The organism is Pseudomonas sp. H9, from assembly GCF_004353925.1.
GTDB lineage: Bacteria > Pseudomonadota > Gammaproteobacteria > Pseudomonadales > Pseudomonadaceae > Aquipseudomonas.
Genome location: NZ_SMOK01000028.1, coordinates 1 through 56897 on the forward strand (window position 1 = coordinate 1; position 56897 = coordinate 56897).

The 56897-nt window shown below is 61.1% G+C and carries 48 protein-coding genes and 5 pseudogenes (1 of these 53 running past the window's edge); 21 read left to right on the top strand and 32 right to left on the bottom strand.

From position 1 onward, the window contains the following. The 11 genes and pseudogenes from purH to E1573_RS21365 form a co-directional block, all read right to left on the bottom strand. Window positions 1-408 (bottom strand): annotated as a pseudogene (gene purH / locus E1573_RS21310) (bifunctional phosphoribosylaminoimidazolecarboxamide formyltransferase/IMP cyclohydrolase); the annotation flags it as partial. A gap of 82 nt (window positions 409-490) precedes the next feature. Next, window positions 491-811, bottom strand: a complete 321-nt coding sequence (gene fis / locus E1573_RS21315; RefSeq protein ID WP_003186237.1) for a DNA-binding transcriptional regulator Fis — start codon at window positions 809-811, stop codon at window positions 491-493. Continuing rightward, window positions 808-1821, bottom strand: coding sequence for a tRNA dihydrouridine synthase DusB (gene dusB, locus E1573_RS21320; protein WP_133216544.1), 1014 nt, complete (start codon window positions 1819-1821; stop codon window positions 808-810). Before dusB ends, fis begins: the two co-directional genes overlap by 4 nt. Before the next feature lie 222 nt (window positions 1822-2043). Continuing rightward, window positions 2044-3330 (bottom strand): DUF3426 domain-containing protein, encoded by a 1287-nt coding sequence (locus E1573_RS21330; RefSeq protein ID WP_133216546.1) that lies wholly within the window; start codon window positions 3328-3330, stop codon window positions 2044-2046. 40 nt (window positions 3331-3370) lie between these two features. Continuing rightward, window positions 3371-4249 carry a 50S ribosomal protein L11 methyltransferase gene (prmA, locus tag E1573_RS21335; protein WP_133216547.1) on the bottom strand — a complete coding sequence of 293 codons (879 nt, stop codon included), beginning with the start codon at window positions 4247-4249 and terminating at the stop codon, window positions 3371-3373. A 229-nt stretch (window positions 4250-4478) separates the two neighbouring features. Then, a complete protein-coding gene (gene accC, locus E1573_RS21340) occupies window positions 4479-5834 on the bottom strand; it encodes an acetyl-CoA carboxylase biotin carboxylase subunit (protein ID WP_133216548.1) in 1356 nt (451 codons plus the stop codon). 17 nt (window positions 5835-5851) lie between these two features. Then, window positions 5852-6310, bottom strand: coding sequence for an acetyl-CoA carboxylase biotin carboxyl carrier protein (gene accB / locus E1573_RS21345; protein WP_133216549.1), 459 nt, complete (start codon window positions 6308-6310; stop codon window positions 5852-5854). Between the two features lie 98 nt (window positions 6311-6408). Continuing rightward, complete coding sequence (gene aroQ, locus E1573_RS21350; RefSeq protein ID WP_133216550.1) at window positions 6409-6861, bottom strand: type II 3-dehydroquinate dehydratase; 453 nt, start codon at window positions 6859-6861, stop codon at window positions 6409-6411. A 172-nt stretch (window positions 6862-7033) separates the two neighbouring features. Then, a complete protein-coding gene (locus tag E1573_RS21355) occupies window positions 7034-8827 on the bottom strand; it encodes a protein-disulfide reductase DsbD (RefSeq protein WP_133216599.1) in 1794 nt (597 codons plus the stop codon). Between the two features lie 166 nt (window positions 8828-8993). Next, on the bottom strand, window positions 8994-10955 hold the full coding sequence (locus tag E1573_RS21360) for a methyl-accepting chemotaxis protein (RefSeq protein WP_133216551.1): 1962 nt from the start codon (window positions 10953-10955) through the stop codon (window positions 8994-8996). A 110-nt stretch (window positions 10956-11065) separates the two neighbouring features. Then, the gene (locus E1573_RS21365; protein WP_133216552.1) at window positions 11066-12679 is read right to left on the bottom strand and encodes a diguanylate cyclase; all 1614 of its coding nucleotides are present in this window, start codon (window positions 12677-12679) and stop codon (window positions 11066-11068) included. A 280-nt stretch (window positions 12680-12959) separates the two neighbouring features. Here E1573_RS21365 and E1573_RS21370 point away from each other — a divergent pair, with 280 nt between their 5' ends. From E1573_RS21370 to speA, 4 genes are all read left to right on the top strand, one after another. Then, window positions 12960-14033: a DUF2333 family protein gene (locus E1573_RS21370; RefSeq protein WP_133216553.1), complete on the top strand. Its 1074-nt coding sequence runs from the start codon at window positions 12960-12962 to the stop codon at window positions 14031-14033. Between the two features lie 3 nt (window positions 14034-14036). Then, a complete protein-coding gene (locus E1573_RS21375; protein WP_133216554.1) occupies window positions 14037-14573 on the top strand; it encodes an NUDIX hydrolase in 537 nt (178 codons plus the stop codon). A gap of 195 nt (window positions 14574-14768) precedes the next feature. Continuing rightward, window positions 14769-15140, top strand: coding sequence for a translation initiation factor Sui1 (locus tag E1573_RS21380; protein ID WP_010221702.1), 372 nt, complete (start codon window positions 14769-14771; stop codon window positions 15138-15140). 153 nt (window positions 15141-15293) lie between these two features. Next, window positions 15294-17207, top strand: coding sequence for an arginine decarboxylase (speA, locus tag E1573_RS21385; protein WP_133216555.1), 1914 nt, complete (start codon window positions 15294-15296; stop codon window positions 17205-17207). A 75-nt stretch (window positions 17208-17282) separates the two neighbouring features. Here the strand turns inward: speA and E1573_RS21390 are convergent, their stop codons facing one another. Further along, complete coding sequence (locus E1573_RS21390; protein WP_133216556.1) at window positions 17283-18626, bottom strand: MATE family efflux transporter; 1344 nt, start codon at window positions 18624-18626, stop codon at window positions 17283-17285. A gap of 101 nt (window positions 18627-18727) precedes the next feature. Between E1573_RS21390 and E1573_RS21395 the strand changes: the two genes are divergently transcribed. Beyond that, complete coding sequence (locus E1573_RS21395) at window positions 18728-23638, top strand: alpha-2-macroglobulin (RefSeq protein ID WP_133216557.1); 4911 nt, start codon at window positions 18728-18730, stop codon at window positions 23636-23638. A 90-nt stretch (window positions 23639-23728) separates the two neighbouring features. Here the strand turns inward: E1573_RS21395 and E1573_RS21400 are convergent, their stop codons facing one another. Then, a complete protein-coding gene (locus E1573_RS21400; protein WP_133216558.1) occupies window positions 23729-24022 on the bottom strand; it encodes a hypothetical protein in 294 nt (97 codons plus the stop codon). A gap of 104 nt (window positions 24023-24126) precedes the next feature. On the opposite strand from E1573_RS21400, the gene pbpC reads away from it, so the two are divergent. Together pbpC and E1573_RS21410 are read left to right on the top strand one after the other, a co-directional pair. Then, window positions 24127-26481, top strand: coding sequence for a peptidoglycan glycosyltransferase PbpC (gene pbpC / locus E1573_RS21405; protein ID WP_371925205.1), 2355 nt, complete (start codon window positions 24127-24129; stop codon window positions 26479-26481). A 112-nt stretch (window positions 26482-26593) separates the two neighbouring features. Next, window positions 26594-28258, top strand: coding sequence for a ShlB/FhaC/HecB family hemolysin secretion/activation protein (locus E1573_RS21410; protein ID WP_133216559.1), 1665 nt, complete (start codon window positions 26594-26596; stop codon window positions 28256-28258). 96 nt (window positions 28259-28354) lie between these two features. Here the strand turns inward: E1573_RS21410 and E1573_RS27060 are convergent. The 6 genes and pseudogenes from E1573_RS27060 to E1573_RS21440 form a co-directional block, all read right to left on the bottom strand. Next, window positions 28355-28532, bottom strand: a pseudogene (locus E1573_RS27060) (response regulator); the annotation flags it as partial. A gap of 25 nt (window positions 28533-28557) precedes the next feature. Next, window positions 28558-28783: pseudogene (locus tag E1573_RS21420) on the bottom strand (hypothetical protein); the annotation flags it as partial. A 25-nt stretch (window positions 28784-28808) separates the two neighbouring features. Next, window positions 28809-29033: pseudogene (locus tag E1573_RS27065) on the bottom strand (hypothetical protein); the annotation flags it as partial. Window positions 29034-29105: 72 nt separating this feature from the next. After that, window positions 29106-29204 (bottom strand): annotated as a pseudogene (locus E1573_RS27315) (response regulator); the annotation flags it as partial. A gap of 146 nt (window positions 29205-29350) precedes the next feature. Then, window positions 29351-29758, bottom strand: coding sequence for a response regulator (locus E1573_RS21435; RefSeq protein ID WP_133216560.1), 408 nt, complete (start codon window positions 29756-29758; stop codon window positions 29351-29353). Between the two features lie 55 nt (window positions 29759-29813). Next, complete coding sequence (locus tag E1573_RS21440; RefSeq protein ID WP_133216561.1) at window positions 29814-30020, bottom strand: Flp family type IVb pilin; 207 nt, start codon at window positions 30018-30020, stop codon at window positions 29814-29816. A 320-nt stretch (window positions 30021-30340) separates the two neighbouring features. On the opposite strand from E1573_RS21440, the gene cpaB reads away from it, so the two are divergent. The 8 genes from cpaB to E1573_RS21480 are packed head-to-tail and all read left to right on the top strand — an operon-like array spanning window position 30341 to window position 37783. Beyond that, window positions 30341-31276 (top strand): Flp pilus assembly protein CpaB, encoded by a 936-nt coding sequence (gene cpaB, locus E1573_RS21445; protein ID WP_133216562.1) that lies wholly within the window; start codon window positions 30341-30343, stop codon window positions 31274-31276. A gap of 20 nt (window positions 31277-31296) precedes the next feature. Further along, entirely contained in the window at window positions 31297-32547 is a 1251-nt protein-coding gene (locus E1573_RS21450) for a type II and III secretion system protein family protein (RefSeq protein WP_133216563.1), read from the top strand. Continuing rightward, window positions 32544-33734 carry a pilus assembly protein gene (locus E1573_RS21455; protein WP_133216564.1) on the top strand — a complete coding sequence of 397 codons (1191 nt, stop codon included), beginning with the start codon at window positions 32544-32546 and terminating at the stop codon, window positions 33732-33734. Before E1573_RS21450 ends, E1573_RS21455 begins: the two co-directional genes overlap by 4 nt. Further along, window positions 33731-35002 carry a CpaF family protein gene (locus E1573_RS21460; RefSeq protein ID WP_133216565.1) on the top strand — a complete coding sequence of 424 codons (1272 nt, stop codon included), beginning with the start codon at window positions 33731-33733 and terminating at the stop codon, window positions 35000-35002. The genes E1573_RS21455 and E1573_RS21460 overlap by 4 nt, the downstream gene beginning before the upstream one ends. Then, window positions 34999-35880 (top strand): type II secretion system F family protein, encoded by an 882-nt coding sequence (locus tag E1573_RS21465; protein WP_133216566.1) that lies wholly within the window; start codon window positions 34999-35001, stop codon window positions 35878-35880. The genes E1573_RS21460 and E1573_RS21465 overlap by 4 nt, the downstream gene beginning before the upstream one ends. Window position 35881: 1 nt before the next feature. Next, window positions 35882-36769, top strand: coding sequence for a type II secretion system F family protein (locus E1573_RS21470; RefSeq protein WP_133216567.1), 888 nt, complete (start codon window positions 35882-35884; stop codon window positions 36767-36769). Between the two features lie 14 nt (window positions 36770-36783). Then, a complete protein-coding gene (locus E1573_RS21475; protein ID WP_133216568.1) occupies window positions 36784-37512 on the top strand; it encodes a tetratricopeptide repeat protein in 729 nt (242 codons plus the stop codon). A gap of 7 nt (window positions 37513-37519) precedes the next feature. Then, window positions 37520-37783, top strand: coding sequence for a DUF3613 domain-containing protein (locus tag E1573_RS21480; RefSeq protein ID WP_133216569.1), 264 nt, complete (start codon window positions 37520-37522; stop codon window positions 37781-37783). A gap of 4 nt (window positions 37784-37787) precedes the next feature. Here E1573_RS21480 and E1573_RS21485 read toward each other — a convergent pair whose 3' ends face one another. Together E1573_RS21485 and E1573_RS21490 are read right to left on the bottom strand one after the other, a co-directional pair. Further along, a complete protein-coding gene (locus E1573_RS21485) occupies window positions 37788-38570 on the bottom strand; it encodes a response regulator transcription factor (RefSeq protein WP_133216570.1) in 783 nt (260 codons plus the stop codon). A gap of 133 nt (window positions 38571-38703) precedes the next feature. Next, complete coding sequence (locus E1573_RS21490) at window positions 38704-39174, bottom strand: prepilin peptidase (RefSeq protein WP_133216571.1); 471 nt, start codon at window positions 39172-39174, stop codon at window positions 38704-38706. A 74-nt stretch (window positions 39175-39248) separates the two neighbouring features. On the opposite strand from E1573_RS21490, the gene E1573_RS21495 reads away from it, so the two are divergent. Further along, window positions 39249-39692 (top strand): TadE/TadG family type IV pilus assembly protein, encoded by a 444-nt coding sequence (locus E1573_RS21495; RefSeq protein WP_133216572.1) that lies wholly within the window; start codon window positions 39249-39251, stop codon window positions 39690-39692. Continuing rightward, window positions 39689-42385: an ATP-binding protein gene (locus tag E1573_RS21500; RefSeq protein ID WP_133216573.1), complete on the top strand. Its 2697-nt coding sequence runs from the start codon at window positions 39689-39691 to the stop codon at window positions 42383-42385. The genes E1573_RS21495 and E1573_RS21500 overlap by 4 nt, the downstream gene beginning before the upstream one ends. Here E1573_RS21500 and E1573_RS21505 read toward each other — a convergent pair. The 7 genes from E1573_RS21505 to E1573_RS21535 form a co-directional block, all read right to left on the bottom strand. Further along, complete coding sequence (locus E1573_RS21505; protein ID WP_256659597.1) at window positions 42370-44328, bottom strand: pilus assembly protein TadG-related protein; 1959 nt, start codon at window positions 44326-44328, stop codon at window positions 42370-42372. The genes E1573_RS21500 and E1573_RS21505 overlap by 16 nt on opposite strands. Window positions 44329-44472: 144 nt before the next feature. After that, window positions 44473-45033 carry a DUF4136 domain-containing protein gene (locus tag E1573_RS21510; protein ID WP_133216574.1) on the bottom strand — a complete coding sequence of 187 codons (561 nt, stop codon included), beginning with the start codon at window positions 45031-45033 and terminating at the stop codon, window positions 44473-44475. 19 nt (window positions 45034-45052) lie between these two features. Then, the gene (locus E1573_RS21515) at window positions 45053-45694 is read right to left on the bottom strand and encodes a DUF4136 domain-containing protein (RefSeq protein ID WP_133216575.1); all 642 of its coding nucleotides are present in this window, start codon (window positions 45692-45694) and stop codon (window positions 45053-45055) included. Between the two features lie 19 nt (window positions 45695-45713). Beyond that, a complete protein-coding gene (locus tag E1573_RS21520; protein ID WP_133216576.1) occupies window positions 45714-46463 on the bottom strand; it encodes a methyltransferase domain-containing protein in 750 nt (249 codons plus the stop codon). After that, a complete protein-coding gene (locus E1573_RS21525; RefSeq protein ID WP_133216577.1) occupies window positions 46460-46765 on the bottom strand; it encodes a MazG-like family protein in 306 nt (101 codons plus the stop codon). The genes E1573_RS21520 and E1573_RS21525 overlap by 4 nt, the downstream gene beginning before the upstream one ends. A gap of 61 nt (window positions 46766-46826) precedes the next feature. Next, window positions 46827-47681: a MaoC/PaaZ C-terminal domain-containing protein gene (locus E1573_RS21530; RefSeq protein WP_133216578.1), complete on the bottom strand. Its 855-nt coding sequence runs from the start codon at window positions 47679-47681 to the stop codon at window positions 46827-46829. A gap of 2 nt (window positions 47682-47683) precedes the next feature. Further along, window positions 47684-49036, bottom strand: a complete 1353-nt coding sequence (locus E1573_RS21535) for a 3-oxoacyl-ACP reductase (protein ID WP_133216579.1) — start codon at window positions 49034-49036, stop codon at window positions 47684-47686. 132 nt (window positions 49037-49168) lie between these two features. Between E1573_RS21535 and E1573_RS21540 the strand changes: the two genes are divergently transcribed. Beyond that, a complete protein-coding gene (locus E1573_RS21540) occupies window positions 49169-50446 on the top strand; it encodes an acetyl-CoA C-acetyltransferase (RefSeq protein ID WP_133216580.1) in 1278 nt (425 codons plus the stop codon). Here E1573_RS21540 and E1573_RS21545 read toward each other — a convergent pair. After that, a complete protein-coding gene (locus E1573_RS21545; RefSeq protein ID WP_133216581.1) occupies window positions 50433-51452 on the bottom strand; it encodes a bile acid:sodium symporter family protein in 1020 nt (339 codons plus the stop codon). The genes E1573_RS21540 and E1573_RS21545 overlap by 14 nt on opposite strands. Before the next feature lie 87 nt (window positions 51453-51539). Between E1573_RS21545 and E1573_RS21550 the strand changes: the two genes are divergently transcribed. Both E1573_RS21550 and E1573_RS21555 read left to right on the top strand, forming a co-directional pair. Beyond that, the gene (locus tag E1573_RS21550; RefSeq protein ID WP_133216582.1) at window positions 51540-52328 is read left to right on the top strand and encodes a helix-turn-helix domain-containing protein; all 789 of its coding nucleotides are present in this window, start codon (window positions 51540-51542) and stop codon (window positions 52326-52328) included. Window positions 52329-52509: 181 nt separating this feature from the next. Further along, window positions 52510-53403 (top strand): PA4780 family RIO1-like protein kinase, encoded by an 894-nt coding sequence (locus E1573_RS21555; protein ID WP_133216583.1) that lies wholly within the window; start codon window positions 52510-52512, stop codon window positions 53401-53403. 4 nt (window positions 53404-53407) lie between these two features. Here the strand turns inward: E1573_RS21555 and cueR are convergent, their stop codons facing one another. Genes cueR through E1573_RS21570 form a run of 3 tightly spaced genes read right to left on the bottom strand, consistent with a single transcriptional unit; the run spans window position 53408 to window position 56654 of the window. After that, window positions 53408-53812 (bottom strand): Cu(I)-responsive transcriptional regulator, encoded by a 405-nt coding sequence (cueR, locus tag E1573_RS21560; RefSeq protein WP_133216584.1) that lies wholly within the window; start codon window positions 53810-53812, stop codon window positions 53408-53410. After that, complete coding sequence (locus tag E1573_RS21565; protein ID WP_133216585.1) at window positions 53809-56214, bottom strand: heavy metal translocating P-type ATPase; 2406 nt, start codon at window positions 56212-56214, stop codon at window positions 53809-53811. Before E1573_RS21565 ends, cueR begins: the two co-directional genes overlap by 4 nt. A gap of 53 nt (window positions 56215-56267) precedes the next feature. Further along, window positions 56268-56654 carry a hypothetical protein gene (locus E1573_RS21570; RefSeq protein WP_133216602.1) on the bottom strand — a complete coding sequence of 129 codons (387 nt, stop codon included), beginning with the start codon at window positions 56652-56654 and terminating at the stop codon, window positions 56268-56270. Window positions 56655-56801: 147 nt separating this feature from the next. Here E1573_RS21570 and E1573_RS21575 point away from each other — a divergent pair, with 147 nt between their 5' ends. Next, a protein-coding gene (locus tag E1573_RS21575; RefSeq protein WP_133216586.1) for a heavy-metal-associated domain-containing protein crosses the window boundary here: on the top strand, window positions 56802-56897 show its 5' portion. 102 nt of this gene lie beyond the right edge of the window; 96 of the gene's 198 nt are visible here — the first part of the coding sequence; it begins with the start codon at window positions 56802-56804; its stop codon lies off the right edge, out of view.

The following is a 56897-nucleotide window of genomic DNA, read 5'->3' on the forward strand; positions in this document are numbered from 1 at the left end:
CATGGTCGGGCCGCCGATGTCGATGTTCTCGATGGCCGTCGGCAGGTCGCAGCCCGGCTTGGAGATGGTGGCTTCGAACGGGTACAGGTTGACGGCGACCAGGTCGATCGGCTTGATGCCGTGTTCGGCCATGATGGCGTCATCGGTGCCACGACGGCCCAGGATGCCACCGTGGATTTTCGGGTGCAGGGTTTTTACCCGGCCGTCCATCATTTCGGCAAAACCGGTGTAATCGGCAACTTCCACCGCGGCGACGCCGTTGTCCTGGAGCAGCTTGAAGGTACCGCCGGTGGACAGGATCTCGACGCCGAGCTGTTGCAGCTCACGGGCGAATTCAAGGATCCCGGTCTTGTCGGAAACACTGATCAAGGCGCGGCGGATCGGCAGGCGGGTAGTCTGGTCGGTCATTTCAGATTCCATAACGCGGTGGAGTCAGCAAAAAAGGCGACCTCATCGAATGGGAGCCGCCTTTTCTGGTTTGGATGCTTGCTTACAACAAATCGTACTGCTTCAGCTTTTTGCGCAAGGTGCCACGGTTGAGCCCGAGCAGCTCGCTGGCTTTGGTCTGGTTGCCCTTGACGTAATTCATCACGCTTTCGAGCAACGGCGCTTCGACTTCCGAGAGCACCAGGTTGTACACGTCCGTGACGGCCGCGCCCTCGAGATGGGCGAAATAGTTGTGCAGCGCCTTTTCCACACTGCCGCGAAGGGTCTGACCTTCCTCGCTCGGTGTATTCAGGTGCTGTTTCAGGTTGACGTTGTCGCTCACGGGCGTTGTTCCACTCACTAAAGTCTCGGTCATCATCGTCATGCGGCCACCCCTTGTCCGTCCTCTGTCTCAAGGCTCTGTTCACGATCGCGGAAAAAACCGCGAACGTTGGCGCACTGCGCTTGCGTATCTTCCAATCGATTGAACTGGGCGCGAAACTCCTTGGCGCCCGGAAGCGTTGCCAGGTACCAGCCGACGTGCTTACGGGCGATGCGTACGCCCATCACATCGCCATAAAAGGCGTGTAGCGCGGCCAGGTGCTCCAGCAGAATGCTTTCCACTTCTTGCAACTGTGGCGCCGGCAAGCTTTCGCCGGTGCGCAGGTAATGCTCGATCTCGCGAAAGATCCATGGCCGCCCTTGGGCAGCCCGGCCAATCAGCAAGCCGTCGGCTCCGGTCGCCTGAAGCACGGCCCGAGCCTTTTCTGGCGAAGTGATATCGCCGTTGGCGAAAACCGGGATCGACACCGCCTGCTTGATTGCCGCGATGGTGTCGTACTCGGCGTCGCCGGTGTAAAGGTCGGCACGGGTGCGTCCATGTACCGCCAATGCCTGGATCCCGGCCTGCTCGGCAATCTTTGCCACCGTCAGGCCGTTCTTGTTCGCCCTGTCCCATCCTGTGCGGATTTTCAGCGTGACGGGTACATCCACGGCGGCTACTACCGCGTGGAGGATCTCGCTGACCAAGGCTTCATCTTTCAATAAAGCAGAGCCTGCAGCTTTGTTGCAGACTTTTTTTGCCGGGCAGCCCATGTTGATGTCGATGATCTGCGCGCCGGCCTCGACGTTAGCGCGGGCCGCCGCTGCCAGCATTTGTGCATCACCACCGGCGATCTGGACCGAGCGTGGCTCGGGATCACCTTCGTGGATCATGCGCAAGCGCGACTTGCGGCTGTTCCACAGGCTCATGTCGCTGCTGACCATTTCCGACACCACCAGGCCAGCACCCATTCGTCGACATAGCTGACGAAAAGGTTGGTCCGTGACCCCGGCCATCGGGGCGAGGATCAGGTTGTTCTGCAGTGTGTAAGAGCCGATGCGTACCGCCGACATAGGTGTTCCCTGTTGTGGGGCCGGATCATTAGAGTTCGAAAAAGGGTGGGCATGATACCCGCTCTCGGTGACCGGATAAAGATAGATTTGGATAAAATCTGAACAACTGCGGCGTTAGGCCGCGAAGTTTTAAGCTGCAGGCTCAAGCCGCAAGTAGAGGCAGATCGGTTTACGGTCGACTTTTTCTTGTGGCTTGAAGCTTGCCGCTTGTAGCTGTTCAGCTCATTCCGGTGAGCGGAATGACAGGCTGTAATTGACTGCCTTCGGGCCTGGGTCGAGGATGTCCAGGGCGATGTGGATCGGCACCTGGCTGGGCATTTCGCCTTTGCCGGCCAGTTCGCCGCTGAGGTACTCGGCGGGTTTGAAGCGGCGGCTGGCGATCAGTTGACCGTTAAGGTCGGCAAAGCGCAGTTCCAGCAGCGGGAACGGCTGGGTGAACGGCGCGCGGTTGTAGATGATGGCATCGACGATCAATGCGCCGTTGAAGTCCGGGTGGCTGCGAACCACCAGATTGCTGCTTTTGATACGGGCAATGTCGACCCGTGAAGGCACGGTGCAGCCTATTGCCGGGCAGATTTGCTGGAACCACGGGCGGTATTGGTCCTGGCGGGCCAGTTCGTCGAAGTGGTACCAGATGTACTGGCCAGCCAGGGCTGCGGCGGCCAGCAGCACCAGGAAAATCCACAGCAGGCGTTTGCCCCAGTGAGCCTTCGGCTTTTGCCAGTCCAACTGAAGCGGATCGTCCACCAGGTCAAGCAGTGGCTCCTTGCGCGCCGGGCGGCTGGAGACGGCGCTCAAGCTCGGCTCGTGACGTTCGTGTGGATCGCTCAGTGGGTCGTCCAGGTCGTCATCCGGCTCTTTGGCCGACAAACGCTCCACCGGGGCTTCGTCGAGCTCTGACATGATCGGTGGCGTGTGGTGCGGTGTGTCGTCCAGATCGTCATCGAGCACGTCCGGTGTCAGCGTCAACGAGGGCTCGGTGCGCTCGCCCGGTGCCGGATCGAGGTCCAGTGGTGCTTGCTCGATCAACGGTGGCGATGGCTCTTCGAGCGGTTCTGCCAACGCTTCACGTTCGTTGGCCGGGGTGCTGAACAGGCTGTCAGTCCACAGTTGCTCGTCGCTTTCCGGCTCGTCGCGCACGGCGCTCAGGCTGTCTTCACGCGGGGTGGTGGCCTTGAGTTCGGTGATCGGCTGGATCTCGCGTTGCTCAAGGCGTGCCAGTTCCTGGTCCAGATCCAGTTGATCGAGGTCCAGGTCAGCGGCGCTCCACTCATGTTGAGGTGCAGGCGTGGCGGGTTCAGTGGTTGGTTCCGGCGCCGCAGGCTCAGGGCGTTGCGTCTCGACAGCGGGCTGCTGCGCCGCACTTTGCTCGAGCAGCTGTTTGGCGGCGTTGAACACCTGCAGACAGGCGCCACAACGCACCATGCCGCGGGCCACGCTCAACTGATTGTGGCTGACGCGAAAGCTGGTCTGGCAATGCGGGCACTGGGTGACGAAACTGTCGGTCATGCGGCGATCCGGGTTGTACAGATAGTTAGTTTAGGCGCACTTAACGGCGGCGGCCACTGATGCGGACCCAGCCGTCACGAACGGTGATCGGGTCCAGATCGAAGTCTTTGGCGTAGGCGGCTGCGACCTCTTCGCCCTGTTCAGCGAGGATGCCCGACAGTGCCAGCAGGCCGCCTGGGCGGACCAGCGTCGACAGCTGTGGCGCCAGGGAAACCAGCGGGCCGGCGAGGATGTTGGCCACCAGCACATCAGCCTGCATTGCCGGCATGTACTCAGGCAGGTACAGGGCGAATTGCTCGTCGGCAATGCCATTGCGCCCGGCGTTGTCGCGGGAGGCTTCCAGGGCCTGGACGTCGATGTCGGTACCCACGGCTTCGCGGGCACCCAGCAGCAGGGCGGCAATCGCCAGAATCCCCGAGCCACAGCCGAAGTCGAGCACTTGTGCGTCTTTCAGGTCCTGGCCGTCGAGCCATTCCAGGCACAGCGCGGTGGTCGGGTGAGTGCCGGTGCCGAAGGCCAGGCCCGGATCGAGCAGCAGGTTAACGGCATCAGGCTCTGGTGCGGCGTGCCAGCTTGGTACGATCCACAGGCGTTGCCCGAAGCGCATCGGCTGGAAATTGTCCATCCAGCTGCGTTCCCAGTCCTGGTCTTCAATGACTTCGGCCTGGTGCTCCGGCAGTGGTGCGTCGGTCAGCAGTTGCAGGTGCGCGAACACTGCTGCGGCGTCGGTATCGGCTTCGAACAATGCCAGCAGGTGGGTATGCGACCACAGTGGCGTGGTGTTGAGGTCGGGTTCGAAGATCGGTTGGTCTTCGGCGTCCATGAAGGTGACCGAAACGGCGCCTACTTCAAGCAGGGCGTCTTCATAGGTTTCGGCTTGTTCCGGGCTGATGGCCAGACGTACTTGCAGCCAAGGCATGGCGGGCACCTTTGGAAAATTCTACAGGGGCAGCGCTAGGCTGCGAGAAGCCCGCCAGTTTACTTCAGTGCGAAGGGTTTGTGGAATCGACGCTGTGGGAGCGGGCTTGCCCCGCGATAGCGATCTGTCAGCCACATCGTATCGCGGGGCAAGCCCGCTCCCACCGGACAATCAGGGTAAAAAAAAGACCCCGGCCATTGGCCGGGGTCTTTTTTACATCACTGCTGAATCACTCCTGGTTAGCCAGTTTGTGTTCCAGGTAGTGAATGTTGACGCCACCTTTGCAGAAACCTTCATCACGCACCAGGTCGCGGTGCAGCGGGATGTTGGTCTTGATACCGTCGACGACGATTTCGTCCAGGGCATTGCGCATGCGTGCCATGGCTTCGTCACGGTCTTTGCCGTAGGTGATCAGTTTGCCGATCAGCGAGTCGTAGTTCGGCGGAACCGAGTAGCCGCTGTACAGGTGCGAATCGACGCGTACGCCGTTGCCACCTGGGGCGTGGAAGTGCTTGACCGTGCCTGGGCTCGGGATGAACTTCTTCGGGTCTTCGGCGTTGATCCGGCACTCCAGGGAGTGACCACGAATCACCACGTCTTCCTGACGGAACGACAGCTTGTTGCCAGCGGCGATGCTGAGCATCTCCTTGACGATGTCGATACCGGTAACCATCTCCGAAACCGGGTGCTCCACCTGAACACGGGTGTTCATTTCGATGAAGTAGAAACGGCCGTTTTCGTAGAGGAACTCGAAGGTGCCAGCACCACGGTAGCCAATCTCGATGCACGCATCGACACAGCGCTTGAACACTTCCTGACGGGCTTTCTCGTCGATGCCTGGGGCCGGAGCTTCTTCCAGTACCTTCTGGTGACGGCGCTGCAGCGAGCAGTCGCGGTCGCCCAGGTGTATGGCGTTGCCCTGGCCGTCGGACAGGACCTGAACTTCCACGTGGCGTGGGTTGGTCAGGAACTTCTCGAGGTAGACCATCGGGTTACCGAACGCAGCGCCGGCTTCGGTACGGGTCAGCTTGGCCGAGGCAATCAGGTCCTCTTCCTTGTGCACAACGCGCATACCGCGACCACCGCCGCCGCCAGCGGCCTTGATGATCACTGGGTAACCCACTTCGCGAGCGATCGCCAGTGCGGTTTCTTCATCCTCTGGCAGCGGGCCATCGGAACCCGGAACCGTCGGAACGCCCGACTTGATCATCGCGTCCTTGGCCGAAACCTTGTCGCCCATCAGGCGAATGGTGTCGGCTTTCGGGCCGATGAAGGCAAAACCGGATTTCTCGACCTGTTCGGCGAAGTCGGCGTTTTCGGCGAGGAAGCCGTAGCCTGGGTGGATGGCGGTGGCGCCGGTCACTTCTGCAGCGGCGATGATCGCCGGAATGTGCAGGTAGGAGTCCTTGGAGGAGGCCGGACCAATACATACCGACTCGTCGGCCAGCCCCAGGTGCATCAGTTCGCGGTCAGCCGTGGAGTGTACGGCGACGGTCTTGATGCCCAGCTCTTTGCAGGCACGCAGGATCCGCAGGGCAATTTCCCCGCGGTTGGCAATCAGGACTTTTTCCAGCTTCGCAGACATCGTTGGCTCTCCGCGGTTCAAACGATGGTGAACAGCGGCTGGTCGAACTCAACCGGCTGACCGTCTTCTACCAGGATGGACTCGATCACACCGCTGGTTTCAGCTTCGATGTGGTTCATCATCTTCATGGCTTCGACGATGCACAGGGTGTCGCCTTTCTTCACGCTCTGGCCGACTTCAACGAAGGCTGGCGAGGTTGGCGAGGCTTTGCGGTAGAAGGTGCCGACCATTGGCGAGCGAACAACAGTACCGTTGAGTTTTGGCGCGGCAGGTGCTTCAGCGGCGGCTGGCGCGGCAGCAGCAGGTGCAGCGACTGGAGCGGCAGCGGCCATTGGTGCTGGTGCGTAGTACTGCTGGGCCGGGGCCTTGCTGTGGCGGCTGATCCGTACGGATTCTTCGCCTTCCTTGATCTCCAGCTCGTCGATGCCAGACTCTTCCAGCAGTTCGATCAGTTTCTTGACTTTACGGATATCCATTAATCATCAACTCCCAAGGTTCGGTCAGGGGCGTAAATATAAAAACGTGTTAGCAAACGTTTCTTGTGAGCCCTGGCCCATTGGCCAGGTTCTCGTCATCAGGGCTTTGCGTTAGCAGCCAGGTATTCCAGTGCAGACTCCAGGGCCAGCCGATAACCGCTGGCGCCCAGGCCGCAGATCACCCCTACAGCAACATCGGAGAAGTAGGAGTGATGGCGAAAAGGTTCACGCTTGTGCACGTTGGAGAGGTGCACTTCGATGAATGGGATGCTCACCGCCAGCAATGCGTCACGTAATGCGACACTTGTATGTGTGAAAGCCGCCGGATTGATCAGGATGAAGTCGACGCCTTCGCCACGCGCGGCGTGAATGCGGTCGATCAATTCGTACTCGGCATTGCTTTGCAGGTACTGCAGGTGATGGCCGGCTGCGCGGGCCCGTTGCTCCAGATCCTGGTTGATCTGGGCCAGGGTGGTGGCGCCGTAGACGCCCGGTTCACGGGTGCCGAGCAGGTTCAGGTTGGGGCCGTGCAGCACCAGTAGCGTTGCCATCTGTGGTTCCTTTTATCGTTAGGCACAAACGTTGCGCGGCGACTATGCCGTAAACCGGCGGCTAGTGTCTAGATACCAGCAATAGCCAGCACGATGACCGAGATTCGCGCAAAATATATGACTAATTTATTAATTTCGGTCATTGGTGGTGGCTTTTAGCGGCCAGAAGAAGTTATAGACCCAGATCGGCGCGAATGCGCGCCAGGTGCGCTGCAAATTCCCCGGCGTTTGTCTCACCTACCACGCGAGCACTGGTTTTTTCGCTGCCGTTCGCATCAAAGAACAGCAGGGCAGGTGGGCCAAACAGCTGATAGCGGTCTAGCAGAGTGCGCTGTTCGGCATTGCTTTCGGTGATATCAAAGCGCAGCAGCGTGTAGCCCTCAAGCTGGCTCTGGACGTCAGGATGGGCCAGCACTTCGTGTTCGATGACTTTGCAACTGATGCACCAGTCGGCATACCAGTCCAGCACCACGGGCTTCCCTGCTGCTTTGGCCTGTGCCAGTGCGCTGTCGAGGGCTGCCGGGGTGGTGATCGTCAGCCAGTCGCTTTGGGCCGTGGCCGTGGCCGTGGCGGTGCTGGTGGTGGTGATAACGGCTTGAGGCAGGGGGCGCAATGGGTCGGTTTGGCCGCTGAGCGCGCCATACCAGCAGGCCAGGGCATAAACCAGCAGCAAAAGGCCCAGCAACTGAGCCAAGCGTTGTGCCGTGGTTTTAACCGTGAACTCGAGTGCGCCGAGGAATACCGCCACGCCCGCACTCAGCAGGCCAACCAGCAACAGCGTCACCTGACCGGGCAGTACCCGGCTGAGCAGGCCGATGGCCAGGCCGAGCAACAGCACGCCAATGGCGTTTTTGACCGTGACCAGCCAAGGCCCGCTTTTCGGTAGCCAGGCGGCACCGCCGGTGGCTACCAGCAACAGTGGGGCGCCCATACCCAGGCCCAGGGCGAACAGTTTCAATGCACCGCCCAGGGCATCGCCGCTGGCGCTGATGTACAGCAATGCGCCGGCCAGTGGGGCCGATACGCAAGGCGACACCAGCAAGCTTGAGAACACCCCGAGAATGGCCGCGCCCAGCAGCGAACCGCCTTTGGTCTGGCCGACGAGACGTTCCAGGCGATGACTGATGGCATGCGGTAGTTTCAGTTCGAACAGGCCGAACATGGCCAGGGCGAACAACACGAAAAACAGTGCGAACGGTACCAGTACCCACGCCGACTGCAGGCGTGCCTGCAAGTTCATGCTAGCGCCAAACAGGCCCATCAAGGCGCCGAGCAGGGCAAAGCAGGCGGCCATCGGCAATACATAAGCCAGCGACAGGCTGAAACCACGCAAGCCGCCGACCTGGCCGCGCAATACCACACCAGAGAGGATGGGCAGCATAGGCAGAACGCAGGGGGTGAAGGTCAAGCCGACGCCCGCGAGGAAGAACAGCAGAAGCTCTTTCCAGGTCCAGACTTTTGCCGCCGTTCCCGGGGCCGTGGCGACGCTTGCGTCCCCCGTGCCTTCGATGCTCAGGCGCTCGGTTTCGGGCGGGTAGCACAGGCCTTTGTCGGCACAGCCCTGGTAGCCGACCAGCAAGGTAAAGGCGCGCGAGTCATTGGCGGGGCGCGGAATATCGATGTCGAGGATGCCGTGGTACACCTCGACGTCGCCGAAAAATTCGTCGTGCTTGGCTTCTCCGGGTGGGATTTGCGCTGTGCCCAGGGCAATGTCGGCCGGTTCGGTGCGGAACTGGAAGCGGTGTCGGTACAGGTAATAGCCGTCGGTTGCGACGAAGCGCAGCTTGATGTTGTGCGCGTCGCTTTGCACCACGCTCAGTTTGAAGGCTTCATGCACCGGAAGGAAGTCGGCGCTGTTATTCAGGGAAGGGGCACCGAGGGTTGCACTGGGGCGGTTGTCGAGCAGACCGGCGCCGACGGCGGGCAAGGCCAGTAGCAGGAAGAGTAGGCAAAGCAGGCGGCGCATGGCGGTCTCGCTGTACAGAATTGGCAGCATGATACCCCAGGTGGGCGCGAGCTTGCTGTAGGGGCGGGCTTGCTGTGGGAGCGGGCTTGCCCCGCGATAGTGATGTAGCATTCACACCGCTATCGCGGGGCAAGCCCGCTCCTACAGCAAGTCTGCTCCCTCGGGGTTAGAGCCGGAAGGCTCGTACTGCGGTGTTCAGCTCACCGCCGAGCCTGAGCAATTGCTCGCCTTGTTCACGGCCTTCGCCGATGCGCTGCAGGTTGTCTTCGCCCAGGTCATGAATCCGCTCACTGTGATCGCGGATTTCGCTCACTGCGCCGCTTTGCTGCGCGGTGACGTCGGCAATGCGCACCGCGGTGGCGGAAATGGTCTGGATCGCGGCAACGATCTCGTCCAGCGCACCGTCGGCGGCCTGGGCTTTGTTGGCAGTGGCCTCGGCGTGTTCGAGCTGCGAACGCATGCCTTCCACAGAATCGCGGGCGGCTTGTTGCAAGCGGGCGATCAAGGTCTGGATCTCGCCAGTTGCACCCGTGGTGCGCTGAGCCAGTGAGCGGACTTCTTCGGCCACGACCGCAAAGCCACGGCCCATTTCTCCGGCGCGCGCCGCTTCGATGGCGGCGTTCAAGGCCAGTAGGTTGGTTTGTTCGGCAATCGAGCGAATGACCGTGAGCACACCGCCAATGGTGGCTGACTCTTCGGCCAGCTGTTCGATCATCTGCGCATTGCCTTGCACTTCATCGACCAGCGCCCGCAGCCCTGTCAGGCTCTGGCCGATAACCGCCTGACCTTGTTCCACTGCGCGTCCGGCATCGTGACTGGCATCTGCGGCCTGGCTGGCATCGCCAGCGACTTGCAGAATGGTTGCTTCCAGCTCACCGAGGGCATCGCGGATCTGGGCGGTATCCCCAGCCTGACGCTCGGCACCTTCATGCAGGGCGCTGCTCATGCCGGCCAGGGCGTGGCTGCTGCCGGCCACTTGTTCGGCATTGCTGCGGATTGTGCCCACCAGCTCCACCAAGTACAGGCGCAGGCGGTTGAGCGAGTCTTGGATGTCGTGCATTTCCCGGTTGGTTTTACCCAATGCAATGGCCTGGCTGAAATCTCCCTCGGCCCAGCGCGAAAGCGCCGGAGCCAGGTTGGTCAGTACCCGTGCCAGGCGGCGCTGCAAGGTGTCGATAAGCAGGGCGATCAGCAGAATCAGGCCAATCATCAGGCCCTGGATCAGCCGTACTTCGCCTTGAATTGCAGCGTGCTGGCTGCGTACCAGTGGTTCCAGAGCGGCGATGGCTGCTTGGACGGCGTCGATCTGCTGATGGGTGCTGTTGGCCAGTTCACTACGGCGCTGGATTTGTTCACGGGTGCGTTGCAGTTCGCCAGGGTAGCGTTTGAGCAGGCTGTTCAGTTCCCGCTTGAGTGCGACACCGCTGTCTTCGGTCTCACCGCTGCTTTGCGTCTCCAGCCCCATGAGGGCGGCAAAATCATCGGCATTCGACTCACGTGCCGCAGTGACCCCAAGCAAGGGTAGTTCATCGAGCGCCTGGGCCTGAACGATGATCTGCGCCAGTTCGCGCTCCACCTCATCGGCAAGCTCGCTACGACCACTGCTAACCAGCTTGTCACGGGCAAGCGACAGGCGCGAAAGGTGCATCGAGGCACGAAACAGCGGCGTTGCATAACGCCCGGCATCGCTGCTGGTACTGTTCTGGGCGTAGTTGGCCAGTTGATCGAGGCTGGCACCCAACTCGCGTTCTGCTTGCAGCAGCAGGGCTTGCGGATCCCCGGCCAGTTTGCCGGCCGCCAGCAGTTCATTGGCCGCAAAGCCTTGCAGGTTGTTCAGGCTTGGGCGCAGCGACGCCGCCAGTGCCGGTGGCAGTTGCGCCAGCTCCTCTTGCAGGGCAGCGGTGGCCTGCAGGGCAGTGGCGTGGCGCAAGGCATCGCCGCTGTTGAGGTAGTCGAGGATGTTGCGCGCCGCCTGGTTCTGAAACTGCTGCGACAGCGACAGGTAACGCTCCATGATCTGGTAGGGGCGCTCCAACGCACGCTGAGACCACCACAAGGTAGTGCCCAGGGCAATACAGACGGTTACCAGCAACAGGGTGTTGAAATTGGTGAGCAGCTTCAGGCGCATGTGCAGGGTCTACCAACGGCTGAATGGTAAGCACCTGAAGTTATTGCGTTTTTATGACCGGGTTATGACGAAGTCGAGGTTGGGCGTAAAAAAGTGGCACTTTGCCTTATTTATTCGACCCGCTGCACCCGGTTGCGTCCGGCGCCTTTGGCCCGGTACAGGGCTTCATCGGCGGATGTCGCCATGCTCAACGCGTCCAGCCCGTCATTCAATTGCACCACGCCAGCGCTGAAGGTGCAGTAAAGGTCTTTGGGTTGAGCGGGGTAATGAATCTCGGCGAAGCGCATACGGATTTCATCCAACACTTTGTGAGCGGCGGATAAATCGGTGTTAGGCATCACGATAGCGAACTCTTCACCACCATAGCGGCCAATGAAGTCGGTCTTGCGCAGGCGCTGTTTGAGGAACAATGCCAGGCTTTTGATGACGCGGTCGCCCATGGGGTGGCCATGGCTGTCATTGACCTTCTTGAAGTGGTCGATGTCGAGCATGGCAAAGCTCAGCGGCTTTTCTTCGCGGCGGGCGCGGAAACTGCAATCTTCCAGCAACTGCAGGATGTGCGTGTGGTTATACAGGCCGGTCAGGCTGTCGCGCACCATCCGCGCCTTAAGGTTGCGTGCGCGCGCAGCACGGTTACGCACGGTGGTGATCAGGTGGCGTGAGCGGATCGGCTTGGTCAGAAAATCATCGCCACCCTCGCTCATGGCGTCGAGTTGTTTGTCCAGGTCGTCCTCGGCAGACAGGTAGATGATCGGCACGCTGACATAGCGGTCATTGTGGCGGATCACTTTGGCCAGTTCGGTGCCGGTGCAGTCAGGCATGTACATGTCGAGGATGATCAGGTCGGGCTGGAAGTCGGCCAGCTCGGCCATGGTGCGAATCGGGTCGGTGAGGGTGCGGGTGACGATGCCGGCGCTATTGAGCAAGCGCTCGGTATGCATGGCCTGGGCCTTGGAGTCGTCGATGATCAGCACTTTGAAGGGTTCGTACTGGGTGACGCTGGTGAGCATTTCCACCTTTTCCAGCAGGCTCGAGGCCTCCAGGGTGCCAGTGAGAAACTCGTGACCACCGGCGCGTACCGCCGCCAGGCGTGTCGGTGTGTCGGTTTCGTGCAGGCTGAAAAACAGCAACGGTACACGCTGTTCCAGGCCTAGTTGGGCCTGAGCGGCCAATTGCAGGCCCTGGCCGCTGCCGCAAAAGTCGACATCCATGACGATGACCGAAGGCAAGCGCTCACTGATCGAGGCGCGAAAAGCATCGGCACTGTACAAGGCTTGTACACCGAGGCCAAAAAACTCCAGTTGCTGGGCCAGGCGCTCGGCGCGGTCATGGTCTTGCAGCATGATGTAAACCGGCTTGCGCAAGGGCGGCAAAGGCACGTGTTCCAGCCGGTCACCCTGACGCAGGCCTGTACGTGACAGGCGTTGCATCAGGCGGTTGAGTTCGCTGATTAAACTGCTGCTCAATCGCGCGCTGTTGGCCTCGACGGCGGCCAGCGTCTGGCCGATGCCTTCGGCCAGCTGGCTGTGTTCCGGTTGCTCGAAGCGCTCTGCATAGCGCTGTAGACGCAAGGTGGCCTCGCGCAGCTCGCCCAGATCGCCAGTCGACCACTCGCTGCGCTGCAGGCGCTGCCAGATCTCGAGTATCTGCCGAGCCTGGTGAATAACCCGCTGGGCAAAATGTTGCTTGAGACGCTCACGGTTCGGGTCTTCTGGCTCGGTCATGTCCTGACTACTTATAAGGGTGAGGCAGTTCGAGTGATGGCTCTATGCTAGCACCACTTTCTGGACAATCGAGTGTCTTGTATCAATTATCTGTACAGGTTTATTGATTCATATGTTGACTCGATAGTCGCTTATGCGAACCTGCCTGCTTGATTTATAGTGCAGCGATACTTGCCGACCCCGGCAGGCGGCGCGTCGTGGTAAATCCGCACCGCGCTGGCACGAAGCCCGGGGGTTGCGGTCGAACCCCTTGAACCGACGTGACAGAAAGGACAACGCCATGCTGGATTGGAAAAACCGTACAGGCAAAGCCGAGGCGCGCGAGCGAGTCGAGCCCCGCACTGCCGCCACTCGCAGTTACTTTGGCGGTTTGTTTTTCAGCCGTGCCCTGGGCACGCTGATCGGCCTTTACCTGTTGGTGTGCATTGGCCTGGGCTGGTACTGGAGCGCAGAACCAGACCTGTTCCCGGTGCAGCAGAACGCCCAGGCCGCGGCTGAGAAAAGCGGCCAACAAATGGTGGTGGGCTACACCACCGTAGAAACCCTCAAGACCGTGGCCGGTACCCTGCTCAACAAACCAGGCGGTTACATTTCCAACGACCGCTTCCCGCCGGGCTTGTGGATGGACAACATGCCCAGCTGGGAATACGGCGTGCTGGTGCAGGTGCGTGACTTGAGCCGGGCCTTGCGCAAAGACTTTGCCCGTTCGCAGTCGCAGTCGGCTGAAGACGCCGATCTGGCCAAGGCTGAGCCGCGTTTCAACTTCGACAACAAGAGCTGGATCCTGCCGTCGAGTGAGTCGGAGTTTCAGGAAGGCATCAACTCCCTGACCCGCTATCAGAAGCGTCTGGCCTCGCCAGAGCAACAAGGCGCGCTGTTCTACACCCGTGCCGACAACCTCAACAACTGGCTCGGCGACGTTGCCACCCGTCTGGGCTCGCTGTCTCAGCGCCTGTCGGCGAGCGTTGGCCGGGTCAAGCTCAACAGCACCCTGAAGACCGAGTCGGTAGCCGCTGGCCAAGCGCCGCAGCTGGATGAAGAAGTGGTCGAGACCCCATGGCTGCAGATCGACAACGTCTTCTATGAGGCTCGCGGCCAGGCTTGGGCATTGTCGCACCTGCTGCGCGCCATCGAAGTGGACTTCGCAGACGTGCTGGCGAAGAAGAACGCCACGGTCAGCGTGCGTCAGATCATTCGTGAGCTGGAGGCCTCTCAGGAACCGCTGTGGAGCCCGATGGTGCTCAATGGCAGCGGTTTTGGCATGTGGGCCAACCACTCGCTGGTCATGGCCAACTACATCTCCCGCGCCAACGCGGCGGTGATCGACCTGCGCCAACTGCTGTCGCAAGGCTGATCGATGGGCATTTCCAAGCAAGAGGCGGCGCATCGCGCTGCCTCCGACGCCGAACTGATTGCCTGGGTCGACGAGAACGACCAACTGCTGGGCGCGCTGCCGCGTAAAGAGCTGCGGGAAAAAGGCCTGATCGGGCGCGGCACCTATATCCTGCTATTCAACTCGGCCGGTGAGTTGTGTGTGCACCGGCGTACCGAAAGCAAAGCTATTTATCCGGGGTATTGGGATGTTGCCGCCGGTGGCATGGTGCAGGCCGACGAAAGCTTTGCCGAGTCGGCAGCCCGGGAGCTGGAAGAAGAACTGGGCGTCGCCGGGGTAGAACTGGTGGCCCATGAGCGCTTCTTCTTCGATCAGCCGGGTAACCGATTGTGGTGTGCGGTGTTTTCCGCGATCTGGGACGGGCCTTTGCGCCTGCAGCCTGAAGAGGTCAGTGAAGCCCGTTTCCTGCCGCTGGAACAGGCCTTGGCCGACAGCCAGCAACACCCGTATTGCCCCGATTCTCTGGCGGCGTTGCAGCGCTATATCGACCGTCGGGCCTGAAGTCGCGAATAACGTGCAAAATGGCGCAGTTTTGTACTTAGCATCGGCGGCATTTATCGTTACACTGCGCGGCCTTTCAAGGCTGTCGTACCCTGGGTACGGCAGTAGCGCTGCCCCTGCCAGAGTGGGGCTTCGCGGTCGGCACCCTGCCCGGGGCGTCGACCAGTTTTTGTCCTCACCGTACGAGGATCAAAAGTGGCCAAAAAAGCCGCATCATTCGCCGCCCTCGGTGGCCTGGTGTTCTCCACTGATGCAGGTCGGCATTGTCCGGACTGCAGCAAACCCATAGATGCCTGCATCTGCAAACAGACGCTCATCCCTGAAGGCGATGGCATTGCTCGCGTGCGCCGCGAAAGCAAAGGCCGTGGCGGCAAGACGGTGACAACCATCAGCGGTGTTCCGCTGCCTCTGGAACAGCTCAAGGATCTCGCCAGCACGCTCAAGCGCCGCTGTGGGACCGGCGGCGCGTTGAAAGACGGGGTCATCGAAATCCAGGGCGATCATGTCGAGCTGTTGTTGGCAGAGCTGATCAAACAGGGCTTCAAAGCGAAAAAGTCCGGCGGTTAAACACCGCATCGCGATTTTTTGCCGTTCGCTTTCTAAACTCGTTCCCGTAGGAAGGGTCTATCCCTGAACACGGAAAATCGTCATTTTCTGGTTTTACAGTGCGCCCGCCGACTGTGGGCCGGTGTTATTCGACTTTCTATATAGGGGACTTCAATGTCCGTACGACGCACACGCAAAGATGATGGCAGCCAATGGACAGTTGCGGACAGCCGCAGTGTTTACGGGATTCGCCATTGGGGGGCCGGTTACTTCGCAATCAACGAGGCCGGCCGCGTCGAAGTTCGCCCCAACGGGCCAGGCAGTGCGCCGATTGACCTGTACGAACAGGTTGATGAGCTGCGCAAAAGCGGCCTGTCGCTGCCGTTGCTGGTGCGTTTCCCCGACATCCTGCAAGACCGCGTGCGCCAACTGACGGGTGCGTTCGATGCCAACATCGCGCGCCTGGAGTATCAGAGCCAGTACACCGCGTTGTACCCGATCAAGGTCAACCAGCAGGAAGCGGTGGTGGAAAACATCATCGCCACGCAAAACGTGTCTATCGGCCTTGAGGCTGGTTCCAAGCCTGAGTTGCTGGCGGTATTGGCGCTGGCGCCGAAAGGCGGCACCATCGTCTGCAATGGCTACAAAGACCGTGAATTCATTCGTCTGGCGCTGATGGGCCAGAAGCTTGGGCACAACGTCTTCATCGTCATCGAGAAAGAGTCGGAAGTAGGGCTGGTGATCGAAGAGGCCGCCGAGCTCAAGGTCAAGCCACAGGTAGGTCTGCGCGTGCGCCTGTCGTCGCTGGCGTCGAGCAAGTGGGCTGACACCGGTGGCGAGAAGTCCAAGTTCGGCCTGTCGGCCGCGCAACTGATCTCGGTGGTTCAGCGTTTCCGTGACGCTGGCCTGGATCAAGGAATTCGCCTGCTGCACTTCCACATGGGCTCGCAGATCGCCAACCTGGCTGACTACCAGCACGGCTTCAAAGAAGCCATCCGCTACTACGGTGAGCTGCGTGCACTGGGCTTGCCGGTGGACCACATCGACGTCGGCGGAGGCCTGGGTGTCGACTACGACGGCACCCACTCGCGCAATGCCAGCTCGATCAACTACGACATGGACGACTACGCCGGCGTTGTGGTCGGTATGCTCAAAGAGTTCTGCGATGCCCAGGGCCTGCCGCATCCGCACATCTTCTCCGAGAGCGGCCGCTCGCTGACCGCGCACCACGCCATGCTGGTGATTCAGGTGACCGACGTCGAGAAACACAACGACGACGTGCCGACCATCGAGAACAAAGAAGCCCTGCCGGAAACCGTGCAGTGGTTGGCCGACCTGCTCGGCCCGACCGACCTGGAAATGGTCACCGAAACCTACTGGCGCGCCACTCACTACATGAGTGACGTAGCAGCGCAGTATGCCGATGGCAAGATCACCCTGGCCGAGAAAGCCCTGGCCGAACAGTGCTACTTCGCCGTCTGCCGACGCCTGCACAACTCGCTCAAGGCTCATCAGCGTTCGCATCGCCAGGTGCTCGATGAACTGAACGACAAACTGGCCGACAAGTACATCTGCAACTTCTCGGTGTTCCAGAGCCTGCCGGACACCTGGGCCATCGGCCAGGTCCTGCCGATCATCCCGCTGCACCGCTTGAACGAAGAGCCGCTGCGTCGTGCTGTACTGCAAGACCTGACCTGTGACTCCGACGGCAAGATCAACCAGTACGTCGACGAGCAGAGCATCGAGACGAGCATGCCAGTGCACGCGGTCAACGAAGGTGAGGACTACCTGTTGGGCGTGTTCCTGGTGGGTGCCTACCAGGAAATTCTGGGCGACATGCACAACCTGTTCGGTGATACCGACTCGGTGAACATCTACCAGAACCCGAACGGTAGTGTGTACCACGCCGGTATCGAGACCCACGACACCATCGAAGACATGCTGCGCTACGTGCACCTGTCGCCGGAGGAGTTGATGACTCACTACCGTGACAAGTGCGCCAGCGCCAAGATCACTGCGCGTGAGAAGACTCAGTTCCTGGATGCTCTGCGCCTGGGCTTGACGCGTTCGTCGTACCTGTCGAGCTGATAGCTGTCGCGGGGCAAGCTCGCTCCCACCAGGTTCACACCGACCCTGTGGGAGCGGGCTTGCCCCGCGATGCTTTTACCGACCCACAAACCACCCATCACGTCGCTGCAACCGCCAGCCCATCACCGCCAGCGTCACCCCGCGCAAGGCCATGAACAGTAAAAAGCCCATCCACAAACCGTGATTGCCCAGATCCCTGGCGGCGTAGGCTACCGGTAAGGCCAGGGCGACACTGATCAGCATGCCATTGCGCATTTCGCGCGCCCGCGTCGCACCAATGAACAAACCATCGAGCAAGTAGCTCCATACCGCCACTAACGGCAGCAAAGCCAGGTACGGCAAGAACTGGTAGGCCGTTGCGCGCACGCTTTCGATGTCGGTTTGCATATTGATGAACAGATGCCCGGCAAACAGAAACACGGCCGCAAAGCCGCTGCTGGCCAGTAACGACCAGCCACCTGCCACGGTCAGTGAGCGGCGCAGCGCCTGGCGATCACCGGCGCCGATGGCGTGGCCGCACAAGGCTTCGACCGCATGGGCCAGGCCATCCAGCGCATAGGCAGTAAGCAGCAGGCCGTTGAGCAGCAGGGCATTGGCGGCGACGGTTTCCTCGCCTAAACGTGCACCTTGCACGGTGATCAGGAAGAACACCGCCTGCAGGGCCAGGCTACGGATGAAGATGTCGCGATTGACGGCCAGCAGTGGCCGCCAGCTGTGCCAGCGGGCGAGCAAGGCCCAGGCAACCTTGCCGGGATAGGCGCGCAAGGCCGGTCGGGTCAGGGCCAGGCCCAGCAGGGCGGCACACCACTCGGCAATCACTGAGGCGCGTGCCGAACCCAGTACACCCCAGTCCAGGCCCAGCACGAACCACAGGTTCAGGGCGATGTTGAGCAGGTTGGTGGTCAACAGGATCGCCAGCGGTGCCTTGGCGTTCTGAGTACCGAGGAACCAGCCAACCAAGGCAAAACTCGCCAGGGCAGCGGGCAGGCCGAGCAGTCGGGTCTGGAAGAAGTCCAGCGTCGATTGCTCCAGCGCGGCCGACGGCTGCATCAATTGCAATGCCAGGTGACTGAAGGGCAAGGCGAGCACGCCCAGCAGCAGCGCAAAAAACAACGCCAGCAGCAAACCTTGCAGCAATACCTGACGCAAGGCCGCACCGTCGGCGCGCCCGGCGGCCTGGGCGGCAAAGCCGGTCGAGCCCATGCGCAGAAAACCCATCACCCAGGCCAGGAAGGTGTACAGGCTGGCACCTACGGCAACGGCACCGAGCTGATGGGCATGGGGCAGGTGGCCAATTACGGCGCTGTCGACCAGCGCGACCAAGGGAACGGAAATATTCGACAGTATCATCGGCGCGGCCAGCGCCCAGACCTTGTGGTGGGTCGGGCGGTCGCGCCAGTCGCTCAGCAATCGGGACATGTGGGCTCCAGGCAAGCGGCATATTGTAGCTGCACGGCCCGGGAACGGCGTTGTTGATATATAGTTCTTCACTCAGAACTTGCTGCCAAAGAGTTTTCTTCATGCTCAACAAAGGATTGTTGCTGGCCTGCGCGCTGGCCTTGCTCAGTGCCTGTGACTCGTCTGCCCCGGACAAGCCCGCTGCGCAAGCTACGCCCGCGTCCACGCCCACCCAGACCCAGGAAGCGGCCAAACCCGCCCGTGAAGACGCCGCGACCCTGGCCAAGCGCTATGCCGGTCGCGAGCTGAACGTGGTGGATGTGTCGGAAGTGCAGGTCGACGGCGCCAGCGCGTTGTCGCTGACCTTCTCGGTGCCGCTGGATGCGCAGCAGAATTTCGCTGAGCGGGTTCACCTGGTCGACACCGTCAAGGGTAAGGTCGATGGTGCCTGGGAGCTTTCCGATAACGGCATGGAGCTGCGCATGCGACATCTGGAGCCTCAGCGCAAATTGGTGCTCACCATCGATGCCGGCCTTGAGGCGGTCAACGGCAAGCGCTTGGCTGCCGAGTCGATCAGCCGCTTGGAAACCCGTGACATGCAGGCCACGATCGGCTTCGCCAGCCGCGGCTCTTTGCTGCCGACGCGCCTGGCCGAAGGGCTGCCGGTGATCGCTTTGAACGTGAACAAGGTCGATGTCGAGTTCTTCCGTATCAAACCGGAAAAGCTGTCGCCGTTCCTCAGTGCGTGGGGCCGTAACAGCAGCTTGTACTACTACCAGTCGAAAGAAACCCTGGACATGGCCGACCTGGTCTACAGTGGCCGTTTCGACCTCAACCCGGCGCGCAACACGCGCGAAACCGTATTGCTGCCAATCGCCGGGATCAAGCCCTTGCAGGAGCCAGGGGTGTATCTGGCGGTCATGCGCGCCTCGGGTACCTATGATTACTCGCAGCCAGCCACCTTGTTCACGCTCAGTGATATTGGTGTATCGGCACACCGCTATCAGAACCGCATGGACGTCTTCACCCAAGGGTTGGAGGGAGGCAAGGCACTGAGCGGTGTCACCCTTGAACTGCTCGATGGCGAAGGCCGGGTGCTGGCGCAGGGCAAGACCGACGGCGATGGCCATGCTCAACTGCCGATGCCGCCGAAGGCTGAAACCTTGCTGGCCCATCAGGGGGTGCATACCACCATGCTGCGCCTGAACAGCGCCGCGCTGGACCTGGCCGAGTTCGACATCACCGGTCCGCAAGCCAACCCCCTGCAGTTTTTCGTGTTCGGCCCGCGTGACCTGTATCGCCCCGGCGAGACCGTGCTGCTCAACGGCCTGCTGCGTGATCAGGATGGCCGCCCACTCAAGCCTCAGCCGGTCACCGTGGAAGTGCGTCGGCCCGATGAGCAAATCAGCCGCAAATTCGTATGGGAGCCGAGCACGAGCGGGCTCTACCAATATCAACTGCAACTGGCCACTGAAGCGCCGACCGGGCGCTGGCAGCTGCTGTTCGACCTCGGTGGTGGCAAGAAGCAAATCTACGAGTTCCTCGTCGAAGACTTCCTGCCTGAGCGCCTGGCCCTGGAACTCAAGGGCAGTGAAGCTCCGCTGAGCCCGGAAGACACCGCTGAGATCGCCGTCAATGGTCGCTACCTGTATGGCGCTCCGGCCTCCGGCAACCGATTGAGCGGTCAGGCGTATCTGCGCCCGCTGCGCGAAGCGGTACCGGCGTTGCCGGGTTATCAGTTTGGCTCGATTACCGAGACAGAGCTGAGTCAGGATCTGGAGCTGGATGAAGTCACCCTCGACGCCAACGGCAAGGCCACGCTGAGCATCGAGAGCAAGTGGTCTGAAGCGCGCTCGCCGCTGCAACTGACGGTGCAGGCCAGTTTGCAGGAGTCTGGTGGTCGCCCGATTACCCGGCGCCTGGAACAGCCGATCTGGCCGTCTACACGCCTGCCGGGCTTGCGTGGCCTGTTTGACGGCGAAGAAACCGACAGCGACGGCCCGGTTGAGTTTGAGGTGCTGGTTGCCGACCAGCAAGGTAACAAGCTGGCCGCCAACAACCTCAAGGTCCGCTTGATTCGCGAGCGTCGTGACTACTACTGGAACTACTCGCAGAGTGACGGCTGGAGTTACAACTACAACGAAAAATTCCTTACCCAGAGTGAAGAGACGGTCAACGTCAAGGCTGGTTCTACCGCCAAACTCACTTTCCTGGTTGAGTGGGGCCCGTACCGCGTAGAAGTTGAAGACCCGCAGACCGGGCTGGTCTCCAGCGAGCGTTTCTGGGCAGGCTACCGTGCCCAGGACAACGCCGACGGTGGCGCGGTGCGTCCGGATCAGGTCAAGCTTGCGCTGGACAAACCTTCCTATGCCGATGGCGCCACGGCCAACGTGACCGTCACGCCACCTGCGGCCGGTACCGGTTACCTGATGGTCGAGTCCAGTGAAGGCCCCTTGTGGTGGCAAGAGATCGACGTGCCTGCCGAGGGTAAGACATTCGCGGTCAATATCGACCGTAAGTGGGCGCGCCACGACTTGTATGTCAGTGCCCTGGTAATTCGTCCGGGCGAGCGCAAGGTCAATGCCACACCCAAACGTGCAGTGGGTGTGCTGCATCTGCCGCTGGATCGCGCCGAGCGCAAGCTGGCGGTCACGCTCGCCGCACCGGAAAAGATGCGGCCCAAGCAGCCGCTGACGGTCAAGGTCCAGGCGCGCAATGCCGACGGCAGCGTGCCCAAGCAGGTGCATGTACTGCTGGCTGCGGTAGACGTAGGCATCCTCAACATTACCGATTACAAAACCCCGGACCCGTTCACTGGCATGTTCGGGCGCAAGGCCTATGGCGCTGACCAACTGGATATTTATGGCCAGTTGATTGAAGCCGGTCAGGGTCGCCTGGCCAGTTTGGCCTTTGGTGGTGATGCGGCAATGGCCAAAGGTGGCAAGCGTCCCAACACCAGCGTCACCATCGTCGCTCAGCAAAGCGCCCCCGTGACCCTGAACGAGAACGGTGAAGGCGAGGCCAGCGTCGATATCCCTGACTTCAACGGTGAACTGCGGCTGATGGCCCAGGCCTGGAGCGACGAAGACTTCGGTGTCGCAGAAGGCAAGACCGTGGTGGCCGCGCCCTTGATCGCGGAGCTGTCGGCACCGCGTTTCCTCGCGGGTGGCGACAGCACGACCCTGGCACTGGACGTCTCGAACCTCTCGGGGCGGGCGCAAAAGCTCAACATCCGGGTGAGTACCGAAGGCCAGCTCAACCTGACTGGAGCCGCAGTGCAGAACCTGGCGCTGAACCAGGGCCAGCGTGTCACTTTGCGGGTGCCGGTGCAGGCCAGCGGTGGTCTGGGCCAAGGCAAAGTCAAGGTAGAGGTGCAGGGCCTGCAATTGCCGGGTGAGACTGCCACGGCGTTCAGCCGTGAATGGACCCTGGGCATCCGTCCAGCCTATCCGGCCATGCTCAAGCACTACCGGGTAGCGCTTAACGATCAGCCGTGGAGCCTGCCAGAGTCGGATCTGGCCGAGTTCGAGTCGGCTGGTCTGGAAGCCACACTGGCATTGTCCAGCCGCCCGCCGTTGAACCTGGCCGAACAGATTCGTGCGCTGGAAGCTTACCCTTATGGCTGCCTGGAGCAGACCACCAGTGGTTTGTACCCGTCGTTGTACGCCGATGCCGCGACCCTCAAACGCTTGGGCATCACCGGCGAGCCCGCCGAGGTACGCAAGCGCAAGATCGAAATGGGTATTGAGCACTTGTTGGGCATGCAGCGCTACAACGGCAGCTTCGGCCTGTGGAGTTCCGACAGCGAAGAAGAGTACTGGTTGACTGCGTATGTCACCGACTTCCTGCTGCGTGCTCGCGAGCAAGGCTATGCCGTGCCTGCTGAAGCCTTGAAGAAAGCCAGCGAGCGCCTGTTGCGTTACTTGCAGGAGCGCAACCTGATCGAAGTCAGCTACAGCAGCAATGGCGATCACAGCCGTTTTGCTGTGCAGGCTTATGCGGGGCTGGTGCTTGCGCGTACGCAACAGGCGCCGCTGGGTGCCTTGCGCAGCCTGTTCGAGCGGCGCAGCGATGCGCGTTCCGGGTTGCCGCTGGTGCAGTTGGCGATTGCCCTGGAAAAAATGGGCGACAAGCCACGTTCCCAAACAGCCCTGCAGGCAGGCTTGGCGGTGGAGCGTGACGGGCGATATTGGCTGGGCGATTACGGTAGCCCGGTACGTGACCAAGCTTTGATTCTGGCCTTGCTGGAAGAAAACAATCTGGCCAGCAATGTGGTGGATCAACGCTTGTTCCAGCTGTCTGACCAGATCGCGGCCAGCCAGTGGCTGTCGACCCAGGAGCGTAACGCCTTGTTCCTCGCCGGGCGAGGTTTGCTGAGCAAGCCCGAAGGCAAGTGGTCGGCACGTCTGGACAGCGCGGGTGAGCTGCGCGATCTGGACAACACCGTCTCTGGCCTGAAGCTGGAAGGGCCGCTGCTGGCTTCACCGCTGACCGTGCAGAACCACAGCAGCGAAACGCTGTACCAGCAATTGACCCTGTCCGGTTACCCACGCCATGCCCCGGCGCCGAGCAATCAGGGGCTGAATATTCGTCGTGAGTACCTCGACATGAACGGCCAGCCGCTGGACATCCGCGGGATCAAGAGTGGAGACCTGGTGCTGGTGCACCTGGTGCTGAACACCAACACTCACGTGCCCGATGCTTTGGTGGTTGATTTGCTGCCTGCTGGCCTTGAGCTGGAAAACCAGAACCTGGCGCAGAGCGCGGCGAGCCTGGATAACGCCAGCAGCGCGGTCAAAGAGTGGCGTGAGGCGATGCAGAACGCCAACATCGTCCACCAGGAATACCGTGATGATCGCTATGTCGCGGCCCTGCCGGTGAAAAACTACGGCCTTACGCACTTGCTGTACCTGGCGCGTGCCGTTACCCCAGGCACCTACCGGGTGCCGCCGCCACAGTTTGAGTCGATGTACCGGCCGAACCTGCAGGCGGTCGGTGAGTCGGCAGGTGAAATGGTGATTAGAGAGCGGTAACCCACCCTCTGTGGGAGCGGGCTTGCCCGGCGATTGCGGTGTGTCAGAAAAGCAGCAATCGCGGGGCAAGCCCGCTCCCACCTGGTGTGGTCAGTGGATGATCCAGCTCAGCACCCACAAGCCCAGCACCAGCCAGATGATGCCGAGTATGATCGAGGCACGCATGAAGGCACGGATGGCCGAGTACAGCAGCATCAAGCCGATGATCAGGGCGATGATGCTGACCAGCGAGGTGTCCATGCCCAGTGTGCGCGCCAGCCCATCAATGAAGTTTCCACCGGCGTTGGCCAGCAGATTGAATAACCCGCTCAAGCCATCGACGACAAAGCGGATCAGCGCGCCCAGCGCCTGCCCGAGCCACTCGAAAAAACCTTCTACATGCATAGTTGCTTCCTGATGATCGTCCCGGCGAGTCTGCCGTTGCCACACCTTTGGCCATGCGTTGGCCTGCTCGGTTCCCTGACCGCAACCTGCGATGGGGAGGTTTGATGCTCAGCTTAGCTCGCCCACTCAGCCCGATGCTTAAACGCCTGAGTATTGCTTCGGCAGTTATCGCGTTGCTGTGTGCGCTGTTGTGGATAGCCGACCGCATTTGGCCGTTGCCGCTGCCAAGTGATGATCTTGCACGGGTGGTGCTGGCTGAGGATGGCACGCCGTTGTGGCGTTTTGCCGATGCCGAAGGTGTCTGGCGCTACCCGGTCAGTGCTGATCAAGTGTCGCCTTACTATTTGCAGGCGCTGCTGACGTATGAGGACCGCTGGTTCTACCAGCACCCGGGGGTCAACCCGCTGGCACTGGGCCGTGCTGCCTGGCAAAACCTGCGCGGCGGTCGGGTGCTGTCGGGCGGCAGCACGCTGTCGATGCAGGTGGCCCGGTTACTTGACCCGCACCCGCGTACCTTGCCGGGCAAGCTGCGCCAGTTGTGGCGCACCGCTCAATTGGAATGGCACTTGAGCAAGGCGCAGATTCTGGAGCTTTACCTCAATCGTGCACCGTTCGGCGGTACCTTGCAGGGGGTAGCTGCTGCCAGTTGGGCTTATCTGGGCAAGTCGCCGTTACACCTGACCCCGTCAGAAGCGGCGATGCTGGCGGTGTTGCCCCAGGCTCCGAGCCGCTTGCGCCCCGACCGGCACCCAGCACGTGCTCAGGTGGCCCGTGACAAAGTGCTCAAGCGCCTGGCCGAGTACGCGGTATGGCCGCAGCAACGGGTAACCGAGGCCATGGAGGAGCCGCTGTTACTGGCACCTCGTCAGGAACCAGCGCTGGCGCCGTTGCTGGCACGGCGCTTGAACCGGCCGCACAGCCCACCGCTGATTCGTACCACTCTCGATGCGGCGCTGCAGCGTCGCTTGGAAGACTTGCTGTTGGGGTGGCGAGCGCGGCTACCTGAGCGTACCTCGGCGGCGATTCTGGTGGTGGAAGCGCAGAACATGGCGGTGCGCGCTTACTTGGGGTCGGTGGATCTGAACGACGAGCGCCGCTTCGGGCATGTCGACATGATCAGTGCATTGCGCTCGCCGGGCTCGACCCTCAAACCCTTTCTGTATGGCATGGCCATGGACGATGGCCTGATTCATTCCGAATCGTTGCTGCAAGATGTGCCGCGACGCTACGGCGACTATCGGCCAGGGAATTTCTCCATGGGCTTCAGTGGCCCGGTGGCAGCCAGCTCGGCGTTGGCGTTGTCATTGAATCTACCGGCGGTGCAGTTGCTGGAGGCCTATGGCCCCAAGCGCTTTGCTGCTCAAATGCGTAATGGCGGTGTGCCGCTGACCCTGCCGCCGCTGGCCGAGCCCAACTTGTCGTTGATTTTGGGCGGGGCTGGTAGTCGCCTGGAGGAGCTGGTTGCAGGCTATGGTGCGTTGTCGCGCGCAGGTTTGAGCGCGCCCATGCGCTTGCAGCCGGATGCGCCATTGGTGGAACGTCGGCTGCTGTCGCCCGGCAGCGCCTGGATCATCCGGCGCATTCTCAGTGGGCAGGCGCGACCGGACCGTGACCCGCATGCCGAGTTGGTCCAGCGCCCGTTGTTGGCCTGGAAGACCGGCACCAGCTACGGTTTTCGCGATGCCTGGTCAATCGGTGTCGGGCCGCGCTACCTGATTGGCATCTGGATCGGTCGGCCCGATGGTACGCCGGTGCCGGGGCAGTTTGGTCTGGCTTCGGCGGCGCCGTTGATGCTGCAGGTGCATGATGTGTTGAGCAACCGCGACAGTCAGCGCGGTATTACCGTGCCGGTGGCGCCTGTGCCGAGCAACATCGGCGTAGCGGCGATCTGTTGGCCGTTGGGGCAACCCCTGGCCCGGCAGGACGGCAATTGCCGACGTCAGCGTTTTGCCTGGACCTTGGATGGCACCACGCCGCCGACCTTGCAAGCGGCTGACCAACCCTTGAGTGTCGGTTTGCGCGAGACGGTCTGGGTTAACGCGCATGGGCTACGGGTCGATGCCAGCTGCCCGGGTGCTCAGGTCCAAGAGATCGCGTTGTGGCCCGCGCCGCTGGAGCCTTGGTTGCCGCGTGCGGAACGTCGCGAAGCACGTCTGCCAAAAATTGATCCTGGCTGCCCTCCGCTGGTACCGGCCAGCGCACCGCCGCTGTCCATCGTCGGGGTGCGAGAGGGCGATCAGTTGCGCCGACCCGCCACCAGCACTGAGGCGCTGCGCCTTGAGGTGTCTGCCTTGGGTGGCAGTGGCCGGCGTTGGTGGTTTCTCAACGGTGCACCGCTCGGCGAGTCGTTGGGCCAGGAACACTTGAGCGCCCGTTTTGAGCAGACAGGGCGAGTGGAGCTGAGTGCGTTGGATGAAAGCGGCCAGACCGCGCGCGTGGAGTTTCAGATCAATGAGTGACAGGCGCATCACCTACGTGTGATTAGACGACGGGGCGGCCACCACCTACGCTTGAAGCTGACGAGGGAGCCGTCCTGGTGCTCTTGAATCTGTTGGGATCAGGGAGCGTCGAATGCGTCCGTTGGCCGCCGCGGTTCTCAGTCTATGTTGGGCAAGCGGGCTGAGCGCCGAACCACTGCCACGTTTTCTCAACAACACCGAAGTCGAACGTAATCTGCCGACACCCAACTTGCCGGTTGATGACTTTCGCCCCCGCGCCCCTGATTTGCGTATCGAATCACCGATGCCGCAGTTGCAGCCTGTGGAACTTAACAGCCGGATCCGTCTGCACAAGGTGCGCTTCGAAGGTGGCACGATTTATCCTTTGAGCGACCTGCGTGACAACTATCAGCATCTGGTCAATCGCGACATCAGCGTAGCCGAGCTGGTTGAAGCCACCCAACGGCTGACCCGGCGTTATCAGCAAGATGGCTACCTACTGTCTTATGCCTACCTGCCATCCCAGGACTTTGCCGATGGGCGGGTGCTGGTGGTGTTGGTTGAGGGCTACATCCGTGACGTTGAGTTGCACGGTGATATCGGCCCGGCGTCAGCCTATCTGGACACCCTGGCAAGCAAGCTTAAAGCCGAGCGTCCGCTGACGCGCCAGAGCCTGGAGCGGTATATCGCCTTGATGGACCGGGTGCCAGGGGTAACGGTGCAGGCTCAGGTGCAGCCAGGCACGCTCGATGGCGCCAATACCTTGAGTGCTCAGGCCGCGCGCAAACCGATCAGTGCGCGCCTGGACCTGAGCGATGGCAACCGGGAAGACCTGCAGGCATTGCTGAGCGCTAGCAGCAATGCCCAGACATCATTGGCCGAGCAGGTGAGCTTCAGCGCGCTGATGCCCCCCGGCGACCGTCATGAGCACTACTACCGCCTGGACTACGCCCAGTACGTCGATGGCGAGGGCACTGAGTTGAACCTGTCTACCTCGCGTTATCGCGGTGATTCAGGCGCACGGGTGCGCTTGAACAATGGCACCGATCTCAAGCAACACCGCAAGAGCGAACGCTACTCCATCGGCCTGAGCCAGACGTTGATGGCGGCACCCAACGAATGGCTTGGCGTAGCTGGGCGCTTGTATGTGACGAATGACGAAACGGACTACCAAACGATTGGCGTGCCACTGAGCGCCAGCACGCACACGGACCTGCGCGCGGTGGCCTTCGAGGGTGACTGGCGCCAGAGTGAGGTCGGGCAACTGCGTATCCTCAGCGCCGGCGCTTATCAGGGCATGGATTACCTGGGGGCCGACACTGATGGAGATATCGATCTGGACTTCCTGCACCTGCGTGTATCCGGTCTGCAGAGCAATCAATTGTTCGGCCAGTGGCAGGGCGTGGCGTCGGCGCTTTTGCACTGGAGTAACGACAGTTTGCCGGACAGTGAGCGAGTGGTGTTCGGTGGCCACACCTTTGGCCGTGGTTACCCTGGCGATCAGACCTCTGGTGACAAGGGCTGGGGTGTGGCCTACGAGTTGAATTACAGCATCAGGCCTGGCGGCGATTGGCTCAAGCTGGTGCAGCCCTATGTGGTCGTGGACGCAGCGCGTAGCTGGTTCAATGAGCTGGAAATTCGGGATTCACGGTTATCTTCGGCGGCATTTGGGGTGCGGGTGAGCGATGCGCGTTTCTACAACTTGTCTCTTGAAGCTGCCAAGCCGATGTCGGACATCGCCCTGGACAGCCTCGACCGGCAGCCGCGTTTTACCTTGAGTTTCAGTATTCAGTTGTAGGTGGGAACAGTCGGTGGGAGCGGGCTTGCCCCGCGATCGCCATAGCCAGTCACATCGTAATCGCGGGGCAAGCCCGCTCCCACAGGTGGGTTGGTTCACCAGGTGCAGGCGAGGTTTGGGGAAGAGGTTTTCCAGGGGCTCCAGCAGGCGGGAGTGATAGATCGGCTTGCGAAACAGGTCCAGCACCTGCAGGCGCAGCAAGTCACACCGGCAAGTGCTGGCGGGCAGTGTGCTCGCGCAACAGTTGTAGGTGGGAACAGTCGGTGGGAGCGGGCTTGCCCCGCGATCGCGATAGCCAGTCACATCGTAATCGCGGGGCAAGCCCGCTCCCACAGGGTGGGTTGGTTCACCAGGTGCAGGCGAGATTTGGGGAAGAGGTTTTCCAGGGTTTCCAGCAGGCGGGTGTGATAGATCGGCTTGCGAAACAGGTCCAGCACCTGCAGGCGCAGCAAGTCACACCGGCAAGTGCTGGCGGTCAGTGTGCTCGCGCAACAGTTGTAGGTGGGAACAGTCGGTGGGAGCGGGCTTGCCCCGCGATCGCGATAGCCAGTCACATCGTAATCGCGGGGCAAGCCCGTTCCCACAGGGTGGGTTGGTTCACCAGCTGCAGGCGAGGTTTGGGGAAGAGGTTTCCAGGGTCTCCAGCAGGCGGGTGTGATAGATCGGCTTGCGAAACAGGTCCAGCACCTGCAGGCGCAGCAAGTCACACCGGCAAGTGCTGGCGGGCAGTGTGCTCGCGCAACAGTTGTAGGTGGGAACAGTCGGTGGGAGCGGGCTTGCCCCGCGATCGCGATAACCAGTCACATCGTAATCGCGGGGCAAGCCCGCTCCCACAGGCGGGTTGGTTCACCAGGTGCAGGCGAGGTTTGGGGAAGAGGTTTTCAAGGGTCTCCAGCAGGCGGGTGTGATAGATCGGCTTGCGAAACAGGTCCAACACCTGTAGGCGCTGCAAGTCACACCGGCAAGTGCTGGCGGGCAGTGTGCTCGCGCAACAGTTGTAGGTGGGAACAGTCGGTGGGAGCGGGCTTGCCCCGCGATCGCGATAACCAGTCACATCGTAATCGCGGGGCAAGCCCGCTCCCACAGGGTGGGTTAGTTCACCAGGTGCAGGCGAGGTTTGGGGAAGAGGTTTTCCAGGGTCTCCAGCAGGCGGGTGTGATAGATCGGCTTGCGAAACAGGTCCAGCACCTGCAGGCGCAGTAAGTCACTGATGTCGTCCATGTCAGCGTGACCGGAGGTGACAATCACTGGCAAGTGCTGGCGGGCAGTGTGCTCGCGCAAGCGCTTGATCAGTGAAATGCCGCTTTCTTCCGGCATGCGCAGATCGGTAATCACCAGCGCCACGTCCGGGTGGCGGGTGAGCTGTTGCAGGGCGAGTTTCACGGAGGTTGCCGTATGGCAGGAGAAACCCTCGCCCTCAAGCAGCTCGGCAAGTTCCAGCAAAGCGTCCTCTTCGTCATCCACCAAGAGTATCTGTTGTCGCAGGGAAGAGGTCGGCATGGTGTGTTCCTGATTTCGGGGCGAATATCCAGGCTTAATGCTGCGAACTTTCAGATTATTGTGGTGGTTTTACTTCGCCGGCTTTCTCCATGGAGGTTTTGACATTTCCAAAAATCGTTTTGACGTCATCGGAGATGGGGCCGACAAAAGCACTCAACACCACTGCCACCATCGCCGCCGCAATCGCATATTCGATGCCTGACGCGCCATCCTTGCGGTAGAAGAAATCTTTGCAGCTCTTGAGAATTCGGGAAACACGCATGGCACTTCTCCTGGCGCGCAAGGCGCTGATGGCGGGGTCTGGTCGATGATTCCCCTTTGCCACCACAGCATCGTCAAAGCCCGAAACGACGGCAAATGTAAGAAGGCGTTAATCACAAAGTAATAGTGGCTTATTGACGTCAGCAAGCCGTTGTTTCCAGGGGGTGTCGGATTTGGGACGGAAAAAAATCTGACGGCTAATGGCATTTTGACTCTGCTGGGCTACCTTCAAATAGCGAAATAGTTACTTCCGATGACAACGGTGTGTGCGCGTTCACAGCTGGGTGCAAAGGACGAATACAGTGATCAGGAAGGGCCGGCATGAGCAGTCGCATTACCATTATCCTCGCTGGCTTGTTTCTGCTGGGTGCGTTGTTCGCAGGGTACTGGGGTTTGCTCTTGAGCCGTCCACCGGCCGAACCTGCAGCCATTTCTGTCACACCTCCTGGCGCACCCATTCCCGCCGTTGCACAGCTGACCGAGAAAATTGCCGACGACGTGCGCCAGCCTGTAGTGGTGCTGCGCCGTGATGTTGCGCCTTACACCCCGTTAACTGCCGATGACCTTGTGGTGGAGCGCCTGCAAGTGGCGCCTGCCGGTAGTTTACAGGCCGTTGAACAAGTGCTCGGGCGCAGCAGCTGGCGCCCGCTGAGCGCTGGCACCTGGCTGGATCAGGGCAGTTTCGATGCTGGAGGCCCATTGGCCCGGATGATCCGCCCGCATGAGCGGGCGCTGGCACTGGCGGTCGATGATGTGGTCGGTGCGGCGGGGCAGTTGAGCCCTGGCGACTACGTCGATGTATTGCTGTACCTGCGTGAGGAAAACCTCAACCCGCAGGCCAGTGCGCAAGTGGCATTACCGGCGCTGCGTGTGCTCAGCGTTGGCCAGCAGTTGGGGTTGGGCAACGATGGCCAGCCGGTACAGGCGCCACTGAATGAAAAAGAACGCCAGGAACAGCTACGCACTGCGGCGCGTACGGTGGTGCTGGCCGTTCCTGCGGCCTTGGCCAGCCGCCTGTTGCTCGCGGCCCAGGCAGGCAGCTTGCGCCTGGCGGTCCGCAGTGCCGAAGAAAAACGCCTGGCCCGTTACTGGGCCGATCCGCACAGCAGTGCGGCCGAGGTGGACAACGCCAACCGAGAGCTCTATCGCTTCAGTCAGCTGGCGCAGGCACCTGCCGCCCCAGCGATTGCCAGCTCAACGCCACGCCGGGGCATGGAGATCATTCGCGGTAATCAATCCAGTCAAGCCACTCCCTGACCAAGCAAGGATGCCCTTAAATGAGCAGTCGTTCCGTGCGGGTAATCAAGCATGTGCTGTGGGCGCTCTTGTGGGCGGGGCCAAGCGTTTCCCAGGCCCAGGCCGCCAGCGCCGGCTGTTCGGCATTGTCTCAGTTGCCGGCGGTCATTGAGATCGATCAAGGGTTGCAGCAGGAGTTGCGGGCACCAGTTGGCATTACACGGGTGGCCGTGGGCGATTCGAAAATCGCCGACGTACAGGCCAGCGGTGATGACGCGATCGTACTGACGGCGTTGGCGCCGGGCGCCACCAGCCTGATGCTCTGGACCGCCTGCTCCAAGACGCCGCGTCAGGCCATGCTGTTTGTCAAAGGCGTGGCTACTGCCGACATGGCCGAGACGGCCTTGCCACCCTCCCAGGACCCGGCGTTGCCCAGCCAGGTACAGGCCGATATCCGCTTTGTCGAGGTCAACCGCACCAAGTTCAAGGAAGCGGGCGCACGTCTGCTGTTCAAAGGCTCGAACAATTCGCTGATCGGTTCGCCCGGTACGACGCCAAACACGGTGGTCAGGCCTGGCCAGGTGGCCGATGCAATCACCGGTTTGCCGCTGGACAATGGTGTGTTCAACATCGTCTGGGGTGGTGGCAGCAGTCGCTTTCTGGCGGCGATCAACGCGCTGGAAAACAGCGGCTTTGCCTACACTTTGGCGCGTCCCAGTCTGGTGGTGCTCAGTGGCTTGACCGCCAGCTTTCTCGCCGGTGGTGAAATTCCGATTCCAGTGCCCAGCAGTGGCAGCGACAACGTGTCGATCGAATACAAGGAGTTCGGAATTCGCCTGGCCTTGTCACCGACGGTGGTCAGTCGTGATCGCATCACTTTGAAGGTCGCGCCGGAAGTCAGCGAGCTGGATTACACCAATGCCGTGAACATTGCCGGCACCCTGGTACCGGGGCTGAAAGTGCGGCGCACTGACACCAGTATTTCGCTGGCCGACGGCGAAAGCTTTGTGATCAGCGGCCTGATCAGTAGCACCACCCGGTCGGCTGTGGACAAGTTTCCGGGGCTGGGCGATATCCCGATTCTTGGTGCGTTCTTCCGCCAGTCACAGATGACCCGTGATGAAACCGAACTGTTGATGATCGTCACCCCGCATCTGGTCCAGCCACTGGCCGCCGACGCGAAAATGCCCAGCTTACCGGGTGAAGGGTTGCGCAACTATGACCCGAGTTGGGGCCGTCTGTTCTTTCTCGAAAACGGCGACTTTGAGGGTCGCAGTGGGTTATCACAATGAGCGAAAGCCTGAGTCAGACTTTTCTCGCCATCACCCGCAACGAGGCCGATCTGCAGTGGCTGCAAGGCGCGCTGGCACCCTTGGGGCAGGTGGTCGGCGCCAGCAGTGGCAGCCTCGACGAGTTGCTGGCACTGGTCGATGTGACCTTCGCCAACCTGGTGTTCGTGGGCCTGGACCGGGAGCATGTGGTCAGCCAGTGCGCACTCATCGAAGGCGTGTTGGAAGCCAAGCCGATGCTGGCGATCGTCGCGCTGGGCGATGGTATGGACAATCAACTGGTTCTCAACGCCATGCGGGCCGGCGCCCGTGATTTTGTCGCCTATGGCTCGCGTTCCAGCGAAGTGGCGGGGCTGGTGCGGCGCTTGAGCAAACGTCTGCCCGCAGTCAGCAGCAACCCCAGCCTTGGCGGCCTGACCGTGTTGTACGGTGCTCATAGCGCCGCCGATGGCGCACTGCTGACCACCCATCTGGCCCGGGTCGTACAGAGCAGCGGCCAGCAGACACTGTTGCTCGACCTAGGGCTGCCGCGTGGCGATAGCCTGGCGTTGCTGGGCCTTGAGGCCTCCTTTCACTTTGGCGATGCCCTGCGCCATCTGCGGCGCCTGGACAACACCCTGATCGACAGTGCGTTCAGCCGCGAGAACTCGGGCCTGCGCTTGTTGGCCTATGCCGAAGGTGACGAGCCGCTGGAACGCACCAGTGCCGCCGAGCTGTACATGTTACTCAGCGCCTTGCGCCAGCACTTCCAGCACATCGTGGTGAACCTCACCGGCCAGGCCGACAGTGAAGCGTTGCGTACTTTTGTCAGCCATTGCGACAAGTTGATCTGGTACACCGACCAGAACGTACTCGACTGTCGGCGCAACCTTGAGGTGCTGGCGACGTGGCGGGAAAAGGGCATGAAACTGGAGCATGCCAGCCTGTTGGTGGATCGCTACCTCAAAACCGTTGCACCAGACGCCGACGCCCTGGCCAAACGTTATGGCCTGCCATTGCTGATGGTGCTGCCCTATAGCCCCGAGGTGCGGCTGAATGCCAAGAACCAGGGGTTGACCCTGTTCGAGCTGGCGCCACGGGAAAGTCTCACCCATCAATTGCAGGCGCTGGGTCAGCGCCTGGCGCGGCGCTCCGAACACAACAAACCGGCCAGCGGTAATTGGCTCAACCGGCTCTGGGGGCACAGATGAGTGGCATCGATGAGCTGTTCGGCGGTCAGCGCCACAACCTGGCCAATGACCCACAGACCCTAAAGCGCGCGTTGCACCGTCATATCATCGATGCCATCGAAGACAGCGGGCGTAACTTGCTGGAAGGTTCGCGTCCGGCATTGGCGCAATTTGTGATGGAGCAGGTGGGGGATTACATCTCCCGATTGCACCTGGCGGTGTCGCGTTACGAGATGGAGCGCCTGGCCGAGGAGATCGTCGATGAGTTGACCGGCTTCGGGCCGCTGGAAGTGCTGCTACGCGATGGCAGCGTCACCGAGATTCTGGTCAACGGCCCGCACCGGGTGTTTGTGGAGCGCAACGGTGTACTGCAACAAACCGACCTGCGTTTTATTGATGCCCACCATGTGGAGCGCGTCATGCAGCGCATCCTGGCCCCTTTGGGTCGACGCCTGGATGAGTCGTCACCGATGGTCGATGCACGCATGCCCGACGGTAGCCGGGTGAACGCGATCATCCCGCCGGTGGCGCTCGACGGGCCGTGCCTGTCGATCCGCAAGTTTCGCAAAGACATGCTCAAAAGCGCCGACCTACTGGCGACGCGCACCATTGATCACGACATACTCGACTTTCTTCAGCTGGCTGTAGCGCGGCGTTGCAACATTCTGGTCAGCGGCGGCACCGGTACCGGCAAGACCACCTTGCTCAATGTCCTCAGCCAGCTGATCAGCCCGCATGAGCGCCTGGTGAGCATCGAGGATGTTGCCGAGTTACAACTGGATCATCCTCACGTGGTGCGCCTGGAAACCCGCCCGCCGAACGCCGAAGGCCATGGTGAGATCAAGTCCAGTGAGCTGATTCGCAACGCTTTGCGGATGCGCCCGGACCGCATCCTGTTGGGCGAAATTCGCGGTGTGGAAGTGCTCGATGTGCTGACCGCGATGAATACCGGCCACGACGGCTCGATGAGCACCGTGCACGCCAACACCGCACAGGATGCCTTGCTGCGCCTGGAAACCCTGGTCGGCCTGACCGGGCGAGTCGTGGCGGAAAAAACCTTGCGCCAGATGATCTGTGCTGCCCTTGATGTGGTGATTCAACTGACCCGCCTGGCTGATGGCCGACGCTGTGTCAGTGAGGTGCTGGAGGTGGTCGGTGTGCGTGATGATGTGTACGTCACCAACACCTTGTTTCGTCTCGACCGACGAGGTGGTGAGGGCTTTATGCGGGAAGCGCAGAACCCGGCAGGCGACAAACTGCGTCGGGTGTTTTCCGAGCCTTCAGCATGATTGCCCTGCTGCTGGGGCTGGTTTGCCTGGTGTCGCTGGGGCTGTCGCTGCGACTGTTTTACAGCGGCATGCGCAAAGCCGGTGCCGAGCGCACCTTGGAGCGACTGGGCCGAATACAAGAAGCATTGCCGGCTGTTTCCCACGGCCACGATTGGCTGGACACCTTACTGCAGCGTGCCGGGCTTGAGCGCCGTAATGATCGCCTGCTGACATGGCTGGCGCTGTGGACGTCGCTGTCACTGTTGCTGGCACTGATGCTGGGGTGGTTACCCGGCGTCCTGGCACTGCTGGCCGGCCCGCTGATGTTTCGTCTGTACCTGGGCTGGCGCTACCGCCGCCGCGTGCAGCGCATGATCGAGCAATTGCCGGTGCTGCTCGATCATTGCGTGCGCAGCCTCAAGGCGGGCCGGACCTTGAGCGATGCGGTGCTGGGCGCCATCGATGCGTCCCGCGATCCCTTGCACGGTGCCTTGCAGCGCGTGCGGCGCAATGTGCAGATGGGCATTGGCCTGGATGATGCCATGCAGGACCTGGCAGAACTGTATGACCAGGATGAATTGCGCCTGTTCGCCTTGGGCCTGCGCATCAACCACCGCTACGGCGGTAATGCCAGTGAACTGCTGGAGAACCTGATCAAACTGATTCGAGAGCGTGAGCAGGGCGCCCGGCAGCTGCGCGCGATGACGGGTGAAACGCGCATGACCGCTATTGTGCTGGGGCTGCTGCCAGTCGGTATGGCGGGCTACTTTCTTGCCACCAACCCCAATTACTTGTTGACCATGTGGCACGACAGTCACGGCCAGTTGATGTTACTGGGCGCGTTCGCGTTACAGGTGGTCGGTTGTCTGGCGCTGTGGCGCATGTTGCGGAGCCTGTGAAATGGTCTTGATGCTCAGTGCAGTGTTGTTCTTTGCCGCCTTTGTGTTGCTGCTCAACCAGTACAGGCGCCAGCGCCGCAGTCAGCGTTTGGTGGCGCAACGTCTGCAAGGTCGGTTGGCCAGCAACGACCGACTGGGCAATTGGTTGCAGCAACTGGGCAGCAGCCCTGTGGCGCAACGCCTGCTCAACTTTGACGGTGAAACGCGTGTGCTGCTCGATCGTGTCGGCTGGCGCCGCAGCCGTCAGCGCGCCTTGTTTGCGGCTTGTCAGTTCGGTGTGCCGGTGCTGGCACTGGGCGTGGGCGTCGTGCTTGAGCAAACCTTCTACGCCGATCGACAGAACGCTTGGCTGGTGGTGCCGATGTGTGCGCTGGGGGTGGGGTACTTGTTGCCCAAACGCTTGCTGGCGCTGGCAGCGGCACGGCGTCAGCAACAGGTTGTGCGCGAAGTGTCGACCTTCATTCCGCTGTTGCGCATTCTTTTTGAGTCGGGGTTGACGGTAGAGCAGGGGCTTCGGGTGTTGAGCCAGGAGTCGCGGCAGTTATTGCCTGTACTCAGCGAGGAACTGCGGATGATTCTGGCGCGTGTCGACTCCGGCCTGGCCCTGGCGCCGGAGCTTGAGAAAACCGCACAGCTGTTGGCGGTGGATGAATTCAGCGACACCTGCGTGATCCTGCAGCAATTGCTGGCTCAGGGCGGTGGGGCGATGAAATCGCTACTGGCACTCAAGCAGTTGCTCGATGACCGACGCCTGACGCGGATGCAGGAACGCATCTCGAAAATGTCCGGAAAGATGTCGATGGTGATGATGGTGTTTCTGTTTCCCGCCTTGCTGATCGTGCTTGCCGGTCCCGGCTTCACGGCGTTGGCCAAGGCAATGGGCTCGTGAGTGGAGGAGCATGGATGAAAGCAGTCATGGTAGTCATGAGCCTGATGTTGCTGGGGGGCTGCGCCAGTGATGGCCGCGCGCCGTGGTCGACGCTGTCGGGAGGTCAAGCGCGTTGCGCCAAGCCTGATTCGAGTCAGGAGCTGGCCCTGAGCATGGCCGACGAGATGCTGAGTGAAGGGCGCCCGCATGCCAGCCTTGCTCACTTGGAGGCGTTGCCAGCAGACATGGCACAAGTGCGCTTGCGCAAGGCTAAAGTGCTGCGACTGCTGGGGCGCAGCGAGGCCGAGCCGCTGTACCGCAGCCTGCTTGGTGGCTGTCTGGCTGCTGAGGCCGAACACGGGCTGGGGCAATTGTCGGCAGCCCGTGGCGATAACCTCCAGGCCCAGCGCCATTTGCTGCGCGCGGTGCGTTTGGCGCCGACCGACGAAAAAATCCGCAACGACCTCGGCGTGGTTTACCTCAATCAGGGCAATGTCGAGCAGGCGCGTTTCGAGTTTCTGACAGCCATCGAACTCAAAGACAACAACGCTTTGGCTGCCGTCAATCTGGTGAGCCTGCTGTTGTATCAGGACAAGTGGCAGCAGGCCGCCGACCTGGTGTCGCGCTTGCACCTGAGCGCCGCACAATTCAACGAGGCCAAGTCGCGTGCCGAACAACTGAAAAAGCCTGCCAGGTCGACGCCGACGCGTGCCGATCAAGTCGCGTCGTTACCGTCATCAACTGCCACCGTCGGGCAACCGTGAGGTGTTTATGAAAGCTGCCTGCTTCCTACTGCTTGCCTTCAGTGCATGGCCGTTGATGGCCTTGGAGATAGACGAACAACCCTCCGCCAAAGGGCAAACAGCCACAGAGACTTGGTTGCAGTTGCAGGCCCGCAACGAGAAGGCCTCGAAAACACCCCAGGCCGCCACCCCAAAAGAGCGTGAGCAGAGCATGCAGCGCTGGCTGGATAGCTACAAATATGCGATCCCTGATTTTTATCGCTGGGAGTCTGTGGGGTCGGCAGATAAATAGCCCGTCAGTGCGCCGTGACCCGCAGATGCAGCGGTGAATTACCGGGTGACAGGGCCAGTGCCAATTGCGTGCGATTGTGCATGTGGGTCAGGCGCAGCACCTGGGAGACGTAGAGCTTGACGGTGTTCTCGGTGATGCCCAGTTCACAGGCAATCTGGTAATTGGTCTTGCCCTTGCTGACCAGACGCGCCACTTCCAGTTGTCGTGGTGACAGTTTTTCGAAAATGGCCGGCAGGCTGACGTTGTCTGCTTCGTTTTCGAGGTCAGTGGCGCGGCGATGCGCACCCAGGCCGCGTGCCTTTTCCAGCTCCTGGTAGAGGTCGTCGATGGAGTCGGCCAGAAACTGCAGTTTCTGGTTGAGGTCGCCCAACTGCTGGAAGTTTTTCTGACGCTCCTGCAGTGCGGCTTCCTGGCGTTGTATGCCTTCGAGCAGTTCCTTCAGGTCTACCGGTTTTTGGTAGTAGTCGGCAAAACCTGCGCGCAAAGCTCTGATGACATCCTGCTTGTGTGCCAGGCCTGTGAGCATGATGGCTTCAAAAGTCCGCTGTTGTCCGGCAATCACTTTGAGGGCGTCGAGCAACGCGATGCCATCGAGGCCCGGCATGTGCAGGTCGCACAGCAGCAGGCCGATGGTGGGGTCAGCGGCAAATTGCTCGATGGCGTCGTTGCTGGATAGACAGGGCACGCAGCGGTAGCCGTTGCTCTGGAGAAATTCGCACAGTTCTTCGACGATCAAGGGCTGATCGTCGACGACCAACACCTTTACTTCACTGACAGTCTTGTTCACACGCTACTCCCTGTTCAGAAGCTGCATCTTCCTGATGGCTGCTGCCATGCAGTCGGCCGCAGACACTGTAAAAAGTAGTCGTACATTGCCAGTCTGTACACGCGTTGTTCGCCACAGGCAGTGGTTTACGCGTTCAGTGGGTCCATACCGCAGCGAGGACGAAGCCCGCCAGAATGAACGGGGCAAAGGGTTGTTTATTTGACGGATCCTCGGTCAGCTTTTTCAGTCGGCTTTTAACCTTTTGACTTAAAAGGGACCATAGCCAACGGCGACCGGCGAGCCAGATGAGCACCGAGATGCCGGCACCGATAAAGGTCCCCAGGACATACATACGATCGGTTGCCAAGGCCAGGGCTGCGAGCAACTTCACATCCCCTGCACCAAACCGCCCGAGCATGTAGCCGGGCAGGGTCAAGAGCATGACAATCGCCAAGGCCCAGCCACCTTCGCTGGCATCGGCACCTATCCAGGTGTGCCCGGTAATGAACAGGTAGGCCAGGGCGCATGACGCCGCGCCGAGGGTCAGGGTGTTGGCAATCTGGCGCTCTCGCACATCTTGTTCAGCGCACAAGGCAAGCCACAGCAGCAGGACAATGCTTTGCATTGGCGAAATGCATCCCTTTGTGGTGAATGATTCTATGCTGTCAGTCAGGTGTCACTGTCAGGGTAGACGCGATCATGAAAGCAAGCTTGGCCAAGCGGCAAAAAGGCGCTGCGGCGTTGGAGTTCGTTGCAGTATTCGTGATCTTTTTCGCGGTGTTCTATGGCGTGGTCAGCTATGGCCTGCCGATGCTCATGTTGCAATCGTTCAACCAGGCCAGCAGCGAAGCGGTACGCCGCTGCGTAGCGCTGGACCCCACCAGCGCCACCTACAGTGCCGACGTCAAAGCGCTGGCCAAGACGGTACTCGGCGAGCAATTGGCGTGGATGCCCGGCTCGTTGAACTTTCAGCTCGCCAGCGATGCCAGTGTCACCTTGACGCCGGGCAACCTGTTGACGGTGAAGATCGACTACGCCAAAACCAAACTGACTTCCGTGCTGCCGGTGATCGATTTGCCAGTTATCGGTGAAGTCCCGCGCCTGCCCGCGAGCCTCAAGGCCGAAGCGAGTCTGCAACTTTGAGCGGCGGGCCAGGTTTGTTCGAGCGTTGGCGTGGGCGTTCCACTCCGGCCCCCGTAGAGCCAGAGCCGCCCCCCAGCGTGCCTGCGGTGGGGCTGCAACTGTGGCTCGACGACAGCGCCCGGGTGCAGCGCATGGCCGGCCCTTTGCGGTGTGCATTGGCCTTGCCGGTGCACGGTGACATGCGCTTGCAGGATTGTGTGCAGCCCTACAGTTTGCTGGTGCTCGAGGGTGAGCCAATGGACTGGCAGGCGCAGCCGTTGGACCTGGATTTCAAGGCGGCCGGTGGGGGTACCTTGCATACCCGGGGCTGGTTGCTCGGCCAGCCGGGCAACTGGATGCTGCAGCTGTTCGACATTGGCGATCTGTTGCAGCATCGCCAGCAGTCGATGAATGCAGAGCGTCAGCGCCATCTGACCAGTCACCTGGCTGCGGAATTACGTGATTGCAGTATTGAGCGTCTGGGACAGGTGGCGCAGGAGCAATTGCAATGGCTGGTGCGGCATTGGCGGGCCAGTGGCGTGCGCATCCTGTTGCAAGGTGAGCAGGGCTGGCAGACCTATGCCAGTAGTAATGGCCCCGTGCATTGGCCCACAGATGAAGACATCGGGCGGTTACTCGACCGTCAGGTGCCAGGACAAATGGTTTCGAGCATTGCCCATGCCGACCTGCAGGTGTTGATACCGCAAGCCGACACCTACCTTATGCCCTATGCACAGGGGCAGATCGCTCGGGCCTGGTTGGTCTGTGTGGGGCCGCTTGAAGCATTGAATGCGGTGGATGCACTCAATGCTTGCGCAGCCTATGCCGAGCCGCTGGTCAGCCGTTTGGCCGCCTTCGAGTTGCAGCAGCAGTCTGAGCGCCTGGACAGTTTGCAGCTGCAATTGGGCGCTGGCTGGTGGCAGTGGCGCTGCAATGAATCGACGTTGCAGGTTGATCCTGGCTTGGCGGCCAGCCTGGGAATCCCCGCGCAGCTAACCCTCGGCCAGTGGCTGAGCCGTGTGCACCCGGCCGACCGCGAAGCGGCGCAGCTGGCCTTTGCTGAGTTGCAGCGCGAAGGCTGTGCCTTGCACTTGAGCCTACGTTTGCTCGACCACAACCTGGCGGCTAATCCACGCTGGTTCCGCTTGTGCGGGCAAGTGCGCGGTACTGGCCAGCAACGCCGGGTGCAGGGATTTTTGATCGACATCAGTGACATCAAGGCTCAGCAGTTGCAGGCCAGCGCGGCGCAGGCACGGCTGGAAAACCTGATCGCCAGTTCTCCGGCGGTGATCTACATCCAGCGATACGTTGAAGGGGCCCTGCAATCAGACTTTTTCAGTGCCAGCTTGCAGCCGATGCTGGGCTGGGAACCCGAAAGCAGTGGTTCGTTGCAACCGGGCCAGTGGGTCCATCCTGACGATCAGGCACTGTGGTTGGCGCGCACCCGCACGTTGTTGCGTGAGGGGCAGGTCCGCAGCCGTTACCGTTTATGTGATCGCTATGGCGGTTACCACTGGGTGCTCGACGAGGCGCGGCTGTTGCGTGATGACCTTGGCCTGCCGGTGGAGGTGGTGGGGATCTGGCTGGATGTTACCGAAGCCACCGAGGCGGCGGAGCGCATGCGCGAAAGTGAAGAGCGCTACCGAGTGTTGGTGGAAGATTCGCCGGCCATGATCTGTCGCTACACACCAGAGCTGAACCTGGTGTTTGGCAACCAGCCGTTGGCTGACTATCTGGAGTGCTCGACCACGCAATTGGCCGGTATGAACCTTGGGCAGTGGCTGTCCAGCGCTCAGCGTGAGGCGTTTGTCGAGCGTGTAGCGGGGCTGACTGTGGAGCAGCCAGTGAGCACGGCGGAGATCTGCCTGGAGCTGCCAGGGCGCGAGCATGCCTGGTGGGTGTGGTCTGATCGAGGGTTGTTCGACGAACAAGGTCGGTTGTTGGAAGTGCAGGCGGTCGGCCGTGACAACACGCAGGTTCGGCGTACTCAGCAGCAACTGATGCAGAGTGCCAAGATGGCCACCCTTGGCGAGATGGCCACCGGCCTTGCCCATGAGATCAACCAGCCCCTGAACGTGATGCGCATGGCGGTGGTCAACGCCCTCAAGCGCCTGGAAAACGGCGAGGTGCAAGCCGATTACTTGCAAGACAAGCTCAAGCGTATCGATGCTCAGGTGTTACGCGCCTCACGGGTGGTGGACCACATGCGGGTGTTTGGCCGTCGCTCGGCCATTGAGCAGCAGTTGTTCGAACCCTGGCAGGCCGTGGAGGGCGCGTTGTCGCTGCTTGCCGAAGGCTTGCGAGGCAAAGGCGTCGTGTTGCGGGTCGAGGCTGCTGCGCAGCAACCGAAGGTCAAAGGGCATCAGGACCAGCTGGAACAGGTGCTGATTAACCTGATGGTCAATGCGCGTGATGCGTTGCTGACACAACGCGAACAGCAGCGAGAACTACAGCCCTGGATCGCTCTGCGCATGGAGGCCAATGAACAGCAGGTGCGGTTGCTGGTCGAAGACAATGGCGGCGGGATTGATCCACGCTTACTGGAGCGTATCTTCGAACCCTTCTTCACCACCAAGCCGGTGGGCGTCGGCACCGGGCTGGGCTTGTCGGTCAGCTACGGGATCATCGATGCCATGGGTGGTTGTCTGAGTGTGGATAACGGCGTCGAAGGGGCACGCTTCTGTATTGAGTTACCGGTTCACAGTACCAGCTGAGCGCGGGTGCTGGAGCAGTCGAGGTTGGCGCCTACCTCGACCTTGAGCAAATCGATCCCCAGGACTTTCAGCAAGGCGTTGACCAAAGGGTCGACCAGCGGGCTCAGCAGGCCTTTGATCAGCGGTTGCAGGATCGACTTGACGGTGTTCAGCACATTGCTCCCCAGCACCAGTACTTCGCCCAGAATGTTGCCATTGAGTGGCTTGTAAGCCTGCAGCTCAATGCCTGCGATGGTGGTGTTCAAACTATTGACGATGTTGCTGGCGCTGGTGCTCATGTATGCCGGTGGTTGATTGATGGCGGGCGGCGTGTGGTCTGGGGGTGAAAACTTCAGATCGGTTGGCGTGCTGGCTATCAGTGACGTGTTGACCTTCAGGCCGATACCGCCACCGGCAAAGGGCACGCGTGGATCGCAGGAACCCAGCAGCCCCAGGAGGAAGCGGCATTTCTGAGTGGAGATATCAATCAACGGCAAGGGCGTGACCGCCGCGACGCCGGTTTTTTTGTTGGTATCGGTACTGAAGAAATCATCGCGGTTCTTGAATAGGCCAATAGCCAGGTCTGCTGCCGAACTCTCGGTGCTGGCGGTGAGTGATTTTTCCGGGCTGCAGCTGTAGCGGGTTATCCGGCTGGTGGCTTTTGCTGCCTGAATGCCGACGTCCAGGCTGACCGTGCCGGATAGCAATCTTATGTCGCTGTAGGTGCATTCATTGGCCAGCAGGCAGGTCAAGGATTGCACCGTACCGGCCAGGTTCAGGCTGAGCAGGTTGTTAAGCAGGTTGGTCAGGGGTGTGGCAAGGCTGGTGACTGCGTTGAGCAGGCCGGCAACGCTCTCCAGTACCGGCAGGTCCAGTGAGACCAGCGCCCGTACTTGCGCCGTGTGCACCCTGATGTCGTCGGTCTGCGGGTTGCCGATGGCGGACACCTGTTGTGGCTCGATGACTTTCAGGCGCAATTTGCCATTGACCAGCCCCAGCACGCTGATCGGCATTTCAACGGTGGCTGCATTGTTTTTGGTCGACAGCAGAATCACGCTTTGCACCAGGTCGAGCAGTTGCAGCGTGGCATCCAGCCCAGCCTTGGTGGTGCCGGTCTGCAAGTCGAGAATCTCGCCCAGGCGAAGTGTTTTGGTACTGTCGGAAGCCAGCGCAACTCTAGCCAGGTTGCTCACCACCTCGACGCTGGCACCACCTCTTTGCAAAACCGTGACGGCGGCGCCGATCAGCTTGCTTGCGGTAGCGTCGGCACGCAGTAGCTGTTGATAGTCGCCGACATCCGCGTGAACAACGATGGCTAACTGGTCGAGGTAGCTGAGCAGGTTGATCTGGGTGTTGGCCAGGCCTTGCCAGCCCGCGACATCGAGCTGGAGGTGGCCGCCCAGAGGGTCGACCAAGGCGTTGAGCAGGGCTGACTTGCGTGAATCGATGGTCGCCAGCGTGCTGCGGATACGCAACATGGCTTGCGGTGGTTTTGGTGTAGCGGCGATGGCACTGGCGCTTAGGGTGGTGGTGTCGGGCACCTTGTTGCCGTTGGCCAGGGCCCAAACCCCGACGGCAACGCTGGTGGAAACCTGCGTGGTGGCAACCACCCTGATGGCTTCATTGCGGGTACTGTCGAGGGTGAAGCGTCGCAGGCTGTTGTCACCGGTTTTCAGGCTGCCGCAGGTGGTGCTCAGCGTCTGGCCCGCGTTAAGTTCGAAGCCGTTGCGTACCGCGCCGGCCCTGGCCAGTGCATCAGCCTGCGGGCCGCTTCCGTTGCACACGGCCTGTTGGCCTGCGGCTTCGAGTGCGGCCATGTCGACGATGCGCTGCAAGCGTCGCTGTTCCAGATAAAGACGGCTGCTGTCGATCACCATCAACATGAACAGCAGGCCCATGCCCAGGGTCAAGGCTGCCATCAGGCCGATTGCGCCGCGCTGGCGTGCAGGAAAGCGAGAGGACACGCGCACTCCTTTGCCGGCGCAGAGCCGATCTGATCACTGCCCCTGTAGGAGCGGGCTTGCCCCGCGATTGCGATGTAATAGACAGATCGCGATCGCGGGGCAAGCCCGCTCCTACAGTGTAGCTCGAATGATGGCTATTGGCCTTTAGCGTGGTGGATAGTTCGACAATGCGTTGGTCACCGTTTTCTGGATCGCTTCGGCACGTTCCGAGGGGCTGGGCGGGTAATTGTTCATGATCTGTTCGGCGCTGCCACGCCAGACCAGCTTGCCGTCCTTGGCGTCGAACATGTCGACCTGAATGGTCGCCACTTTGTAGTCGACGCTACGGGTTTCGTTGTACATCGGGCCGCCCCAGTAGTTGCCCCAGTAGCCACCCCAGGCGCCGCCATAGTTGGTGGTGATCTGTTGCTGGCGTTGCTCGACGATGAGGTAGGTCTGCACGTTCAGGTCGGCTTTGCTGTTGCCCTGGACCGGGCGCAAGCCACGTTGGTCGAGCTGGCCGGCAACCGCCTGGCGAATGCGTTGCTCGGTCAGGTCGCTTTTGATCCGCGGATCATCAGGGCGGTACTGCAGCGCCGGTTCCTGCCAAGCCCAACTGCGGTAGGCGGCAAAGTCGCGGCTGGCGTCATAGTCCAGTGACGTTTTGTTGCTCTGGCAGGCACTCAGCAGCACCATTAGCGAGAGTAAAGCGAGACGGCGCAACATGATGGATCTCCAATTAGCGTTAGCTGGGAGGATAGCCGTTAAGGGCTTTCTTCACCGATTCGCGCAGGGCTTTCTCGCGTTCGCCCTGTGAACCCTGGCTGTCGGTCTCGGCGCTGGCACTCCAGACTGCCTGACCGTCGCGAGCGTCATATAAGTCGACACGTACCACCATGACTTCAACTTCGTAAGTGCGGACCAATGGCACACTGGCATACGCGCCATAGCCGTTGTAGTAGCGGCCAACGCTGCCGTACCCGCCGAAGCCGCCATACGGGTAGGGGTAGCCACCATACGGGTAGTAGTCGTCACGCTCCTGGCGCAGACGGCGCTCCAGGTGCAGGTTGGCGCTCACCAGCAAGTCGCTGGCCTGGCCATTGCGTGCAGGGCGCAGGCCGCGCTGATCCAGTGCATTGCTGACGGCGTCGGCCAGTTGCCCTGGTTCGCTCAGGGCACCGCCGGATGGCAATTGGTTGTCGTGCCAGGCCCAACTGCGGTAGCGGCCGTAGTCCCGAGGTGGGGCAGGGTAGGCACTGGCATCGAAAGTGGTGGCGGCGTGCGCCGGGGCCGGTGGCAGCGGGCGGGAGCTGGCGACATAAGGGTTGGCGCTCTGGCAGCCCGCCAATATCAGGGACAGCAGGCCCAGCGGCAAACGGTACGACATGTCACCCTCCCGGTGTGCTTCAGCGTGGTCGGCAGATCCAGTGCAGGTAGCGTCCTAAACCGGCAAAAGCGGGATGACGTCGATGCGCCAGTTCCATCTCCAGCAGGTCGAGCAGCTCGGCCTTGGCCTGGAATTCGCTGGGCATGTAGTCGTGGAATACCCGTACGCCGCTTTCTGTTTCGACCTGCCACAGACCTTCAAGTTGCACCCTGAGAGTGCGCGGATCAAGCGGTTTTTGTGGGGTCAGGCTTTGCTTCTCACCGGCCATGTCGTTGCGTCGCAGTTTGCGGAAATGGCCTTTGAGCAAGTTGCGGTAAACCAGTGCATCGCGGTTATAGAACGCCAGTGACAGCAGGCCATCGCTACGGGTCAACTGATGCAGCACCGGCAATATGGTCTCCGGCTCGGCCAGCCACTCCAGCACGGCATGGCACAGCACCAGGTCGTAAGGCTCGGTCAGTTGCCCGAGCAACTCTTGCCAGGGCGCCTGGATGAAGGTTGCCTGCTTGCCGGCTTCGGCAAAGCGTGCGCGGGCGCCTTCAAGCATCGGCTCGGCAGGCTCGGCCAAGGTGACTTGATGGCCACGTTCGGCCAGCCACAGGGCCATGTGCCCCAGGCCAGCACCGATATCAAGTACGCGCAATGGGCGTTCGGGCAAGACCTCGGCCAGGTCGGCCTGGAGCACGGCCAGGCGAATTGCGCCTTTGGCGCCGCCATAGATTTTGTTGGCAAAACGGGTGGCCAGGGCGTCGAAGTGGCGGTCTTTCATCGGGCAAAGCGCCTTTCGCTGTCGGCGAGCTTGGCGCGCACCACTTGCTCCATGTCCAGGCCCAGTTCGCTGCACAGCAGCAACAGGTACAGCACCACATCGCCGACCTCCTGGCCGGCGTGCTCGAGTTGCTCAGGTGAAAGCTGGCGTGACTGCTCTTCGCTCAGCCACTGGAAAATCTCCACCAGCTCAGCCATTTCAACGCTGGCGGCCATGGCCAGGTTTTTCGGGCTGTGAAAGCCGCGCCAGTCATTGGTGTCACGGATGCGGTGCAGGCGTTGGGTCAGTTCGTGCAGGTTCATCAAGGCTCTCCTCAAGCTGCATAGCTTCAGGCGGGCGCCTTCGCAACGCAAGCGCGACGTATCAGCCCAGTGGTCGCCAGGCGCCGCGCATGTGTATCAACTCACCGTGGCCGTCCAGCCGTAAGAGGCCCTGATCGGCAGTGGGGCTGGCGTTGAGGATGACCTCGCTGGGCAAGCGCACTGGTTTGAGGAAATCCACCTCTAACTGATAGCCAAAAACTGGCAGGTGGCTGCGCAAGGCCGCCAGGGTCATGGCTTTGCTCCACATACCGTGGGCAATCGCAGTGGGAAAGCCGAACAATTTTGCACTGCTGGCGCTCAGGTGGATCGGGTTGTAGTCGCCGCAGACTTTGGCGTAGCGGCGGCCAATGTCGCTATCAGCGTACCAACGGGTCAACTCGCCCAGCGGTTCGCTGTTGGAGGCTTCGCTGGCTGAGGGCGCAGGGTCGAGTTTCAGGCCGCGACAGAGCATGCGGCTGGTTTCTGACCAGATCAGGCCCAGACCATCTTCTGCGTCGGTGATCAGGTCGAAGGTGGCGCCTTTTTCGTGTGCTTGCAGGTTTTCCACATGCACGGCGAAACGCAGCTGGCTGATGCCACCCAGTGGGCGGACTACGCGGATGCTGTTGTGCAGATGCACCAGGCCAAGCAGCGGGAAGGGAAAGGCTTTGTCGGTTAACAGCTGCAACTGCAAGGCAAACGCCATCACATGGGGGAAGGTCGGTGGCAAGCGTCCATCGTCGCTGAAATGGCAGAGTTTTCGGTACGCTTCCAGTTGCTTGGGTTGCACCGTCAGGGTGCAGCGCAAACCGGTGTCGGGTAAGGTGCCGCCGCTGATTTTTCGCTTGCGTGCGGCGCGCAGGTAAAGGCTGGAAACTGCGTCAGTGCGGCTCAGGTCATGCCAGTGTTGGGTCATGTTCAAGCCCCCATTACGGCTTGGCCACAGACCCGCAGCACCTGGCCGTTGACGGTACCGCTGCCGGGTTGTGCCAGCCAGGCAATGGCCTCGGCGACATCTTGAGGCAGGCCACCCTGGCCCAGTGAGCTCATGCGTCGCCCGGCTTCGCGCAGGGCGAAGGGAATGGCGGCGGTCATGCGTGTTTCGATGAACCCGGGGGCCACGGCGTTGATACTGCCACCGCGAGTTGCCAACTTCGGCGCCCACGCCTGGGCCAGCCCGATCAGGCCGGCCTTGCTGGCGGCATAGTTGGATTGGCCACGGTTGCCGGCGATACCACTGATCGAGGCCAGCAGTACAACCCGTGCGTTATCGTGCAGGGCGCCGCTGTCAAACAACGCCTGCGTCAGCAATTGCGGTGCCTTGAGGTTGACCGCCAGCACCGAGTCCCAGAATTCCGGAGTCATGTTGGCCAGGGTTTTGTCGCGGGTGATCCCGGCGTTGTGGATAACGATATCGATCCCCTCGGGCAACCCTTCGAGCAGTTGTGCGGCGGCGTCAGCGGCGCAGATATCTAGCGTCAGGCTGCGCCCGCCCAGGCGTTCAGCGAGGGCCTCGAGGTCATTCTTGGCCTGGGGCACGTCGAGCAATACGACCTCGGCGCCATCACGCGCCAAGGTCTCGGCAATGGCGGCGCCGATCCCTCGGGCGGCGCCGGTGACCAGCGCTTTGCGCCCGGCCAGTGGTCGGGTCCAGTCCTGTACGCTGCTGGCACAGGCTTCCAGGCGCAATACCTGGCCGGAGATAAAAGCGCTCTTGGGGGACAGGAAAAAGCGCAGAGCGCCTTCGAGTTGGTCTTCGGCGGCGTCGCTGACATACAGCAACTGCAGGGTGCCACCGGCGCGCAGTTCTTTGGCCAGTGAGCGACTGAAGCCTTCCAGGGCCCGTTGGGCAACCTGGGCTAGCGGGTCATCCAGTTGCTCCGGTGCGCGGCCCAGAATCACGATATGGGCGCACGGCGCCAGGCTGCGTAGCAGCGGCTGGAAGAATTCGCGTAGTTGCTTGAGCTGGTCGCTGTCGTCCAGTTCGCTGGCGTCGAACACTACAGCCTTGATTTTCGTGCCTAGGCCCGCGACCCACTCGGGAGCGCTCAGGTCGGGGCTGGCGAAACTGTAGACCTCATCGGTCAGGCGTTTGGCAAAGGTCTCGACGATGTTCGCCAGAGGGCCGCCGCCGAGCAACAACGCGCCTTCAACCGGCCGCAGCCGCCCGGCTGTCCAGCGTTCCAGGCGGGCAGGGCTGGGCAAACCCACGGCACCGACCAGGCGCCGGCCGAGGTCGGAGTTGGCGAAGTCTATGTAGCGGTCGCTCATGAGCACGTCTCCCTGAGATAAGCTTCAAAGTGTGGACCATGTTTGGCCGTTGGTCGTTCGAACGCTGAAAAAACACCTACGCTGAATGTGGAAAACACCGTCGACCACTTCATTGGAAGGAGGGCGAAACGTATGCGCTCACTGCGTCGGGTCGCGATCCTGGGTGGCAACCGAATTCCCTTCGCCCGTTCCAATGGCGCCTATGCCACTGCCAGCAACCAGACGATGCTTACGGCAGCGCTGGAAGGGCTGATCGAGCGTTTTAGCCTGCATGGTCTGCAGTTGGGTGAAGTCGCTGCCGGGGCCGTGCTCAAGCACTCCTGGGACATGAACCTGACGCGTGAGTGTGTGCTCGGTTCGCGTTTATCCGCACAAACCCCGGCCTATGACTTGCAACAGGCGTGCGGCACGGGGCTGGAAACAGCCTTGCAAGTTGCCAATAAAATCGCGTCGGGCCAGATCGACAGCGCGATTGCCGGTGGTGTCGACACCACTTCCGATGCCCCAATTGCGGTCAACGAAGGCTTGCGCCAGATCCTGCTACAGGCGCACCGTGGCAAGACCACCGCCGATAAGCTCAAAGCCTTTCTCCAGCTTCGCCCGGGGCATTTGAAACCGCTGTTGCCACGCAACGTTGAGCCACGCACCGGGCTTTCCATGGGCCAGCACTGTGAGCAGATGGCGCAGACCTGGCAGATTCCACGCCAGGCACAGGACCAACTGGCGCTGCTCAGTCATCAGCACCTGGCGGCAGCCTATGCCGAGGGGTGGCATGACGATTTGCTGACACCGTTCCTTGGCTTGAGCCGGGACAACAACCTGCGGGCTGACCTGACTCTGGAGGCGCTTGCCAGCCTCAAGCCTGTGTTCGAGCGCAGCGAGAGGGCAACCCTCACAGCCGGCAACTCCACACCGCTGACCGATGGCGCCTCGCTGGTGTTGCTGAGCAGTGAAGACTGGGCGCGTGAGCACAGTCTTCAAGTGCAGGCGTATCTGGTGGACGGTGAAAACGCTGCTGTGGACTTTGCCAAAGGCCAGGAAGGGTTACTGATGGCACCGGTTTACGCAGTGCCGCATTTGTTGGCGCGCAACGGCTTGAGCCTGCAAGACTTCGACTTCTACGAAATTCATGAAGCCTTCGCTGCGCAGGTGCTGTGCACCCTCAAGGCCTGGGAAGATCCCGACTATTGCCAGCATCGCCTGGGCCTGAGCGAGCCGCTGGGCGCGATCGATCGCAGCAAGCTCAATGTCAGGGGCAGTTCACTGGCGGCCGGTCACCCGTTTGCCGCCACCGGTGGGCGCATTCTTGCCAATATGGCCAAGTTGTTGGCCACGGCTGGCAAGGGCCGTGGCTTGATATCAATCTGCGCCGCCGGCGGCCAGGGGGTCGCCGTGATTATTGAGCGCTGACCAAGGTTGCCGGCGCTGTGGTGGCCGGTCGATTGGCATAGTGCTCGGCCATGATCGAGCAGACGATCAGCTGCAACGGGTGGTAGATCATGATTGGCAGCAAGATCAGACCCAAGCCCGGATGGGCACCGAAGATCAGTGCGGCCATTGGCGCACCTGCGGCCAGCGACTTTTTGCTGGCGCAGAACACTGCGGCCACTTCGTCTGCCGGGTTCAACTTCAGCGCTCGGGCGCTACGGGTGGTCAGCCACAGGATCAGCGCCAGCAACAGCGCGCTGCCGGCAAACGCAGTCATCAATACCGCACTGCCTTGCTGCTGCCACATGCCCGACACCATTGAATTGCAAAACGCCGCGTAAACCAGCAGCAGGATTACCAGCTTGTCGAGGATGTTGGTGTAGCGCTTGTGTCGGGCAAAGAAGCGGCCCAGCCAAGGGCGCAGCGATTGGCCGAGCACCAGGGGCAACAACAGCAGCGCACACAGATCCAGCAGGGTGGCGCCGAGGTCGATGCCGTTGTTGCCGCTACCAACCACCAGGCTGACCAGCCAGGGGGTGATGAAAATACCCAGAACACTGGACAGGCTGGCGTTGAGGATTGCTGCCGGGACATTGCCGCCTGCACTGCCGGTCAAGGCCACGGAAGAGGAGATCGTCGAGGGCAGGGCGCACAGGTAGAAAAAGCCCAGCATCAGCAGCGCCGGTATGTGGCTGCCAAACAAGCTGTTCGCCACCCACCACAGCAAGGGAAAGACGATGAAGGTGAAGCCTTGCACCATCAGATGCAGGCGGCCGCTTTTCAGGCCGTGACCAATCTGTTCGCTGGACAGGTTGATACCGTGCAGGAAGAACACCAGGAACACGCCGACGTTGATCACATATTCGGCGTGCATCGCCCCGCCGCTACGGCCAACATTGGGGAACAACCATGCCAGGAAAGTGGCGAGGAACATGCCACAGAGAAACCAGTCGGTGACCACGCGTTTGAAGTGTTTGAGCGCATGCATAGGCTAGCCTTCGAATCATTTTGTAATCGTTGAGCCCAGAGGCTACGCTCGGCAAGTGTTTACCGTCTTGCGACATAAGGCCAAGTGATGCCGAAAAACGGACAGCAGTCCTCACCTCGTCCGATTCCTGTGCTTGAGCATTTGCCTCGGGCGCTGTACGCACGCGCCGAGAGCCTGGGCGCCGGCTCGTGGACGCCGCATCATCAGCATGACTGGGTGCAGTTCTCCTACGCGATCAGCGGTGTTCTGGGGGTGTATACCGCCGAAGGCAGCTACTTCGCCCCGCCGCAGTGGGGCGTGTGGATTCCAGCGGGCGTTGAGCACAAAGTGGTGACTTCGATGCAGGCCGAGATGCGCAGCCTGTATGTGCGCCGTGATGTGTCGAGCTGGGCGCCGGGCCATTGTCGGGTGCTGGAAGTGACGCCGCTGGCACGTGAACTGATCAAACAGTTTTGCTTGTTACCCGTTGAGTACCCTGAAAACGGCAGCGCCGAGGCACGATTGGTGGCGGTTTTGCTGGATCAGTTGCAGGCTTTGCCGGAGGTGGGTTTCTCTCTACCGTTGCCGAAGCACCCGCGCCTGCTTGAACTGTGCAATGAATTGCTCGCTCACCCGGAGCAAGGGCAAAGCCTTGGGCAATGGGCGCAACGCTTGAATACTTCGGAAAAAACCCTGACGCGTCTGTTTCAACGTGAAACCGGCTTGAGTTTTCGCGGCTGGCGCCAGCGTATGCGCCTGCTGTCGTCATTGACGGCATTGGAGGCAGGGCAGAGTGTCACCGAGGCGGCGCTGGGCAGTGGCTATGACTCAACCTCGGCCTATATCGCGGCATTCAAGAGCCTGTTCGGCTTTACCCCAGGTGGTTTGCGTTTGTAACGGTAAAGAAATCTGGTGATTTTTGTGAACGATTGTGCACAGTCACTTACAAAAACTATGGCAAGTCAGGCCGATTGTCGTTACAACGCAGTGCGGCCTTGCTACAGCGGCGAGCCGACAAAGCAGCGGTGACCTATAAAAAATCACGTGTCTGGCAAAACAGGAACCCTGACAAAAGCCGATGAAGACTCCAAAACGCATTGAACCACTGGTTGAAGATGGATTGGTCGATGAAGTACTCCGGCCGTTGATGAGTGGCAAGGAGGCCGCCGTGTACGTGGTGCGCTGCGGGCGGGAATTGCGCTGTGCCAAGGTCTACAAGGAGGCTAACAAACGCAGCTTCCGCCAGGCCGCCGAATATCAGGAAGGCCGCAAGGTGCGTAACAGCCGCCAGGCCCGGGCCATGGCCAAAGGTTCCAAGTACGGGCGCAAAGAGGCCGAAGATGCCTGGCAGAACGCCGAAGTGGCGGCGCTGTTCCGTCTGGCCAATGCCGGCGTGCGGGTGCCGCGGCCCTATGACTTTCTCGACGGTGTGCTGCTGATGGAGCTGGTGGCCGACGAGTTCGGCGATGCTGCGCCACGGCTGAACGATGTGGTGCTTGAACCTGAGCAGGCGCGCGAATACCACGCCTTTGTCATCCGCCAGATCGTGTTGATGCTGTGTACCGGCCTGGTGCATGGCGACTTGTCGGAATTCAACGTGCTGCTTGGGCCTGACGGGCCGGTGATCATCGACTTGCCACAGGCGGTGGATGCGGCGGGCAACAACCACGCCTTCAGCATGCTGGAGCGCGACGTGGGCAACATGGCGGCCTATTTCGGGCGTTTTGCACCGGAACTGAAGAACACCCGTTTTGCGAAAGAGATGTGGGCCCTGTACCAGGCCGGTGAACTGCTGCCGGACAGCGAGCTCACCGGCCAGTTCCAGGACGATCAGCGCCGCGCCGATGTTGCCGGGGTAATGCGCGAGATCGAGGCGGCGCGCTTTGACGAAGCCCGTCGGCGCGCCGTTAAGGAAGAGGCGGAGCACGGTTCAAGCAAACACGAAGAACCTGCACCGCCCTGGTTGCAATAGCCTGTCAGTGACAGCAGCTGCCGCCGGCTTCCAGGTCCTTGAGGATCGGGCAGTCGGGGCGGTCGTCGCCCTGGCAATGGGCGACCAGCTCGCTGAGGGTGTCGCGCAGGCTGACCAGTTCTTCGATGCGCCGGTTCAGGTCATCGATGTGCTGGCTGGCCAAGGCCTTGACGTCGGCACTGGCGCGTTGGCGGTCTTGCCACAGCGTCAGCAGCCGAGCCACTTCCTCCAGTGAGAACCCCAGGTCGCGCGAGCGCTTGATAAAGGCCAGGCGGTGCAAGTCTTCCTGCTGGTACAAGCGATAACCACTGTCGCTGCGCAGTGCAGGTTTGAGCAAGCCAATCGACTCGTAGTAGCGGATCATCTTGGCGCTCAGCCCGGAACGCCGGGCGGCTTGGCCGATGTTCATTTCGCGTCATCCTGTGGTGGCGTTTCGGGTTTCCAGGTTTTGAGCAACAGCGCGTTACTGACCACACTGACACTGGACAGGGCCATCGCGGCACCAGCCAACACTGGGTTGAGCATGCCGAGTGCGGCCAACGGAATCCCGATCAAGTTGTAAATAAAGGCCCAAAACAGGTTCTGGCGAATCTTCGAGTAGGTTTTGCGGCTGATTTCCAGTGCGGCAGGCACCAGGCGCGGATCGCCACGCATCAGGGTGATACCGGCTGCCTGCATGGCCACGTCAGTGCCACCGCCCATGGCGATACCGATATCGGCGGCGGCCAGGGCTGGTGCATCGTTGATACCGTCACCGACCATCGCCACCACACCACCCGACTGCTTGAGTTCGGCCACTTTCGCTGCTTTGTCGCCTGGCAGCACTTCAGCGTGTACGTCCGAGATGCCCAGGGCGTTAGCAACGACCGTGGCACTGCCGCGGTTGTCACCGGTCAGCAAGTGGCTGCTGATGCCTTTGTCGGCCAGTTGCCGTATGGCTTGGCCGGCACCGCTCTTGAGGCTGTCGCCAAAGGCGAACAGGCCCAGCACACGTAGCTGCGGGCTGCGTTCGATCAGCCAGGACAGCGTGCGGCCTTCGGCTTCCCATTCTTTGGCATACACCGCAAGACCACCGGGTTGCAGGCCACTTTCGTCGAGCATACGGCGGTTGCCCAGGGCCAGTTCTCGTCCATCCAGGTTACCGGCAATACCCCGCCCGGTCAGTGACTGGCTGTTGCTGATGTCGGCAACCACCAGGCCTTGTTCGGCACAGGCATCCAGTACAGCTTTAGCCAAGGGGTGCTCACTGCCGCGTTGCAGGGCGCCGGCCAGTTGCAGCAGCTCAGCAGGTTCGCCGACGGCGGCTTTGCTGTGAACAATGCGTGGGCTGCCCGAGGTCAGGGTGCCGGTCTTGTCGAATACCACGCGGTTGACGTCATGGGCACGCTCCAGAGCTTCGGCATCCTTGATCAGAATGCCGTGGCGCGCGGCGACACCGGTACCGGCCATGATCGCCGTCGGAGTGGCCAGGCCCAGTGCACAAGGACAGGCGATCACCAGCACGGCCACGGCGTTGATCAGTGCGGTCTCAAGCGGTGCACCGGCCCACAGCCAGCCCACCAGCGTGACCAGCGCCAGCACCAAGACGGCGGGTACGAACACCTGGCTGACGCGGTCCACCAGTTTCTGAATCGGCGCTTTGGCTGCTTGCGCGTCTTCTACCAGGCGAATGATGCGCGCCAGCACTGTTTCAGTACCCAACGCCAAGGTGCGGACCAACAGGCGACCCTCACCGTTGATCGCACCACCAGTGACCTTGTCGCCAGGTTGTTTTGGTACCGGCAGGCTTTCGCCACTGATCAGAGCTTCGTCGGCGTGGCTTTGCCCTTCGATCACTTCACCGTCTACCGGGAAGCGTTCGCCGGGTTTGACCACAACGATGTCGCGCAGGCGCAGCTCGCTGATTGCCACGTCGCGTTCCTGGTTATCGACCAGTAGCAGGGCGCGTTCCGGGCGCAGCGCTTCGAGGGCGCGGATGGCGCTGGCGGTCTGGCGCTTGGCCCGGCTTTCCAGGTATTTGCCCAGCAGAATCAGGGCAATCACCACGGCCGAGGCCTCAAAATACAGGTGTGGCATTTCGCCGGGGCTGGCCTGGGCCCATTGATAGATACTCAGGCCGTAGCCGGCACTGGTACCGATGGCGACCAGCAGGTCCATATTGCCCGCGCCGGCACGTACCGCTTTCCAGGCCGCAACGTAAAAACGCGCACCGAGAATGAACTGTACCGGCGTGGCCAGAACGAATTGGGCCCAGGCCGGCAACATCCAATGAATGCCAAAGGGTTGCAAGATCATCGGCAGCACCAGTGGCAGGGCCAGCAACACTGCCAACGAGACCGACCAGCGCTCCTTGCGCAGGCGGCGTTCGGCATCGGCCTGATTATCCTGGGTGCTTTTTGGCAAGCTGGCGGAGTAGCCGGCGTGGGTGACCGCATCGATCAGCAGGGCGCTGTCGAGTTGGCCGAGTACCTGAATATGCGCACGTTCATTGGCCAGGTTGACGCTGACCTGTTGCACGCCAGGCACCTTGGCCAAGGCCCGTTCGACCCGGCCGGCGCAGGACGCGCAGGTCATGCCGCCAATTTGCAGTTCGAAGGTCTGACTCGGGACGTGGTAGCCCGCTTGCTCGACGGCCTTGACCAGGGCAGGCAGGCTGTCGGCCGGTGCTTGAATCCGCGCCTGTTCAGTGGCGAGGTTGACACTGACTTGTTCGGCGCCGCTGACTTTGCGCAGCGCACGTTCGACCCGGCCAGCACAGCTGGCGCAGGTCATGCCGGCAATCGGCAGATCGAAAGTGGTAGATGCGTTCATAGGCACTCCTCCTTGGACAGGCCGTTAGCATCAACCTTGCCATGCGGGGAAGGTCAATACCCTAGGCCAGCTCTGATCAATGTGAGGCCATTTTGATCGACTGCAACCCGGTATTTACTGATCTGCCCAGCCTGCAGCCTCAGGTGGTTGCTGCGTTGATTCTCGATCCCGGGCTGGCAACCTGGGGCCTGCCCGGGCAAGTAGCGCAAGCGCACATCGAGATTGCCCGGGGGCAGATTGAATGAAGTCGATTGCTCCTGAAACAGGCGACCGGCCAGTTGATCGTTGATGTATATGCCAATCTCACATGAAGTCGCCACTTCCAGACGCTCGCGGGAGATGATCAGAATGCCGTAGTCGGCGGGCCCGGCGGCGCTGGCCTGTGTAAACATGCCGAAAATACCCAGCAGGCCGAAAAGACCGAAAGCTGCCCTGCGCATGAAATGAAACTCCTGCATCGTCAATCGTCAGGTTCGCAGCTTGGCCGACCCGAGCGATGATTGCCAGCCCGGCAGTGTGTACAGGCGCTTGACCTTGCCCCGGTGGCAAGCTTGAAACTGCGTCAAAACCCACAGGAGGTAGTGCCCATGCAAGTGTTCAATGTTCAAGGAATGACCTGCGGTCATTGCGTCAAGTCCGTTACTCGCGCCGTTCAGGCTCAAGACGCCGCAGCCGTGGTGGAA

Excerpts from the sequence above, each read along its gene's own strand:
- fis (WP_003186237.1), bottom strand. The coding sequence starts at position 811 with ATGACGATGATGACCGAGACTTTAGTGAGTGGAACAACGCCCGTGAGC.
- dusB (WP_133216544.1), bottom strand. The coding sequence starts at position 1,821 with ATGTCGGCGGTACGCATCGGCTCTTACACACTGCAGAACAACCTGATC.
- E1573_RS21330 (WP_133216546.1), bottom strand. The coding sequence starts at position 3,330 with ATGACCGACAGTTTCGTCACCCAGTGCCCGCATTGCCAGACCAGCTTT.
- prmA (WP_133216547.1), bottom strand. The coding sequence starts at position 4,249 with ATGCCTTGGCTGCAAGTACGTCTGGCCATCAGCCCGGAACAAGCCGAA.
- accC (WP_133216548.1), bottom strand. The coding sequence starts at position 5,834 with ATGTCTGCGAAGCTGGAAAAAGTCCTGATTGCCAACCGCGGGGAAATT.
- accB (WP_133216549.1), bottom strand. The coding sequence starts at position 6,310 with ATGGATATCCGTAAAGTCAAGAAACTGATCGAACTGCTGGAAGAGTCT.
- aroQ (WP_133216550.1), bottom strand. The coding sequence starts at position 6,861 with ATGGCAACGCTACTGGTGCTGCACGGCCCCAACCTGAACCTGCTCGGC.
- E1573_RS21355 (WP_133216599.1), bottom strand. The coding sequence starts at position 8,827 with ATGCGCCGCCTGCTTTGCCTACTCTTCCTGCTACTGGCCTTGCCCGCC.
- E1573_RS21360 (WP_133216551.1), bottom strand. The coding sequence starts at position 10,955 with ATGCGCCTGAAGCTGCTCACCAATTTCAACACCCTGTTGCTGGTAACC.
- E1573_RS21365 (WP_133216552.1), bottom strand. The coding sequence starts at position 12,679 with ATGACCGAGCCAGAAGACCCGAACCGTGAGCGTCTCAAGCAACATTTT.
- E1573_RS21370 (WP_133216553.1), top strand. The coding sequence starts at position 12,960 with ATGCTGGATTGGAAAAACCGTACAGGCAAAGCCGAGGCGCGCGAGCGA.
- E1573_RS21375 (WP_133216554.1), top strand. The coding sequence starts at position 14,037 with ATGGGCATTTCCAAGCAAGAGGCGGCGCATCGCGCTGCCTCCGACGCC.
- speA (WP_133216555.1), top strand. The coding sequence starts at position 15,294 with ATGTCCGTACGACGCACACGCAAAGATGATGGCAGCCAATGGACAGTT.
- E1573_RS21390 (WP_133216556.1), bottom strand. The coding sequence starts at position 18,626 with ATGTCCCGATTGCTGAGCGACTGGCGCGACCGCCCGACCCACCACAAG.
- E1573_RS21395 (WP_133216557.1), top strand. The coding sequence starts at position 18,728 with ATGCTCAACAAAGGATTGTTGCTGGCCTGCGCGCTGGCCTTGCTCAGT.
- E1573_RS21400 (WP_133216558.1), bottom strand. The coding sequence starts at position 24,022 with ATGCATGTAGAAGGTTTTTTCGAGTGGCTCGGGCAGGCGCTGGGCGCG.
- pbpC (WP_371925205.1), top strand. The coding sequence starts at position 24,127 with ATGCTCAGCTTAGCTCGCCCACTCAGCCCGATGCTTAAACGCCTGAGT.
- E1573_RS21410 (WP_133216559.1), top strand. The coding sequence starts at position 26,594 with ATGCGTCCGTTGGCCGCCGCGGTTCTCAGTCTATGTTGGGCAAGCGGG.
- E1573_RS21435 (WP_133216560.1), bottom strand. The coding sequence starts at position 29,758 with ATGCCGACCTCTTCCCTGCGACAACAGATACTCTTGGTGGATGACGAA.
- E1573_RS21440 (WP_133216561.1), bottom strand. The coding sequence starts at position 30,020 with ATGCGTGTTTCCCGAATTCTCAAGAGCTGCAAAGATTTCTTCTACCGC.
- cpaB (WP_133216562.1), top strand. The coding sequence starts at position 30,341 with ATGAGCAGTCGCATTACCATTATCCTCGCTGGCTTGTTTCTGCTGGGT.
- E1573_RS21450 (WP_133216563.1), top strand. The coding sequence starts at position 31,297 with ATGAGCAGTCGTTCCGTGCGGGTAATCAAGCATGTGCTGTGGGCGCTC.
- E1573_RS21455 (WP_133216564.1), top strand. The coding sequence starts at position 32,544 with ATGAGCGAAAGCCTGAGTCAGACTTTTCTCGCCATCACCCGCAACGAG.
- E1573_RS21460 (WP_133216565.1), top strand. The coding sequence starts at position 33,731 with ATGAGTGGCATCGATGAGCTGTTCGGCGGTCAGCGCCACAACCTGGCC.
- E1573_RS21465 (WP_133216566.1), top strand. The coding sequence starts at position 34,999 with ATGATTGCCCTGCTGCTGGGGCTGGTTTGCCTGGTGTCGCTGGGGCTG.
- E1573_RS21470 (WP_133216567.1), top strand. The coding sequence starts at position 35,882 with ATGGTCTTGATGCTCAGTGCAGTGTTGTTCTTTGCCGCCTTTGTGTTG.
- E1573_RS21475 (WP_133216568.1), top strand. The coding sequence starts at position 36,784 with ATGAAAGCAGTCATGGTAGTCATGAGCCTGATGTTGCTGGGGGGCTGC.
- E1573_RS21480 (WP_133216569.1), top strand. The coding sequence starts at position 37,520 with ATGAAAGCTGCCTGCTTCCTACTGCTTGCCTTCAGTGCATGGCCGTTG.
- E1573_RS21490 (WP_133216571.1), bottom strand. The coding sequence starts at position 39,174 with ATGCAAAGCATTGTCCTGCTGCTGTGGCTTGCCTTGTGCGCTGAACAA.
- E1573_RS21495 (WP_133216572.1), top strand. The coding sequence starts at position 39,249 with ATGAAAGCAAGCTTGGCCAAGCGGCAAAAAGGCGCTGCGGCGTTGGAG.
- E1573_RS21510 (WP_133216574.1), bottom strand. The coding sequence starts at position 45,033 with ATGTTGCGCCGTCTCGCTTTACTCTCGCTAATGGTGCTGCTGAGTGCC.
- E1573_RS21515 (WP_133216575.1), bottom strand. The coding sequence starts at position 45,694 with ATGTCGTACCGTTTGCCGCTGGGCCTGCTGTCCCTGATATTGGCGGGC.
- E1573_RS21520 (WP_133216576.1), bottom strand. The coding sequence starts at position 46,463 with ATGAAAGACCGCCACTTCGACGCCCTGGCCACCCGTTTTGCCAACAAA.
- E1573_RS21525 (WP_133216577.1), bottom strand. The coding sequence starts at position 46,765 with ATGAACCTGCACGAACTGACCCAACGCCTGCACCGCATCCGTGACACC.
- E1573_RS21530 (WP_133216578.1), bottom strand. The coding sequence starts at position 47,681 with ATGACCCAACACTGGCATGACCTGAGCCGCACTGACGCAGTTTCCAGC.
- E1573_RS21535 (WP_133216579.1), bottom strand. The coding sequence starts at position 49,036 with ATGAGCGACCGCTACATAGACTTCGCCAACTCCGACCTCGGCCGGCGC.
- E1573_RS21540 (WP_133216580.1), top strand. The coding sequence starts at position 49,169 with ATGCGCTCACTGCGTCGGGTCGCGATCCTGGGTGGCAACCGAATTCCC.
- E1573_RS21545 (WP_133216581.1), bottom strand. The coding sequence starts at position 51,452 with ATGCATGCGCTCAAACACTTCAAACGCGTGGTCACCGACTGGTTTCTC.
- E1573_RS21550 (WP_133216582.1), top strand. The coding sequence starts at position 51,540 with ATGCCGAAAAACGGACAGCAGTCCTCACCTCGTCCGATTCCTGTGCTT.
- E1573_RS21555 (WP_133216583.1), top strand. The coding sequence starts at position 52,510 with ATGAAGACTCCAAAACGCATTGAACCACTGGTTGAAGATGGATTGGTC.
- cueR (WP_133216584.1), bottom strand. The coding sequence starts at position 53,812 with ATGAACATCGGCCAAGCCGCCCGGCGTTCCGGGCTGAGCGCCAAGATG.
- E1573_RS21565 (WP_133216585.1), bottom strand. The coding sequence starts at position 56,214 with ATGAACGCATCTACCACTTTCGATCTGCCGATTGCCGGCATGACCTGC.
- E1573_RS21570 (WP_133216602.1), bottom strand. The coding sequence starts at position 56,654 with ATGCGCAGGGCAGCTTTCGGTCTTTTCGGCCTGCTGGGTATTTTCGGC.